Source organism: Gordonia sp. VNK1 (genome assembly GCF_040049135.1).
Taxonomy (GTDB): Bacteria; Actinomycetota; Actinomycetes; order Mycobacteriales; family Mycobacteriaceae; genus Gordonia; species Gordonia oleivorans.
The window spans coordinates 1-57,411 of the sequence record NZ_JBDZDJ010000027.1 but is presented as its reverse complement, the minus strand read 5'-3'; the positions used below and the strand labels follow the sequence as shown (position 1 = coordinate 57,411).

At 63.7% G+C, this 57,411-nt stretch carries 51 protein-coding genes and 7 pseudogenes (1 of these 58 only partly in view); 40 read left to right on the top strand and 18 right to left on the bottom strand.

Annotated elements, in window-relative coordinates:
• On the top strand, nt 1–424 hold the 3' portion of the coding sequence (locus tag ABLE94_RS23545; RefSeq protein ID WP_030175684.1) for an FAD-dependent oxidoreductase. It extends 1,262 nt beyond the left edge of the window; 424 of the gene's 1,686 nt are visible here — the last part of the coding sequence; the start codon falls outside the window, past its left edge; it ends in the stop codon at nt 422–424.
• A 280-nt stretch (nt 425–704) separates the two neighbouring features.
• The gene (locus tag ABLE94_RS23540) at nt 705–935 is read left to right on the top strand and encodes a hypothetical protein (RefSeq protein WP_008382249.1); all 231 of its coding nucleotides are present in this window, start codon (nt 705–707) and stop codon (nt 933–935) included.
• 123 nt (nt 936–1,058) lie between these two features.
• Here ABLE94_RS23540 and ABLE94_RS23535 read toward each other — a convergent pair whose 3' ends face one another.
• Nucleotides 1,059–1,328: a DoxX-related protein gene (locus ABLE94_RS23535; RefSeq protein ID WP_009678390.1), complete on the bottom strand. Its 270-nt coding sequence runs from the start codon at nt 1,326–1,328 to the stop codon at nt 1,059–1,061.
• A gap of 466 nt (nt 1,329–1,794) precedes the next feature.
• On the opposite strand from ABLE94_RS23535, the gene ABLE94_RS23530 reads away from it, so the two are divergent.
• The 14 genes from ABLE94_RS23530 to ABLE94_RS23465 all read left to right on the top strand — a co-directional run bounded on the left by ABLE94_RS23530 (nt 1,795) and on the right by ABLE94_RS23465 (nt 14,143).
• The gene (locus ABLE94_RS23530; protein WP_009678389.1) at nt 1,795–2,718 is read left to right on the top strand and encodes a metal-dependent hydrolase; all 924 of its coding nucleotides are present in this window, start codon (nt 1,795–1,797) and stop codon (nt 2,716–2,718) included.
• Between the two features lie 476 nt (nt 2,719–3,194).
• A complete protein-coding gene (locus tag ABLE94_RS23525) occupies nt 3,195–3,932 on the top strand; it encodes an MlaE family ABC transporter permease (RefSeq protein WP_075051892.1) in 738 nt (245 codons plus the stop codon).
• Between the two features lie 10 nt (nt 3,933–3,942).
• The gene (locus ABLE94_RS23520; protein ID WP_075052003.1) at nt 3,943–4,806 is read left to right on the top strand and encodes an ABC transporter permease; all 864 of its coding nucleotides are present in this window, start codon (nt 3,943–3,945) and stop codon (nt 4,804–4,806) included.
• Between the two features lie 8 nt (nt 4,807–4,814).
• The gene (locus ABLE94_RS23515) at nt 4,815–5,849 is read left to right on the top strand and encodes an MlaD family protein (RefSeq protein ID WP_348810062.1); all 1,035 of its coding nucleotides are present in this window, start codon (nt 4,815–4,817) and stop codon (nt 5,847–5,849) included.
• Nucleotides 5,850–6,854: an MlaD family protein gene (locus ABLE94_RS23510; protein ID WP_348810061.1), complete on the top strand. Its 1,005-nt coding sequence runs from the start codon at nt 5,850–5,852 to the stop codon at nt 6,852–6,854. It begins immediately after the preceding gene.
• On the top strand, nt 6,851–7,846 hold the full coding sequence (locus tag ABLE94_RS23505) for an MlaD family protein (protein ID WP_040520950.1): 996 nt from the start codon (nt 6,851–6,853) through the stop codon (nt 7,844–7,846). The genes ABLE94_RS23510 and ABLE94_RS23505 overlap by 4 nt, the downstream gene beginning before the upstream one ends.
• Nucleotides 7,840–8,889, top strand: coding sequence for an MlaD family protein (locus tag ABLE94_RS23500; RefSeq protein ID WP_348810060.1), 1,050 nt, complete (start codon nt 7,840–7,842; stop codon nt 8,887–8,889). Before ABLE94_RS23505 ends, ABLE94_RS23500 begins: the two co-directional genes overlap by 7 nt.
• The gene (locus tag ABLE94_RS23495) at nt 8,889–9,926 is read left to right on the top strand and encodes an MlaD family protein (protein ID WP_348810059.1); all 1,038 of its coding nucleotides are present in this window, start codon (nt 8,889–8,891) and stop codon (nt 9,924–9,926) included. Before ABLE94_RS23500 ends, ABLE94_RS23495 begins: the two co-directional genes overlap by 1 nt.
• A gap of 26 nt (nt 9,927–9,952) precedes the next feature.
• A complete protein-coding gene (locus ABLE94_RS23490) occupies nt 9,953–10,885 on the top strand; it encodes an MlaD family protein (RefSeq protein ID WP_348810058.1) in 933 nt (310 codons plus the stop codon).
• A 49-nt stretch (nt 10,886–10,934) separates the two neighbouring features.
• Nucleotides 10,935–11,621: a hypothetical protein gene (locus ABLE94_RS23485; RefSeq protein ID WP_231381059.1), complete on the top strand. Its 687-nt coding sequence runs from the start codon at nt 10,935–10,937 to the stop codon at nt 11,619–11,621.
• A gap of 453 nt (nt 11,622–12,074) precedes the next feature.
• The gene (locus ABLE94_RS23480) at nt 12,075–12,356 is read left to right on the top strand and encodes a transposase (protein ID WP_004023647.1); all 282 of its coding nucleotides are present in this window, start codon (nt 12,075–12,077) and stop codon (nt 12,354–12,356) included.
• A 113-nt stretch (nt 12,357–12,469) separates the two neighbouring features.
• Nucleotides 12,470–12,640: an IS3 family transposase gene (locus tag ABLE94_RS23475; protein WP_155225535.1), complete on the top strand. Its 171-nt coding sequence runs from the start codon at nt 12,470–12,472 to the stop codon at nt 12,638–12,640.
• Nucleotides 12,641–12,685: 45 nt separating this feature from the next.
• Nucleotides 12,686–13,987: an IS21 family transposase gene (gene istA / locus ABLE94_RS23470; RefSeq protein ID WP_168699673.1), complete on the top strand. Its 1,302-nt coding sequence runs from the start codon at nt 12,686–12,688 to the stop codon at nt 13,985–13,987.
• A gap of 6 nt (nt 13,988–13,993) precedes the next feature.
• The gene (locus ABLE94_RS23465; protein ID WP_230461843.1) at nt 13,994–14,143 is read left to right on the top strand and encodes a hypothetical protein; all 150 of its coding nucleotides are present in this window, start codon (nt 13,994–13,996) and stop codon (nt 14,141–14,143) included.
• A 9-nt stretch (nt 14,144–14,152) separates the two neighbouring features.
• On the opposite strand, the gene ABLE94_RS23460 is transcribed toward ABLE94_RS23465, so the two are convergent.
• Nucleotides 14,153–15,318 (bottom strand): IS3 family transposase gene (locus tag ABLE94_RS23460; protein WP_085948641.1). Its coding sequence is split into 2 segments (ribosomal slippage): nt 14,153–15,031 and nt 15,034–15,318, totalling 1,164 coding nucleotides; the frame shifts between segments, so codons are not numbered across the junction.
• 197 nt (nt 15,319–15,515) lie between these two features.
• Between ABLE94_RS23460 and ABLE94_RS23455 the strand changes: the two genes are divergently transcribed.
• Complete coding sequence (locus tag ABLE94_RS23455; protein ID WP_196222016.1) at nt 15,516–16,040, top strand: integrase core domain-containing protein; 525 nt, start codon at nt 15,516–15,518, stop codon at nt 16,038–16,040.
• 267 nt (nt 16,041–16,307) lie between these two features.
• Here ABLE94_RS23455 and ABLE94_RS23450 read toward each other — a convergent pair whose 3' ends face one another.
• Together ABLE94_RS23450 and ABLE94_RS23445 are read right to left on the bottom strand one after the other, a co-directional pair.
• Complete coding sequence (locus tag ABLE94_RS23450; protein ID WP_240199397.1) at nt 16,308–19,412, bottom strand: MMPL/RND family transporter; 3,105 nt, start codon at nt 19,410–19,412, stop codon at nt 16,308–16,310.
• 42 nt (nt 19,413–19,454) lie between these two features.
• Nucleotides 19,455–19,796 carry a DUF4873 domain-containing protein gene (locus ABLE94_RS23445; protein WP_006361213.1) on the bottom strand — a complete coding sequence of 114 codons (342 nt, stop codon included), beginning with the start codon at nt 19,794–19,796 and terminating at the stop codon, nt 19,455–19,457.
• Nucleotides 19,797–19,929: 133 nt separating this feature from the next.
• Here ABLE94_RS23445 and ABLE94_RS23440 point away from each other — a divergent pair, with 133 nt between their 5' ends.
• The 6 genes from ABLE94_RS23440 to ABLE94_RS23415 all read left to right on the top strand — a co-directional run bounded on the left by ABLE94_RS23440 (nt 19,930) and on the right by ABLE94_RS23415 (nt 26,300).
• Nucleotides 19,930–20,898 (top strand): AurF N-oxygenase family protein, encoded by a 969-nt coding sequence (locus ABLE94_RS23440; RefSeq protein WP_348810057.1) that lies wholly within the window; start codon nt 19,930–19,932, stop codon nt 20,896–20,898.
• A 155-nt stretch (nt 20,899–21,053) separates the two neighbouring features.
• Nucleotides 21,054–22,577: a flavin-containing monooxygenase gene (locus ABLE94_RS23435; protein ID WP_030175647.1), complete on the top strand. Its 1,524-nt coding sequence runs from the start codon at nt 21,054–21,056 to the stop codon at nt 22,575–22,577.
• A gap of 40 nt (nt 22,578–22,617) precedes the next feature.
• The gene (locus ABLE94_RS23430; protein WP_030175643.1) at nt 22,618–23,487 is read left to right on the top strand and encodes an SDR family NAD(P)-dependent oxidoreductase; all 870 of its coding nucleotides are present in this window, start codon (nt 22,618–22,620) and stop codon (nt 23,485–23,487) included.
• Nucleotides 23,484–24,554 (top strand): ferredoxin--NADP reductase, encoded by a 1,071-nt coding sequence (locus ABLE94_RS23425; protein WP_030175641.1) that lies wholly within the window; start codon nt 23,484–23,486, stop codon nt 24,552–24,554. The genes ABLE94_RS23430 and ABLE94_RS23425 overlap by 4 nt, the downstream gene beginning before the upstream one ends.
• Nucleotides 24,544–25,461 carry an alpha/beta fold hydrolase gene (locus ABLE94_RS23420; protein ID WP_030175638.1) on the top strand — a complete coding sequence of 306 codons (918 nt, stop codon included), beginning with the start codon at nt 24,544–24,546 and terminating at the stop codon, nt 25,459–25,461. The genes ABLE94_RS23425 and ABLE94_RS23420 overlap by 11 nt, the downstream gene beginning before the upstream one ends.
• Nucleotides 25,462–25,715: 254 nt before the next feature.
• A complete protein-coding gene (locus ABLE94_RS23415) occupies nt 25,716–26,300 on the top strand; it encodes a TetR/AcrR family transcriptional regulator (RefSeq protein ID WP_009678371.1) in 585 nt (194 codons plus the stop codon).
• Nucleotides 26,301–26,411: 111 nt separating this feature from the next.
• Here ABLE94_RS23415 and ABLE94_RS26500 read toward each other — a convergent pair.
• Nucleotides 26,412–26,628 (bottom strand): annotated as a pseudogene (locus ABLE94_RS26500) (TetR family transcriptional regulator); the annotation flags it as partial.
• 61 nt (nt 26,629–26,689) lie between these two features.
• Between ABLE94_RS26500 and ABLE94_RS23405 the strand changes: the two are divergent.
• Nucleotides 26,690–26,855: pseudogene (locus ABLE94_RS23405) on the top strand (PaaI family thioesterase); the annotation flags it as partial.
• Nucleotides 26,856–27,283: 428 nt separating this feature from the next.
• Here the strand turns inward: ABLE94_RS23405 and ABLE94_RS23400 are convergent.
• Entirely contained in the window at nt 27,284–28,348 is a 1,065-nt protein-coding gene (locus ABLE94_RS23400) for a BtrH N-terminal domain-containing protein (RefSeq protein WP_009678370.1), read from the bottom strand.
• Nucleotides 28,349–28,599: 251 nt separating this feature from the next.
• Nucleotides 28,600–29,133 (bottom strand): annotated as a pseudogene (locus tag ABLE94_RS23395) (oxidoreductase C-terminal domain-containing protein); the annotation flags it as partial.
• A gap of 705 nt (nt 29,134–29,838) precedes the next feature.
• Between ABLE94_RS23395 and ABLE94_RS23390 the strand changes: the two are divergent.
• Genes ABLE94_RS23390 through ABLE94_RS23380 form a run of 3 tightly spaced genes read left to right on the top strand, consistent with a single transcriptional unit; the run spans nt 29,839 to nt 32,829 of the window.
• A complete protein-coding gene (locus ABLE94_RS23390) occupies nt 29,839–30,990 on the top strand; it encodes a tyrosine-type recombinase/integrase (protein WP_006368699.1) in 1,152 nt (383 codons plus the stop codon).
• Nucleotides 30,987–31,352: a helix-turn-helix domain-containing protein gene (locus ABLE94_RS23385; RefSeq protein WP_006368700.1), complete on the top strand. Its 366-nt coding sequence runs from the start codon at nt 30,987–30,989 to the stop codon at nt 31,350–31,352. Before ABLE94_RS23390 ends, ABLE94_RS23385 begins: the two co-directional genes overlap by 4 nt.
• A 16-nt stretch (nt 31,353–31,368) precedes the next feature.
• Nucleotides 31,369–32,829, top strand: coding sequence for a hypothetical protein (locus ABLE94_RS23380; protein WP_006368701.1), 1,461 nt, complete (start codon nt 31,369–31,371; stop codon nt 32,827–32,829).
• 154 nt (nt 32,830–32,983) lie between these two features.
• Here the strand turns inward: ABLE94_RS23380 and ABLE94_RS23375 are convergent.
• From ABLE94_RS23375 to ABLE94_RS23360, 4 genes and pseudogenes are all read right to left on the bottom strand, one after another.
• Nucleotides 32,984–33,652: pseudogene (locus tag ABLE94_RS23375) on the bottom strand (IS3 family transposase); the annotation flags it as partial.
• Between the two features lie 24 nt (nt 33,653–33,676).
• Nucleotides 33,677–34,000 (bottom strand): annotated as a pseudogene (locus ABLE94_RS23370) (integrase core domain-containing protein); the annotation flags it as partial.
• Between the two features lie 28 nt (nt 34,001–34,028).
• Nucleotides 34,029–35,354, bottom strand: a complete 1,326-nt coding sequence (locus ABLE94_RS23365; RefSeq protein WP_425476265.1) for an IS30 family transposase — start codon at nt 35,352–35,354, stop codon at nt 34,029–34,031.
• A gap of 83 nt (nt 35,355–35,437) precedes the next feature.
• Nucleotides 35,438–36,438 (bottom strand): annotated as a pseudogene (locus tag ABLE94_RS23360) (IS3 family transposase); the annotation flags it as partial.
• Between the two features lie 624 nt (nt 36,439–37,062).
• Between ABLE94_RS23360 and ABLE94_RS23355 the strand changes: the two are divergent.
• From ABLE94_RS23355 to ABLE94_RS23345, 3 genes are read left to right on the top strand one after another with little or no spacing between them, the layout of a single operon-like run.
• Nucleotides 37,063–37,575 carry a Chromate resistance protein ChrB gene (locus tag ABLE94_RS23355; RefSeq protein ID WP_006372941.1) on the top strand — a complete coding sequence of 171 codons (513 nt, stop codon included), beginning with the start codon at nt 37,063–37,065 and terminating at the stop codon, nt 37,573–37,575.
• Between the two features lie 30 nt (nt 37,576–37,605).
• The gene (locus ABLE94_RS23350; RefSeq protein WP_006372942.1) at nt 37,606–38,217 is read left to right on the top strand and encodes a phosphatase PAP2 family protein; all 612 of its coding nucleotides are present in this window, start codon (nt 37,606–37,608) and stop codon (nt 38,215–38,217) included.
• Nucleotides 38,217–39,425, top strand: a complete 1,209-nt coding sequence (locus ABLE94_RS23345) for an MFS transporter (RefSeq protein WP_006372943.1) — start codon at nt 38,217–38,219, stop codon at nt 39,423–39,425. Before ABLE94_RS23350 ends, ABLE94_RS23345 begins: the two co-directional genes overlap by 1 nt.
• Before the next feature lie 305 nt (nt 39,426–39,730).
• On the opposite strand, the gene ABLE94_RS23340 is transcribed toward ABLE94_RS23345, so the two are convergent.
• Both ABLE94_RS23340 and ABLE94_RS23335 read right to left on the bottom strand, forming a co-directional pair.
• On the bottom strand, nt 39,731–40,891 hold the full coding sequence (locus ABLE94_RS23340; RefSeq protein WP_006372944.1) for a sensor histidine kinase: 1,161 nt from the start codon (nt 40,889–40,891) through the stop codon (nt 39,731–39,733).
• A complete protein-coding gene (locus ABLE94_RS23335) occupies nt 40,888–41,577 on the bottom strand; it encodes a response regulator (protein WP_006372945.1) in 690 nt (229 codons plus the stop codon). The genes ABLE94_RS23340 and ABLE94_RS23335 overlap by 4 nt, the downstream gene beginning before the upstream one ends.
• A 202-nt stretch (nt 41,578–41,779) precedes the next feature.
• On the opposite strand from ABLE94_RS23335, the gene ABLE94_RS23330 reads away from it, so the two are divergent.
• From ABLE94_RS23330 to ABLE94_RS23320, 3 genes are all read left to right on the top strand, one after another.
• Complete coding sequence (locus ABLE94_RS23330; RefSeq protein WP_006372946.1) at nt 41,780–42,022, top strand: SHOCT domain-containing protein; 243 nt, start codon at nt 41,780–41,782, stop codon at nt 42,020–42,022.
• 52 nt (nt 42,023–42,074) lie between these two features.
• Entirely contained in the window at nt 42,075–44,492 is a 2,418-nt protein-coding gene (locus ABLE94_RS23325) for a heavy metal translocating P-type ATPase (protein ID WP_006372947.1), read from the top strand.
• A 340-nt stretch (nt 44,493–44,832) separates the two neighbouring features.
• On the top strand, nt 44,833–46,281 hold the full coding sequence (locus ABLE94_RS23320; protein ID WP_247609003.1) for a multicopper oxidase family protein: 1,449 nt from the start codon (nt 44,833–44,835) through the stop codon (nt 46,279–46,281).
• Between the two features lie 37 nt (nt 46,282–46,318).
• Here ABLE94_RS23320 and ABLE94_RS23315 read toward each other — a convergent pair whose 3' ends face one another.
• Both ABLE94_RS23315 and ABLE94_RS23310 read right to left on the bottom strand, forming a co-directional pair.
• Nucleotides 46,319–47,044, bottom strand: coding sequence for a sulfocyanin-like copper-binding protein (locus ABLE94_RS23315; RefSeq protein ID WP_006372949.1), 726 nt, complete (start codon nt 47,042–47,044; stop codon nt 46,319–46,321).
• Between the two features lie 5 nt (nt 47,045–47,049).
• The gene (locus ABLE94_RS23310) at nt 47,050–47,334 is read right to left on the bottom strand and encodes an SHOCT domain-containing protein (RefSeq protein ID WP_006372950.1); all 285 of its coding nucleotides are present in this window, start codon (nt 47,332–47,334) and stop codon (nt 47,050–47,052) included.
• A 1,132-nt stretch (nt 47,335–48,466) separates the two neighbouring features.
• On the opposite strand from ABLE94_RS23310, the gene ABLE94_RS23305 reads away from it, so the two are divergent.
• Together ABLE94_RS23305 and ABLE94_RS23300 are read left to right on the top strand one after the other, a co-directional pair.
• Nucleotides 48,467–48,910 (top strand): hypothetical protein, encoded by a 444-nt coding sequence (locus ABLE94_RS23305; protein ID WP_311278338.1) that lies wholly within the window; start codon nt 48,467–48,469, stop codon nt 48,908–48,910.
• Nucleotides 48,911–48,937: 27 nt separating this feature from the next.
• The gene (locus ABLE94_RS23300) at nt 48,938–49,267 is read left to right on the top strand and encodes a hypothetical protein (protein WP_006438351.1); all 330 of its coding nucleotides are present in this window, start codon (nt 48,938–48,940) and stop codon (nt 49,265–49,267) included.
• A gap of 38 nt (nt 49,268–49,305) precedes the next feature.
• Here ABLE94_RS23300 and ABLE94_RS23295 read toward each other — a convergent pair whose 3' ends face one another.
• From ABLE94_RS23295 to ABLE94_RS23285, 3 genes and pseudogenes are all read right to left on the bottom strand, one after another.
• Nucleotides 49,306–49,686, bottom strand: a complete 381-nt coding sequence (locus tag ABLE94_RS23295; protein WP_006438350.1) for a BlaI/MecI/CopY family transcriptional regulator — start codon at nt 49,684–49,686, stop codon at nt 49,306–49,308.
• Nucleotides 49,687–49,733: 47 nt separating this feature from the next.
• A complete protein-coding gene (locus ABLE94_RS23290) occupies nt 49,734–50,966 on the bottom strand; it encodes a sensor histidine kinase (protein WP_006438349.1) in 1,233 nt (410 codons plus the stop codon).
• Nucleotides 50,956–51,657: pseudogene (locus tag ABLE94_RS23285) on the bottom strand (response regulator transcription factor). Before ABLE94_RS23285 ends, ABLE94_RS23290 begins: the two are co-directional and overlap by 11 nt.
• Before the next feature lie 282 nt (nt 51,658–51,939).
• Between ABLE94_RS23285 and ABLE94_RS23280 the strand changes: the two are divergent.
• The 5 genes from ABLE94_RS23280 to ABLE94_RS23260 all read left to right on the top strand — a co-directional run.
• On the top strand, nt 51,940–53,073 hold the full coding sequence (locus ABLE94_RS23280) for a PLP-dependent cysteine synthase family protein (RefSeq protein WP_035718250.1): 1,134 nt from the start codon (nt 51,940–51,942) through the stop codon (nt 53,071–53,073).
• A 3-nt stretch (nt 53,074–53,076) separates the two neighbouring features.
• On the top strand, nt 53,077–54,345 hold the full coding sequence (locus tag ABLE94_RS23275; RefSeq protein ID WP_006357626.1) for an MFS transporter: 1,269 nt from the start codon (nt 53,077–53,079) through the stop codon (nt 54,343–54,345).
• Nucleotides 54,346–54,448: 103 nt separating this feature from the next.
• Entirely contained in the window at nt 54,449–54,655 is a 207-nt protein-coding gene (locus ABLE94_RS23270) for a heavy-metal-associated domain-containing protein (protein ID WP_006438347.1), read from the top strand.
• 92 nt (nt 54,656–54,747) lie between these two features.
• Nucleotides 54,748–55,698 (top strand): DUF8832 domain-containing protein, encoded by a 951-nt coding sequence (locus ABLE94_RS23265; protein ID WP_348810056.1) that lies wholly within the window; start codon nt 54,748–54,750, stop codon nt 55,696–55,698.
• A 77-nt stretch (nt 55,699–55,775) separates the two neighbouring features.
• Nucleotides 55,776–57,411: heavy metal translocating P-type ATPase (locus ABLE94_RS23260; RefSeq protein WP_348805776.1), on the top strand; the 1,636-nt coding region annotated here is incomplete at its 3' end.

Below are 57,411 nucleotides of genomic sequence, written 5' to 3'. Positions count from 1 at the left end.
ACCGTTCGATGACGTCGCCGCCGTGATACCCAACGACGGGGGCCGGGTCATCGATCCGCAAACGGCACAGCCGGTGCCAGGCAGCTACGTGGCGGGCTGGATCAAGCGCGGCCCCAACGGTTTCATCGGCACCAACAAGTCGTGCGCGGCGGAGACGGTACAAAGCGTCGTCGATGATTACAACGCCGGTCTGTTGACCGCGCCGCGCACAAGGCCCCACGCGTTGGCGAAACTGGTGCGCAGCCGCAGACCAGATGTGGTGAACGCGGCCGGATGGAGGGCCATCGACGAAGCCGAAATCAAGCGTGGCGGAGGGCGCCGCCCGCGCGACAAGTTCACCTCGGTCGCCGACATGTTGGCAGTTGCGGCCGCCGCACCTACTCCGCCGTTCACGCAGCGGATGCTGGCCGGTTTCTGTCACTGACGACGAGCCCGCTGTCATGCTGAGACACGAGGTGGCGGATGGTTACCCGGCTACCCGGATGGGGGCCGATGTTGCTTACCGTCGTGCTGGTCTCGTCTTCGTCGGCGGATCGATCTTCACGAGGGGTGCACCTTCACGATCCCTACACGCTTCGCTCCCACGGCGAATCCACCACCGCATTGCAAGGGCGATGACTCCATCGCCCGCGAAGCGACGCTCCTGCTGCAGACGGGCCTGGGACAAGTGGTGATGCTCTCACCCGGAGGACCGCGGCGAACTGATGGTGAAGGTGTCCGGGGTCAAGGCGTTGGCGACCACTGCCGCGCTCAACCTCAACAGCGGGATCTTCGAGGTGATCGGTACGGCGCGGGATCAATCCCAAGTACGGCTTCGACCGTTTCTGCGCAACGTGCGTACCCACACCCGGCACGCCCCAGAGGCATACAAGATCGCCGACGTAGGCCAGCACAGCCTCAACGGGCAGTACCCGATCCCCGGCTTCACCTCGTAGGTGGTGGGTCGGGGACGTACAGATCCAATCGTGATCTCCCACCGCCCCGCCGGGCATCGACCCGGCGGCGGTGGCCCGTCAGAACTCCCGGTGGACCGAAATCAGTCCAGCACCGGGTGAGTGTCACCGTCTCGCGAGAACTATCCGCGAACCGAGGAACGCAACGTAGGCGCCCAGTGCGACCAGCCCCGCCTTCCGCGTCGCCGGAATCGCGATCGCGGTGCCCACGACGGCCTCGGTGACCCCGTTCCGCTTGGTCCACGTGGTGGTGTCCTTCGGGAACGCCGACGCGGTGATGGCATGAAACGCCTGCGGCACCACCAAGTGTGCTAAGCCGGTCGCGGCCAAGACGGCTCCGGCAGCGGCGGGAACGGACGTGGTCTGGTTGGGCATTGGGTGTCCTTCTGTGAGGTGGATTCGATAGCTCATCAGAGCCAAGCGCACCGGCGGTCGTGAGACAAGACCACATGCCGGAGGTGGGGCGGGCGAAATGATCGCGGTTCACGGGTTAGTTCTCTCAAGTACCCTGAAGCACCCAGGTCCAGTTCCCGATCCCGGACAAACTGCTTGCTGGCCAGGCGCACCAGCTGCGCGCGGCCGCAGCTGGTCGGCCGAGCGTTGTACGTAGCGCAAGTTGGCGATGTCAGCCTATGCCGGCTGGGGTCCTTCGGCGCGGCCCCACAGGGCGTCTACTTCGGCCTGGGCAGGTGCCATCAAGTGTGCGTTCGCCGACCGCGGCACCCCCATCGGGGCCTTATCGACCATTGACAACACTGTCTCTGCGGACTGATAGTTGGGAATCGAGCTGTGGCTGCTGACACACATATTCTGGTGTGGCGGAACGGGACCGGAGGACAGCATGGACGCGGAGCAACCCGCCATCAGCTCTACCGACGACGCCGGTGTGGTCGACTTCAAGGCAGCGCCCATCCGTGCAAGGCGGATCAAGTTCTCCTATCCGCAGGGCTCCATGAACCGACACTATGTCTCCGACGACCTGATCATGAGTCACGTCGTGTCCATGCTGTCATCGGTCTTCCCGGAGGGCGAGGACTTCTTCATCCGGTCGGTGAAGTACTACAAGGATGAGATCGCCCACGCGACATTGAGGGCGCAGGTCGACGGGTTCATCGGCCAAGAGGCTACACACGGACGCGAGCACCGCGAGATCAACGAGCATCTCCAGGAAATGGGTTACCCCACTCGGATCAATGACCGCCTCACCAAGCGAGCGCTGGCGATGATCTACCGTCACGCGCCGCACAAATTCTCCTTGGCCATGACCGCCGGCCTCGAGCACTACACGGCGACCCTGGCCTCTCTGCTCCTCACGAATACCGAGGCACGCGCGCTACTCACCTCCGACGAGGTGCGGGGACTCCTGCTGTGGCACGCCTACGAGGAGGTCGAACACAAAGCGGTGGCGTTCGACGTCTACCGGACCATCGGTGGCAGCGAAGCTCTGCGTATCGGCACGATGCGCGGGATCCACATCACGTTTCTGGGACTTGTCACCGTGTCCACGCTGGCGTCAATGCTCACCGATCGCGCCACGTACAACCCGGTTCGTCTTCTGCGAAGCGTGGCGGCTATGCGCACCAACCCGTGGATCAACCGAGATGTATTGCGCGAGTTAGGAACCTACACGCGTCGCGGGTTCCATCCCAGCGACAACCCCACAGACTATCTGCTCAAGACCTGGCGCTCGGAGTTGTTCGGCGACCAAGGTATTTTGACGGACAACCTCGTGGGTGGACGTCAGCGCCGCTCGGACCGCTGCTGAACGAGGGCCGCGTCGGTGGGTACCTGTGACCCCCGTCGTCGCACCACGATGGTCCTCGATGTCATCGAGATGGCGCGGTGGGCACTCACCCTGATCATTCCTATAACGAGCAGCACGCGGCGCCGACCACCTCTACACCCTCAACTGCGAAGAGCCAAAAACGTTCGGTTCCATCCGCTGCTGGTATTGGACCGCCCCGAGATCCGGCGGGGAAGCCCTGGCCGGGCTGCTCGATGTCTCCGAGAGCTTCGGTAAATGCGGCGACGGACGACTTCACCGATTCGCTGTCCGACGTTGACCCGGCCAGTGCGCTAACTCCGGCAGGAATCTCCGAATCATGTATTGAAGTACTCGAAGTACCTGATACTGTGATGCACACCATTGAAGGGCTGTGCAGCCATATGAAGGAGAGCAGTATCGCTACGGGAGTCACTGGTCGTGCGACGGATAGTCTTGCGACCTTCGGGAACACGACCATGCTCGCCGGCCAGGCACTGCGGTGGACCGTGTATGACATTGTCACCGGACGATTTCCGTTTCGGGAGGTCGTTGTACAGACCTGGTTCGTCATCACCGTCACGACGTTGCCGGCGATCCTGGTGGCGATTCCGTTCGGCGTTATCGTCTCGGTGCAGGTCGGAAGTCTGACCCAGCAGGTCGGGGCCACGTCCATCGCCGGCGCCGCTGGTGGACTCGGGATCATTCAGCAGGGGGCACCGATCGTCACAGCCCTTCTGCTCGGTGGTGCGGCAGGGTCAGCCATCGCCTCTGACCTCGGCGCACGCACCGTCCGTGAAGAAATCGATGCCATGGAAACTCTTGGACTCAATCCGACCCGTCGAGTCGTCGCACCGCGGTTCGTTGCGGTTCTCATCGTCGCTCCAATGTTGTGCATGCTGATCGTGTTTACCGGTCTCGTGGCCGGCTACATCCTGAGCGTCAACGTCCAGGGCATCACGCCCGGAAGTTACGTCGCCTCGTTCGCCTCGTTCGCCTCGTCGGCGGACATCCTGGTGGCACTGATCAAGTCATTGGTGTTCGGTCTCGTGGTCGTGGCGATCGCATGTCACCGGGGTCTGTCCACGAAAGGCGGCCCGAAGGGTGTGGCCCAATCTGTCAACGCCACCGTGGTCCTGGGGGTGGTGGCGTGCTTCGTCATCAACGTGGTCATCACCCAGCTGACAATCATGTTCGTCCCGCAGACCATCGGATGACGGAGAACACGTGACCGCAGTACCATCCACCCGTTTCACTTCGATCACTCGTCCGATCGTGCGTTCTGTGACGCCCCTCGCCGAAGTCCCCGCACAACTCGGGCACATCACCACATTCATCATCGACACCGTCGCAGGAATTCGTCACGTCGCGACCACCTATCGACGACAGACGCTCTTGTACATACAGGAGTTTGCCTGGGGACGAGGCGCTGTTCTGGTCGGCGGGGGTACCGCAGTCGTGCTGGTCATTCTCGGAATGGCTGTCGGGGCATCTATCGGCATCCAGGGTTACGCCTCGCTGGACCTGGTGGGGATGGGGTCTCTTACCGGGTTCATCTCGTCATACGCCAACACTCGGGAGTTGGCACCGATTATCGCTGCGATCGGCTTTGCAGCCCAGGCCGGCTGTCGCCTCACTGCGGAGATCGGTTCGATGCGCATCGCCGAAGAGATCGACGCACTCGAATCGATGGCGGTGCGGCCGATTCCATACGTCGTCAGCACACGCGTGGTCGCAGCGATCACCACCATCATTCCCCTCTACATCGTGACGCTGATACTCAGTTTCGCCGCGGCCAAACTGGTCGTCATCCTGCTACACGGCCAGTCAGGTGGCACCTACGACTTCTATTTCAATGCGTTCCTCAAACCGCAGGATCTGGCGTTCTCAGTCATCAAGGTCCTGATTTTCGTGGTATCGGTCGTCATCATCCACAGCTACCAGGGTTTCTACGCCACCGGTGGAGCAGAAGGCGTCGGCCGCGCGTCTGGTCGAGCGATCCGCAGCAGTCTCATCGTCATTGTTGTGGAGGACATGATCTTGACCCTGCTGATGTGGGGCTTCGATTCGGGCGTCAGGATTTCGGGCTAGGGGTTGAAGTGGCTGTTTATAAAGATCCGTCAGGGCGCGCGCCCTCAATAACAAATTTGACACTGCGTGGGATTGGGGTCCTCGTCGTAGTGGTGGTTGCGGCCTATTTTCTGGTGTCAAACGCAACCGGAAAATTTGAAGATAACAAGACAGTGACGATCACCACCGACGCGATTGGTGACGGGTTGAAGGGCGGATCGGAGGTGAAGTATCGGGGCCTCACGGTGGGCAAGGTGTCCTCGGTGTCGGTGCGCGACCAAAGCACGTCTGTGAAAATTGAGCTCACCGGAGTGAACGACGACATCCGGTTGCGTCAGGGCTTGGCGGTGAATTACACGTCCGCCAACGCGCTGGGGCCGACGGCACTGGATATTGTCGACCCCGGGCAGGGAGCGCTCATCCGTGATGGCGGCAGTGTCTATGTGAGCAAGCAGCAGTCCGAACAAACGTCGGTCTCGACCCTGATTCGAAAACTTTCCAAGCTGGTCAATGCTCTCGATCAGCCGGCGTTCAATTCGGTGGTGAAGTTTGTCGTCGACGATTCCCAAACGTTTGCCGACGCCGGAAAACTCATGTTCCAGATCGCACAGCTCACTCGGGACGTTCAACAGCGGCCAGTGGGCCAGGATTTGGCGATCGCGGCAGACGTGTCCGAGGGTGTTGCCGACTTCATGAAGCCGTTCATTCCGGGCATCCTCATAAACGTCGACATCGCTGACTTCTTCGCCACCGACGAGGCCATCAAACAGACCAAGGGCAACCTCAACGACACCGGCGAGGTCCTGTTCGGCGCACTCGGAGGACTGTTGAACAAAAACTACCCGGCGTTGAGTTCACTACTGGACGTCGGCCTCGATCTGGCGAGGCCAGTCGCCAGATCGGCCTCGGGGCTCGCGCGGACCGTTTACACCATCCCGCAGATCCTGGACAGCATCGACAAGGCCACGCCGCAGGTCGGCGAGCGAGTACAACTTCAGGTCGCCCTGGTAGTGCAGACGTCACCTGCGCTGCAGAGCGCGCTTGCAGTAGGAGGACCGAGGTAGATGAAGCTCAAGTCGTTAACTCCCACCATCATCAAGATCGTCGCGTTCGCCGCAGTCATCGGCGTTCTCACCTACGTGATCATCGCCATCCTCCAACCCAGCTCGGATGGACCGAGTTCTGAACGATCAGCGGTCTTCTCCGATGCCTCCGGGCTCAAACCTCGCGACGGTGTGCGGCTGGCTGGAGTCAAGGTCGGTTATGTGACGGCGATCGACCTGAACGGGCCCACGGCGGTCGTTCATTTCCAACTGAACGACGACGTCACGATCACATCGAAAACCACCGCCGCCGTGCGTTATCAGAATCTTCTCGGACAGCGATATGTCGAATTGATCGGTGCGGCACAGGGGAAGACACAGGGGGAACTCACACAGGTGGCGCTCGACAAGACCATTCCCTCATTTGATGTGTCCACCTTGTTCAACGGATTCAAGCCGGTGTTCGACACGCTTAATGCCGACGAGATCAATGAACTGCAGTCCAATTTATTGCGCGTTGCTCAAGGTGATGGAAGGGGCATATCGCCTGTTCTGAAGCAGATCGCCAACATCACCGCCTACGGGAACCAGCGGTCTGAGATCATCACGAATATTGTGACGAGTCTCGGCCAGGTCTCCGACCAGCTCGAAGGCCGCTCGGCGGAGATGGTCGAACTCGTCGACAAGCTGGGATCGATCGTCGACGCCTTCAGCCGCGTGAGTGACCGGCTGCGAGAGTCGCTACGCGAGGTCAACCGGTCCATGTCGAAGACGGTCCTCACCGGCGAGCAAATCGAGTCAACGTACGACCAGAGTTTCGCGGCGATCTATCAGCGTCTGGCGCGAGAACCCGGGGAATTAGAGGGTCTACTCAACGGCGCGGTACTGCTCAAGCCCCTTATGGACTCGCTCACCGCTGCGACGAACTCCACGCCGAGCGAGGCGCAATGTTCGAAAGGTCTCCTGCCCCTGCCGGATACAGCGCAGATTGCGCTTATGGGGCAACGATTGGTGGTGTGTCAGTGAGGTTGTTCAATCGAAATCGATCGCATCACCAGCCCGAACGCAGACGCGACCTCATCGTCGCCGGTGTGGTGGTGGTGACCGTGGTGGTCGGTCTGGTCATCGCCGGGGCCGTGTATATCGCACCGCCCGGTCAAAAGGTGTACTCGGCCCATCTGGTCAACACCGGCGGGCTGGAGTCGGGTGATCAGGTGCGTATAGCGGGGATAAGACAAGGGAAGGTGTCGTCGGTGGACCTCACGGGAACGGTTATCACAGTCAAATTTCGACTCGACGACTCGGTGTCAGTCCGTTCGGATGCTACCGCAGCGGTTCGCCTGATCACGCCGATCGGCGGGCGAGTTCTCGATCTGGACCCAGGGTCAGGACCGACCGCGCTGTCGGGGGCCATCCCCCTTGTTCAGACATCGAGTACCTACGACATCTCCAACACGCTCGAGACGACGACGCCGGTGTTCCGTGATGTGAACGGCGTCGATCTCCGTCAAACTGCGGCGCTGCTGCAGAATGCGTTCTCCGACGGCAACACAAACATTCCCGACGCACTGAGGAACACCAGCAGTCTGATGGACCTCCTAGAGCGACAGTACGGTCAGCTCGACAAAACGGTCGCTCTATCGGATGAATACGTCAAAGCTTTCGCCGACCAAAAACAGGTGCTAGTCGACTTTCTCCGTCAACTCAGCTTCCTGGCCAGGACGCTGGGACCTGATATCCAGAACGTCCGCGGCGGGTTCGACTATCTCAGGCGTCTGTTCAAACTTCTGACGAGGCCGCTCGTGGCGTACCGCGATGGCATCGAACCGTCCGTGCAACAGTTCAAGACGCTCCTGGACAAGGTGTCGACAGAGATGCCGGGCTACTCCAATGCCCTGACACAGATCGATCAGATCACTCAGCGCCTCGGCGTCCTCCTCCAGGCGCCGGTCGGTGCGCCGGCCACCACAGAACCAGAGGTTCGTGTGTGCATTCCGAGTGGTGACGACAAATGCTGACCACCTGGGTCCGAAGACTGCTGCTCCTGATCGCCGTGGTGGTGGTGGTCATCGCTGGTATCGGGATAGGCCGGACAGCGTCCGACGACACGCGCGCCCTATGCGCAGAGTTCACCGATGCATCGGGCCTCTTCGAAGGCAACGCAGTCGCCATGCTCGGCAAGAAGGTGGGCAGCGTCGTCGGGGTGCACCAGAATAAAGGTCAGTCCGGTGTGAGGATCGACATGCGGGTCGACAAGAGCGTGCCGCTGCCCGCCGACGTCGGCGCGACTCTGGTGTCGACATCCATCGTGACCGAACGTCATATCGAGTTCACCAAGCCGTACTCCGGTGGAGCCCGATACGAGACGAATCAGTGCATTCCGTTGAGTAAGACCAGAACCCCGCTGGGAATCAGTCAGACGCTCGACTCGATCAGCGACTTGTCCGAGGACCTGGTCAAGGACAACGGCAGAAACACCGACGCCATCCTGCAGTCCCTCAAGCTCGTCGCCCGCAATCTGGAAGGGACCCAGGGTGACGTGGCCGGGATCATCAAGGACTCTGCCACGCTCATCAACGACCCGGCCAAGCGGGATGGACAGATTCGCAGGATCGTCGGGAACCTCGCAACACTGACGGGGGTGGCAACCGAGAACGACAAAGAGGTGACCGCCCTCTTCGACAACTTCGTGGGCGCCATCAATGTCATCATCGCGTTCGGCCAGACGTTCGGCGCGGCAGTCGAGTACGCGGGGACGTTCGTACCGATCCTCTCGCGGCTCGCAACGGATTTCGGGCCCCCAATATTCGCGATCGGTGATGCTGCCGTTCCGCTCATCGCCGGCATGGGAGAGCAGCCGGACATGGTGGCAGCGGTCGCAGCCCGCACGGCAGACCTCATCATGAAACACCCCGATGCCAAGTCGATCGTGCAGGCGTTCGCAGTGTCGCTGCCTTTGCGAAGCCTCGTCAGTGGCTGCGCCGCGCCGGTGGCAAACGGCGTCTGCGGGCCCGGCGATGCATCAAGGACGATCGCCGGGATGATGGGGGGAGGGGCCTGATGATCTCAGTCAACCGGGCACGCCTCGGACCCCTGGTGATCGCACTGATGGCAGCGATGGTGTTCGTGACATCGTGTGGGATCAACGCCGACAATCCGCCGACCATAGGGACCTCCGACGGCAACGGCTACGACATCCAGATGGAGTTCACCAGCGCACTCAACCTGCCGGCCCTCGCAAAAGTCCTCTCAGAGGGGCTCAGCGTCGGAACCGTCGAGAATGTCACGTACGAGAACGGGCATGCGGTCGTCAAAGCTCGCATCAAGAACAACACTCAGCTGCCGGCCGAATCGCGAGCCGAGCTGCGTCAAGACACTCTCCTTGGTGAAATCTACGTTTCCATCCTTCCCCCAGCCGAGCCGTCGACGGGTGCCTTGCTGCGGTCGGGTTCGGTGATCCCGCTGGCACGGACCGAGCCGGCAGCAAATGTCGAGGACGTCATGCGCGGGATGGCGAATGTCCTCGGCGGCGGTGAACTCGACAAGATCCACACCGCAATCTCGACATTGAACACCACGTTCCCCAAGGATCCGCAGGAATTCGACGCCCTGTATCGGACAACGCTGGAGACCGTTTCGGAGGTCTCCTCGAACACCGACCAGCTCGACGTAGTGTTGAGGTCGGCTGATCGGACTCTGAAAGTGATTTTGGCTGATCCGTCGGGAATCGACCGGATGCTGACCAAGGGCGGAACCAACTTCTATGGCCTCGGCTACTCCCTGATCGACGTCGCGTTACTCATCGCCAACTTGCGTACATTTGCTACGGCCGCGGGCAGGATCGTGGATCCGGAGTACTCACGCATCAAGGAGTCGGTGGCCGCGATCGCCCCGGTGATCGCGTCGATCGCCAACTCCGACATTTACTCGAAGTCCGTCACGGAGCAGGCAACGCGCGTCATCCGCGACAAACTCATTCCATTCGTGGGGTCGCCTGACATCAACCTCTCGGACATCTCCATCGATGGTCGGGACCTGGCGCGGCGTGACGCCGAATCGTTCATTACCGTGTTGAAATCGATCGGAATGATGCCGTGAAGCGCAGCAGCAGCACGCTCATATCGATGGTGGCTTTGGCCGTCGTGTTCGTCGTAGGGCTCGGCTACCTCGTCGTCGGCGTGGCACGCGTCAACCCCACCCGCTCCGAGTACTCGTTAACCGCCTTCATCGACAGCTCAGGCGGTCTACTGGACACGTCGCCGGTGATGGTGCGGGGGATACCCGTCGGAAAGGTGGCCTCCATCAACGTCGTGGATTCGGCACTTAAGGTCGAGATGGCGATCGATTCCGATCACAAGATCCCCCAGGACAGCGTGATGTCGATCCAGAATCTGTCGATCGCGGGGGAACAGTACATCAACTTCGTGCCCGGGGGCACGGCCACCGGCGGGTACTTCGACAACGGAGATGTGGTGCCCGCGGAGGCGGTGCATGTGTCGCAATCGGTGCCCCAGGTGTTGCCGAAGATGGCTGCGGTGGCAGATGGGCTCGACCCGGCTTCGATCGAGTCCATCAACAAGACCGTCGCCGAGGCCGTCGCAGGACGGCAGGGAGACCTTGACATGATCGGCGACATGATGCACCGTCTAGTCGATTTCGTCGGCAAAGATGGGTCCGTCCGGGTGACCGCGGACAACGCCGAGTTCCTGCTCGGCCTCATGTCCAATGTCGGGGACGTCCTCAGTACGGCAGCTGTGCGTACCCCTGACGCCGTGAACGGATTGGCGCGAATTCAGCGGGCGTTCATCGAGTTCACAACCACCTCGTACGACAAGTGGCCTCCCGTGTTGAAGCTTGTGGACAAGCTCAGTGGCTATATCCAGATCCTGCAGCCTGATCTGGTGACGATCACCCGGGCGGTGAAACCGGCGACAGAGAAGGTCGCGGACACATACGTCGACTTCGGATCGATCGGCGACCTCCTCGCCCGAACCTTCCCGACGTCGCGACCAGGTCGCGCCGAGGTCCCCATCACCGTGTCGCAATCACCAAGATGACGGCTTGTCCGCAAGCGACTGTCACCAGCAAGTACACAGAAGGCCCCAGATGACAAATGACGAGCAGACCAGACCGCCTACTGAGGCCACTGAGGTCGAGGGCGGCGCGGCAGCAGCGACGACGGATGGCGATCTGCTGGTGGACGAGAACGCCAAAACCGCTTCCGTAGCCGCGACGGGGGTTGACGACAGCGACGTCGACCCCCCCTCGCCGAGTGGGCGTCGCTGGTCAGTATGGCCGCGATCACGTGCTGCCGTGGTCGTTTCGGCCGTGATCGTGGTGCTCGCTGTGCTGGTCGGCGTGTTCGCCTACCTCTACCTCGAGGCCGACGACGCGAAGTCGGTATTGGAAAACGACGCCGCGCAACGGGCTGCGGCGGCGGAGGCCGCCTCGGATTACACGACCAAGTCCCTGACCTACAGCTATCAGAACACCGACGCCTTTTTTGCGGCGGTCAAGGAGAACGCAGGTGAGGCGCTCGTCAAGCGTTACGACGAGGTTCGACCGACGCTGACGCAGATCATGCAGCAGGCCCAGGTGCAGGCGTCGGGACGCGTGCTGGCCACCAGCGTCACTGGTGAAACCGACGGCGAGTACACGGTGATGGTCTTCGCGAGCCAGAAGACGCAGAACGTGCAGAACCCGCAACCGAGTGAACTGCCGACGTTGTTGAAGGTGGTCGTGTCGAAAACGGCTGGGGGCTGGCAGATCCAGGACTATGGCCCAGCAGAATAAGGCGGCTGTGCCGCAGAAGGAGTATTCATGAAGAGCACGATGCAGGACGGTCACCTTTGACGGTGACGTCGATTCTCCGCCACGTCGCGACCGAATGACGCCGTAAGACAAGGTGATCACCTACGGGCGGAAACGAACCGGCTCGAGCCGTACTGGTCCCTTGAGGGACGATGCGGGTCAACTGACCAATGCTCTTGGGTAGCACCGGTGTTGGCGACGATGACCGTGTCGCCACTTTGCTGTGGAACCTCTTGGAGGCGCGTACGCTGCAGTTCCGTTCAAGGTGCCGTCCTGCGCACCCTGAACGTTGCGGTTGTCTCAGCGTCCGACTTGAGCTCATCGGCGAACCACGCTGAGGACCGGCGGGCCATTGGCGTGTCCCCCGTGAACCGGTCCGGGTGGTTCTAGAGTCCTGATTGCCCCGTTGAGGGCGGAGAAGGGACGATGAGGATCATGGCGGGACGGAAGCGTCACTCGGCCGAGGACATCGTGCGCAAGTTGCGCCGAGCCGATGAACTGGCGGCGGAGGGCAAGAACGGCGAGGAGATCGCCGCCGACCTCGAGGTATCGGCGGCCACCTTGTACAACTGGCGCCGCCAGTACGGCGGCATGGACGCTGATGCTGCCAAAGAGCTCAAGGAGCTGCGCGAGCAGAACGGCCGGCTCAAGCGGCTGCTCGCCGACGCCGAGTTGGAGAAAGACGCGCTGCGGGAGATCGCCAAGGGAAAATTCTGAGCCCAACCGCCAAACGCGCCGCGATCGACATGCTCAAAGACGTGAAGAGCGTGTCAGAACGTATGGCGTGCAGGGTTGTTGGGCTCTCTCGGTCTGCCTACCGCCGTGTGCCGTTGGCGCAAACTCCGGCCGACCCGGACGCTGGCCTGCGTGCACAGCTACGCACCTACGCCCGCAAGCACCCTAGGCACGGGTTCCGGCGGGCGTGGGCACACCTGCGGTTCGACGACGGCATCGAGGTGAACAAGAAGAAGGTGCACCTGTTGACGACGCCTGAAAACTGACCCCCTGACGACGGGTGAATTTTGACCCCCCGTCTTGTTAGGAGGGTGATTTCAGTGGAGCAGTGGGCGGAGATCCGCCGTTTGCATCGCAGCGAGGGTGTGCCGATCAAGGAGATCGCGCGTCGGTTGGGGGTGGCGCGAAATACGGTCCGGGCGGCGTTGGCCTCAGATACGGCCCCGAGCTACTCGCGGCCGTCGAAGGGGTCGGCGGTGGATGCGTTCGAACCGCAGATCCGGGCGTTGTTGCGGGAGTATCCGACGATGCCGGCGACGGTGATCGCGCAGCGGATTGGGTGGTCGAGGTCGTTGACGGTCCTCAAGGATCGGGTGCGGGTGATTCGCCCGGAGTTCCGCGGGGTGGATCCCGCTGATCGGGTGATCTATCAACCCGGCGGGTGCTCGCAATGGGATCTGTGGTTCCCCGACTACCGAATCCCGGTGGGCCACAACCAGTTGTCGATGTTGCCGGTGTTGGTGATGACGTTGGCGTTCTCCCGGTACCGCTCGGCGGTGATGATCCCCTCGCGCCAGGGCGGAGACATCCTCGCCGGGATGTGGTTGCTGCTGTCGCAGCTGGGTGCGGTGACCCGCAAGCTGGTGTGGGACCGCGAATCCGCGATCGGCGGCAAGGGCAAGCCCACGGCGCTGGCGGCAGGATTCGTGGGCAGTCTGGGCACTCGACTCGAGCTGGCACCACCGTGCGATCCCGAATACAAGGGCATGGTCGAACGCAACAACCGGTTCTTCGAGACCTCATTTCTGCCGGGCCGCCATTTCGCCTCGCCAGCCGACTTCACCGCCCAGTTCGATCGTTGGCTGGCCGATTACGCCAACACCCGGGTGGTGCGCTCGATTGGTGATCGACGCCCCTGTGACGTGCTCACCGAGGACCTGGCGCAGATGGCGACGCTGCCGCCGAGTGCACCACAAGTCGGGTTGAGCACTCGGGTGCGGCTGGGCCGCGACTACTACGTGCGCGTGGCCGGCAACGACTACTCGGTGCACCCCTCAGTGATCGGCCGGTTTGTCGACATCACCGCCGATCTACACCGGGTGCGGATCGCGTGCGGCGAGGTCACCGTCGCCGACCATGACCGCAGCTGGGCCAACCACGTCACCATCGCCGACGCACAGCACGTGCGGGCGGCTAAAGAATTGCGCCGCGACTACCGCAACCAACAGCTGCAGAACCGGGCCCGCAATGCCGCGCGCGTACGCACCCACCCCGACGGCCACGAGGTGCCCATCAGAGCGCTACCCGACTACGACGACCTGTTCGGGGTGCACTTCGCCACCCCGCCACCAGGCGGACTCACACCCACCGCATCCACTATCACTGAAGGATGAAACACCATGTCTGACAATTCGATCGGCAAACATATCGAGTTCGCCGCACGGGCGTTGAAGATGCCCACCATCCGCCGCTGCTGGGCCGAGCTGGCTGAGCGGGCACGCGCCGAGAACTGGACCCACGAGCAATGGGCCTGGTGCACGGATAGGTGACAGGGTTAGTCACGCGGCCTGAGGGGCCTCGTGGTTGATGATGGTCTCGAATTCAATGGGGGTCAATCTGCCGAGGCGGTCCTGTCGTCTGCGGCGGTGGTAGGTCCGTTCGATCCAGTGCACGATGGCGGCCCGGAGCTCGTCTCTGGTGGCCCAGGATCGACGGTCGAGGACGTTGTTCTGTAGCAGCGAGAAGAAGCTCTCCATCGCCGCGTTGTCACCACACGCACCGACCCTGCCCATCGACCCGAGCATGCCGTGCCGGGTGATGGCCTTCTGCATCTTCTTCGAACGAAATTGAGACCCTCTATCGCTGTGCAGAACGCAGCCGGCCACGTCCCCTCGCCTGGCGACAGCGCTGTTCAGGGCGGCCACGGCCAGGCGGGACTTCATTCTCGAGTCGATCGAGTACCCGACGATCCGGCCCGAGTAGACGTCCTTGATCGCGCACAGGTACAGCTTGCCCTCGGCCGTCCAGTGCTCGGTGATGTCGGTCAGCCACAGCTCGTTGGGGCCGGGCGCGGTGAAGTCTCTCTTGACGAGATCGTCGTGTACAGGCGGGCCGGCCTTGCGGTGCTTGCCGCGGCCTCTCTTGCTGATGGTGCTGGTCCAGCCGCCGGCGGAGCAGATCCGCCACGCCGTCCGCCGGCACATCTTCTCGCCTGCGGCTTCGGCCTCGTCGGCGAGGTAGCGGTAGCCGAACTCCGGGTCTTCGCGGTGGGCGTCGAACAGGGCGTTGGCCCGGTACGCCTCGGCGAGCTCGGCGTCGGTGATCGGGTTCTTGCGCCACCGGTAGTAGGGCTGGCGAGCGATCTTGAGTACCCGACACGCCACCGTGACGGGGATGCCGTCAGCGGCCAGCTCACTCACGAGCGGGTACCACCTTTTCCCGGCAGATTCGCTTGGGACAGGTACGCCGCCGCCCGGCGTAAGACCTCGTTCTCCTGTTCAAGCAGGCGCACACGCCGCTTGGCCTCGCGCAGCTCACGCGATTCGGCCGACGTGGTGCCGGGCTTGATCCCGGCCTCCACGTCGGCCTTGCGGATCCACTTGTTCAGGGTCATCGGGTGGATACCGAAGTCGGCAGCGATCTGTTCGAGAGTCACACCGTCTTCACGGTTCTGGGCGACGCGGACAACGTCGTCGCGGAACTCCTGGGGATAGGGCTTGGGCACAGCTGGCATCCTTCCAGGCCGCCCGGCAGGGCAAGCCAGATCAGATGTCACCTACTCGTGCACCAGCCCCAAATTCAACCGTCGATAAAGGGTCAGTTTTCAGCCGCCGTTGACAGCACCGGCTGTGGAAGGAGGAGGGCCTGCAAGTCCGGCGGGCGCCGCGGCGTAAACGGGCCGGGCAATCCTCGGTGCCGATCGTGGCAGCGGATGCACCGAAAGTGGTGTGGGCATTGGACTTTCAATTCGACTCGACCGTGGATGGCAAGAAGGTCAAGATCGCATCAATGGTCGATGAACACACCCGGATGTCGTTGCTCAACATCGTGGATCGCTCGATCACCGCCGACCGGTTGATCGAGGAACTGGAGAAGACATTCGCGATCTGGGGTGGCCCACCCATGGTGCTACGCATGGACAATGGCCCTGAGTTCATCTCAGAAGCCCTCCAGACGTTCTGTGCAGGGTCGGTAGGCATCTCCTACATTCCGCCCGGCACGCCGTGGAACAACGGGTTCATCGAGTCGTTCAACAACCGGTTGCGCGACGAGTGCCTGAACCGCAACTGCTGGCCCACCCTGCTCGAAGCCCGGGTGGTGATCGGCGACTTCAAAGACGACCACAACCACCGGCACCGCCATTCGGCGCTGGGCTACCAGACCCCGGCCGAGTACGCTGCCCGATGCACCCACCAGCACCACCCCGTGGGCTGCGAGATCGACTGACCGACAGCTAGAAGAAACCTGGCTCTAGAACTGCCTGGACCGGTTATCGGGGACCTGCCACCATCATCACTGATAGTTTCCTGGTGCCGTTGGTGGCAACCGGTCCCGCCGAGCATCGCACCCTGGATGTGGATCTTTCGTCGATTAGTCTGGTCGCCTGCGGTGGTGCGCCGGTGCGGCAAGTCGTTAATCGAGGGATTCGCCGACAGGTTCGTGCATGCAAATCCAAGCGTGGGGGATGACGGAAACCTCGCCGCTCGCCGCCGGTCAGTCGACCGTCACCCGGTGTCGCACCCGAAGCCCGCCCTCGGTGGAATCCGGCTCACCGGCCGGGCGGTGCACCCTCCCTGGCCACCAGCTCACCTCGCCGAACAATGCTGCCAGCGCAGGGACGACAATCGTGCGGACGAGAAAGGTGTCCAGGAGTAACCCGATACCGATGATGAAGCCGATCTGCACCATCACGTCGATCGATCCCAGCATGAGTCCGAACATGCTCGCCGCGAAGATCAAACCGGCCGAGGTGATGACCGAGCCGGTGTATGCGACGGTGCGTAGAACTCCGAGCCGGATATTGGCCACCGATTCCTCTCTGAGCCGGGAAACCAACAGCATGTTGTAGTCGGCCCCCACTGCCACTAGAACGATGAAAGACACCAGCGGGACCGGCCAGGCAATTTCATTGCCGAAAATGTGTTGCAGAACTAGGACACCGATGCCCAGAGCGGCTGCGTAGTTGAGAACGACAGTGGCCAGTAGATAGATCGGTGCGACGATCGCCCTGAGTAAGAGCATTAGGATCAGGCCGACTATCAGGATCGTTCCGAATCCGAGTAACTTGAAATCGTACGCCAGAAGTCGTTGGATGTCGGCGTTGATCGCCGGGAACCCGGCGACAGATGCGCGCGCACCCTGCAGCGTGGTGTTCGGCATGGCGTCCTCGGCCACCTTCGACAGACTGTTCGCCAACGTCATGGCATCCGCGGTATACGGATCGTAGGCGGTCTGCACTACAAAGCGAGCAGTCTTGCCATCCGGCGAGATGAACTGGCGCGCCACTTGGCTGAACTGTTGATCCTTGAACGCGTCGGCGGGTAGGTAGAACCCCGTTGCCGAGTCAGTGTTGCCGATGTCCCGGGCGGGCGCGCGTAGCTGGGCGGCCACTTGAGACAGGCCCGCCAGCAGCTGTACGTTGCTGTCCACCAATGCGCTCACACCGCCGGACAGCTGTCGGGCCCCGTCGGCGAGCGCTCGGACGCCCGTCTGGAGCTGTGACAACCGACTGCCGAGGTCCTGGCCGTTGATCGTCTGCAGAGCGGAGTCGAGGACGTTCAATGAGCTCTGCAACTGCGCGAGGTCCGCCGTTCCCGGGCCCTCGACTCCACCGAGCTGGGTAGCGAAGTCCGCGATACGACCGAGGGACTGGTTGTCGGCCAATGCGCGGATGTCCGAGGTCTGTGTCTGCAAGGCCGAACACTGCGGGATCTGGACGCACCAGGGAGCATCGAGTGCACTCAACGCCGGTGCGACGGCGTCGGCAGCCGACTGTGCTTGTCGTGCCACTCGAGACAGCTCGGGAGCTTGTTGGGAGAATTCATCAAGTGCGGGCGCCGCAGCAGCCAGCTGATCGACGAGCGGACGATACTGGCTGAGCTGCTCGCCGGCCGACGAGGCCTGCTCGAGCAACCCCGACAGCGGCGCGAGGTTGGTGGTGACCTGCTCGTTCAGCAGAGCAAGACCGTCGGCGAGTTGTGATGACCCGGTCTTTAGTAGGTCCAGGTCGCCCTTCCGTGACTGTGCGTCATCGGTCTGTTCGGTGATACCACTACCGATCTGGTCGTTCTGCCATGACAACTCAGCCTGCTCGAGCTTCTCGCCCGTCGGGCGGGTCACCCCGATGACGCGGGTGACGCCGGGCGTCTGCGCGACGCGCGACGCCATCTGTTCAAGATCGGCCAGTCCCTGGCCGGTGCGCATGTCTTCGTTCGACTCCACCAGAAGGAATTCGGAGATGATGGTGTCTTTGGGAAAGTGCCGGTTCAGCAGCGCGTATCCCTCGTTGCTTCCGGTGTCCGGCGGCTGACCTTCCCGATCGTCATAGGTGATTGTCATGGTGGTCGCGATGAGGCCGAGAGCGATCAGTGCCACCAGGCTCACCGCGAGCAGCGGGACCGGCCGCCGGATCACCCCCGTTCCCACCCGATGCCAGTACCGTCTGGTGAGGTCACGACGAGGTAGACCCGCGCCACGCTTTGCCGCGAACGACAGCACGGGGGGCAGCAAAGTGACGGTTGCCAGGAAGCCGAAGGCGATAGAGATCGCGCACGCCGGGCCGAGCGTGTTGAACACGCTGAGTTTGGCGAACGCCATCGCTAAGAAAGCAAAGGCAACTGTCGCTGCGGACGCGAGCACCACGCGACCGATCGTTGCGGTGGCGTTCGCAATGGCCACGTCAGGGGTATCGCCCGCCCGGATGCCCTCGTGATACCGGCTTATGAGGAATACGGAGTAGTCGACTCCGGCGCCGAAGATGATTACCGTCATGAACATCGAGGTGAATTGAGACACGGGCATGCCCAATTCGCCCAGACCCGAGAGCACCCCGCGGCCCACTGCCAGGCTCATGCCGACCACCAGCAGCGGCATGAGAGCGGTGAAGATCGATCGGTAGACGATCAGCAGGATCCCGGCGATCAACAGCACCGTGGCGAGCGTGATCACGACCAGATCGGTCTCACCCACCGCGAGCTGGTCGGTGAACGTGGCAGGTGGACCGGTCACCCGAACAATTGTGTCGGTACCACTGAAGATTTCGTTCGCGGTGTCACGGACCGCTTCCACGGCGTTGGCAGCGTCCGGTCCGCCCAACGTCCCGGTGACACCGATAGGCAGATACCACGCCTTCTTGTCTTTGCTCAGCGCCTGACTCTCCGTGAGCGGGTCGCCGAGCAGGTCGCGGACTGCGATGACGTGTTCCGTGTCCGCACGCAGTGCGGTCACCAATTCGTCATACCTGGCGCGGGTGGTGTCCGAGAAACCCCTGTCGTTCTCCATGGCGACGAAGACGGTGGTCTTGGCCCCCTTCTCATTGAACGCCTCACCCATCCGGTCGAGCGTCTGAAATGACGGTACGCCCGCGGGTATCGGGTCCACCGACTGCTGTCGGATCACGGACTCCAGCTGCGGGAATAGCACCGCTAAGCCGACCGCAACCACGACCCAGACCGACGCCACGAATCCCTTGCGCCGCAGCGTGAACCAGGCGACCTTTTCCAGTTGAGCGCTGTATTCACCGGTGCCGGCAGAACGCCTTGATGGACGGTTGTGAACGATCGACGACCTGGCCACGTACGAATTTCCTCTCGGACTCATTGGATTGGGGGAACGCCCCACAGGCGGCTCCGTGCGGGTCGGTCAGCTGTGATGTTCACTCTCTGCTATCGACTCCACGTCTTCGAGCGTGGTGGGGATGTGGTACGGCGGCCTGCTCGTGCCCGTAATGCGATAGCGGTCCCAGAAATCAGGATCGCCCACGACGCACTCGGCGCGGCCCTCTGGTGTCACGAAGACAGCAACCGTGCGCCTGCCCGCGAGGAGGGCGTCGAGCGCATCATTTTTGTCGATCCTGCCGTACCAGGTGTACAAGCCGTTGAGGGGCTGGAAATAGCCTTTGATTTTCACCCGGACAGCAATCTCCTTGCCGCGGCACACCAAGGTGCCCTCGCCGGAGTAGTCGAGATCGTGGTCGTCAGACACGTAAAGCTCACTTTCTTCACATCAAGCGTTGACAAAAGAACACACTGGCAGTGACACTAGCAGTATCGGGTACCCAGAGTATCGGGTATAGAGACGAGACTCAGCTCGGCCCGGAACACAACGGAGGTGTCACATGACCGTTCAGAATGTTGAGATCAAGCCCGACGTTTCGACGGAAGGGGTGTCGCGCGTCAGTGCCCGCAAGCCCGTCGACATGCAAAGGTCTGCCGGCCGACTCCTGCGGGCGGCGGCCGAAAAGTTCTACGACGCGGAGATCGACATCGATTGGGACTCGCCCTGGGAGGAGGGAAAGTACTTCCTGCCCGAGCATCGTGTCTCGCTCTACGGCACCAAGCTGTGGGAGAAAATGAGCGATGAGCAGAAGGTGGAACTCGGGCGCCATGAAATTGTCAGCATTCTCAGCTTCGGTATCTACGCAGAGAATCTGCTCAGCTCAGCGCTGCTCCGAATGTCTGCCAAAGGTGCCCTGACAGATCAAAGGGCCCTCTACGCCCTTAACGAGATCGGCGACGAGGCACGTCACTCGACGATGTTTGCCCGGTTGATCAACAAGACGGGGGTGGCACCGTACAAGTTACCGAAGGGGTTCTTGAGCTTCGCGAAGATCTTGCACTTCGTGCCTCTCGGCCCGTCCGTGTCCGGTGCGACACTGCTCATCGAGGAGATCCTCGACCGCGCTCAGCGTGAGGCGATGAATGACCCGAAGATGCAGCCGCACCTGCGCCAGCTCATGAAGATCCACGTTCTCGAAGAGGCCCGCCACATTACGTTCGCGCGGCTGGAAATGGTGGAGGGCATGCAACGCCGCGGGCGAATCTCCCGCGCTTGGCATCGAGGCACGTTGGCGGCCATTGCGAACTTTGCGTACCCGTTGCTCATCAATCCGAAGGTATACCCGGCTAACGGAATCAACCGGCTGCGTGGCCTGTGGGCGCAGCAGACGAGCCCCAACTATCGCGTCAACTTGCAGTTCATGTCCGAGCCGATGATCCGGTTCTTCCACGAGGCCGGGATGATGGAGGGGAAGTTCACAATGGCGATGTGGCGCGCAACGCGCAGCCTCCCCGACGACCTGCGCTGACCCGTCCCGGCCGGGTCCACGCGGCCGCTAATCCGTCTCTCGACCCTACGCCCGGATCTCTCTGGGCTCAGACGAATGCCTCACATCTGCCTGCCACGCGTCCCGCGCCGAGCAGGTCCGTTCGCTCTACTCTTTGATCAGGAGACCTTCACTCAATGCCGTCTTCCAACACCAAGCGCGCGCCGCGCGCCGCCACGGCGACAGACTCGGGAACGACCGAACCCATCACTACCAAGGTGCTCATCATCGGTAGCGGCTTCTCCGGCCTCGGTATGGCCGTGCAGCTCCGCCGACGCGGGTATAACGATTTCATTGTGCTGGAAAAGGCCGACTCCGTCGGTGGGACGTGGCGCGACAACACCTATCCGGGATGTGCGTGCGACGTACCGTCCCTGATGTACTCCTACTCGTTCGAGAGCCGCGGTAGCTGGTCGAAGGTGTGGTCCTCACAGCCTGAGATCGAGCAGTACTTGAAGGAGATCTCCAACAAGCGTGGGATCACCCAGAAGATCCACTTCGGACAGAAACTGGTCTCCGGATACTGGAGCGAGTCCGAATCCCGGTGGCACCTGCGTACCGAGTCGGGCCGGGAGTACGTCACGCAGTACGTCGTGTCCGGTGTCGGCGCTCTGCACATCCCGAACTTCCCGAACATCCCCGGAATCGACGAATTCGCCGGCCAGGCGTTCCATTCGGCAAAGTGGGACCACACGGTGGATCTGCAGGGCAAGCGGGTGGCCGTCATTGGCACCGGTGCCAGCGCGATTCAGTTCGTGCCGTTCGTGCAGAAGGAGGCCGGCACACTCACGGTGTTCCAGCGCACCCCGGCTTGGGTACTTCCGCGCAAGAACTTCGCGGTGCCGGGACCACTTCGTACCCTGCTCAGCAAGATCTCGATTACTCGCCGCCTCGCTCGGTGGTCGGTCTACTGGGGCGCAGAGAGCCTGGCCTTCGGGCTCAACGGCCACTCCAACCTTATGCGGCCAATCGAAAAGGTGGCCAAGTGGAACATCGAACGTTCCATCACCGACCCCGAGCTACGCCGGAAGCTGATGCCGTCGTACCGCATCGGATGTAAGCGCATCCTGGGATCGAACGACTATTACCCTGCGCTCGCCGCGCCCAACACGACAGTGATCAGCGATCGGATCGAGAAGGTTACCGCGGATTCGATCGTCACCGCTGACGGCGTGTCGCATCCGGTAGATGTGATCATCTACGCCACAGGGTTCCATGTCACGGACGGGTTCGATCAACTCGCCCTCAAAGGCGCGCGGGGCGAGGACCTGCCGTCGCACTGGCACCAGACGGGTATCAACACCCACCTCGGCATCACCACCGAGGGCTTCCCGAACCTGTTCTTCCTGCTCGGACCCAACACAGGTCTTGGGCACAACTCTGTCGTGTTCATGATCGAGCAGCAGATCAAGTACATCTTGAAGGCCATCGACGCCGTCGACAGTCGAGGTGCGCAGCGCGTTGATGTACGGCCCGAGGTTCAAGAACACTTCAACAAGGACATCCAGCGCAAGCTCGCCAAGGGCGTGTGGACCAACGGCGGATGTACGAGCTGGTATCTGGACTCGCAGGGTGTCAACCGTACGGTGTGGCCGGGGTTCACCTGGCAGTACTGGCGAGCGACGAAAGACTTCGAGCCCGCCGAGTACGAGATCGCCTGACAGTCCAGCCGTAGGTCATCGGAGAAGTGAGTACACAACAGTGAGTAGTTCGACAGCAGGCCATAACGCGACCCCGGTCGCGGTCGTCACGGGAGCCGCCTCGGGGATCGGCCGGTCCCTTGCCCTCCAATTGGCCGGACGCGGGGCCAGCCTTGCCTTGTCCGACGTCGACGAGATGCATCTCAAAGAGACGGCGGACATGTGCCGTACCGCGCATCGGGCGACGGTCGAGACCGCCGTGTTGGACGTGGCAGATCGGGCTGCCTTCCAGGATTACGCAGATAGCGTCCAGTCGACATTCGGGCGCGTCAATATGGTGTTCAACAATGCCGGCGTCGCCCTCGGCGTCGACGTCGTCGACATGTCCTGGGAGGACTTCGATTGGCTGATGGGTATCAACTTCGGTGGTGTTGTCAACGGGACGAAGGCGTTCCTGCCTTATCTGATCGCCTCGGGTGATGGTCATCTGGTGAACACCTCCAGTGTCTTCGGTCTGGTCGGAATCCCCAGTCAGAGTGCCTACAACGCCGCGAAGTTCGGTGTGCGTGGCTTCACCGAAGCACTTCGCCAAGAGATGAAAATCAGCCGGTATCCGGTCACGGTGACATGCGTTCACCCCGGTGGCGTCAAGACCAATATCGTCAACAACGCTCGCGGTGTATCCGAAATGGGGGCAGATACCGCCACCATTGCCTCGATGTTCAACAACATCGCCAGGACCACCCCGGAAAAAGCGGCGGCCACCATCCTCAAAGGAATGGACAAGAAGAAGCCCCGCGTGTTGATCGGCGCAGACGCACGGGGCTTCGACTTTGTCGCACGCGTGGTGGGTCCGCGCTACCAGGACATGGCTGCGCCCATCACACGCGCGGGCTACGCCTTGGCTCGCAAGCGGGGGATCATCAAATGACCGTCGAGCAGGAGACTCGGCCGGGCACCACCGCCCGCTCACGGACGCTGACCGTGTCGGAGGTCGTGCAAGAGACCAAGGACTCTGTGAGCATCGCCTTCGAGGTGCCTGACGAGATCGTCGACGATTTCAAACACCTTCCCGGGCAGTTCATCACGCTGAAGATCCCGTCTGACCAGACGGGCCACGTCGCACGATGTTATTCGCTGAGCAGTTCGCCTCATGTCGATGACTTCCGCCTCGAGATCGGGGTCAAGCGCACCGATGGGGGATATGCGTCGAACTGGTTGTGCGACAACGTCTTCGCCGGCATGGAGCTGACCGTCCTCACGCCGTCAGGGAAGTTTACCGCGAAGAGCCTCGACGTCGACATGCTTTTCTTCGCTGGCGGAAGCGGCATCACGCCGGTCCTGTCGCTGGTGAAGTCGGCACTGGTGTCGGGCGGTGGGGACGTCGTCCTGTTCTACGCGAACCGTGACGCCGACTCGATCATGTACGAGCGCCAGCTTCAGCAAATCAGCTCTGAGTTCGCCGAGCGGTTCACTTTGGTCGGCTGGCTTGAGTCCGAGAACGGGATCCCCACATCCGAGGCTGTCGAGAAAATTATCCGTGACCACAAAGGGGCGGAGATTTTCACCTGCGGCCCTGCCCCCTTCATGGACCTGGTGGAAAGGTCCGCCGCCGCGTGTGGAGTGGACCATTCGGGTGTGCATCGCGAGGTGTTCCAGTCCCTGGCGGGTGACCCGTTCGACACCGCCACACTGCGTCGACTCAGTGACGACGAGGGTGTGGCGACGGCCACGGTTTATCTCAACGGAGAGTGCATCACCACGGCATGGCCACGTAACACGCCGCTGCTCGACGTGCTTCTCTCGCAAGGACACAACGCCCCATACTCGTGTCGAGAGGGCGCATGCAGCGCGTGTGTCTGCAAACTCATCGAAGGCGATGTCGACATGGTGCAAAACAACATCCTCGTCGATGACGACATCGAGGACGGTGAGCGACTCGCGTGCCAGGCACTTCCGCTCACCGACGCTGTGACGGTGAGTTTCGATGACCTCTGACTCTTCGGGAGCCGGCCTACTGTCGCGGCGGTCGCGCGAGGTTCTCTCCACTGACGGCACGAGGCTGTTCGTCGAGGAGTACGGGCTGGGTGATGATGCGCCGCTGGTGGTGTTCAGTCACGGGTGGGCGTGCCAGGGCCGATTCTGGAGACCTCAGATCGAACACTTCGCCAGCACACACCGTGTGGTGGTGTATGACCAACGAGGGCACGGCTGGAGTGACCGGGGTCATACCCCTTTCTCTGCGTCGGTCCTCGGCGACGACCTCGAGGCTGTCCTGCGGGCTGTCGTCACGTCGAGTCGTAAGGCATTGGTGACCGGTCACAGTATGGGCGGGATGTCGGTCATGGGTTGGGCTGCCGAGCACCCGGAGTCGGTGCCCCTCCTGTCCCGCGGTGCCGTCTTGGCGAGCACTGGCCCCTCCCAGTTGGTAAGTAGATCGACGCTGATTAGGTCGCCGCGCCGATTCCGCGCCTCATTGGAGCGGGCCTTCGCAGCCGGGCTCGCCATGGCGGGGCCGGAGATGCTCGACACGCGCTTCAACCAGCGGTTGGTGAAGTACGGGACGATGGGTCCACACGCGTCGGCCGACGTTGTGGCTGAGTGTTCTGAGATAGTACTGCGTTGCCCCCCTGCGGTTCGGGGAATGTGGGGCAGGGTCCTGGCCACTATCGATGTCAGCAAAGGAGTCGACTCACTTGCGGTTCCGACGACAGTGATCGTGGGCTCTGCCGACAGGTTGACACCCGAGGTTCATTCCACCGATCTCGCCGAACGGCTGCAGCAGCGCGGCCAGCTGCACGATTTCGTGGTGTTGCCGCAGATCGGTCACATGATCAACATGGAGGCACCGAACGATTTCAACGAAGCGGTGGCGCGATTGGACGCAGCCACGGAGAAAGGCTAACTCTTGATGCCTATGACCGGACGCACATAGCTGATGATCGCGGGGGGAGGGCCCTTCCGGTATCGTTGCTTCCACAATGTCAGTCGTCCGTCGCGTTTCCTCCGCACCATCTCAGGTACAGCGTCGGGTGCGTGATGCCCGTAGCACGCGGTGGGATGAACATCGGGTCGCGGTACGCGCACAGCTGGTCGAGGCGGCCATACGGGCCATCGAACGCCATACGGGCCATCGAACGCTGTGGCGTAGGCGTCAGCATGGACGACATCGCTGCGGAGGCCGAGGTATCTAAACCGAAGCTGTACCGCTATTTCGGCGACAAAGCGGGCTTGAACGGGGCGGTGGCGGCGAAGCTCGGGGCGTTGATGTGGGAGTCGGCGCAAGTCACAATTTTTGCCGAGCAAGAACATGCTTCGGTCGACGACATGGTTCGCTCGTCTATCCAGTCGTACGTCGCGCTCGTCGGGCAACATCCCGTGGTCGTCAGATTTCTCATGGCGAATCATTTGTTTGAGTACTCCGGATCGGGAAGCGGCGGAGTTGCGGAGCAATTGAGGTCGGTGATGGAGGTCATCGCCGGTCGGTTTACTGAATCTCTGCAGCGTATTCATGCAGATACCTCGATTATTCCCATGGCCGTGGCGTCCATTCTGGGTTCTGGTCTATCTGCGACGCAGTGGTGGACCGACGGCGGTCGTGAGCAAGGGGTGGACGACAAGTTCTTCGCCGCACACCTGTTGGAAACGACGTGGGGAATCATCGATGGCGCGGGCGCGACCATAGGCGTCGCCTTCTCACGTGGTCTGCCATTCAGTCATCCCGGGTTCGCGTCCCGCCGCTAAGTGGACTGACCATGTTTGGCAGCGAGCCATTCGCCGAACTTGTTTTGCCAGTGGCGGCGCGATTCGACCGATTCTTTGCGTTGCGGTCGGGTTGATCGTGCGTTCCGGTTGAGGGGTGTGTGTGCGTTGGTGGGCGGCGAGGAAGTCGTCAACGATGTGCGCGCAGTCGTGCCGGTCGATGTTTCGTAGCCCGGTTCTTCGTGCGAAATACCAGCGGTCCGAGAAGTTGGCACATTGCGAGTTCGATGTCGAAGTCGTCTAGTTCCTCGCGGGCATGAGAGCTTTGCAGAATGGCTTCAAATGGTTGGCGGTACTGGTCGATTACCCGCTGCTCAGCCGACAAGCTTCCCTCTTTGCCGCAGCGCCCCTGCATGTCACGACTCTCGGCGATGGCGCACGGCGGCGCGATCGCCGCGGCGTGGGACGACCTGCCGGGCTCACCTTGTGGTTGCTGCAACCCCGGCTGTCACCCGCCGCCTCACAGTCGAGTACCTGTTGCCGGTCCCGCTGCGCCGCCCGCACCGCATCAGCGGCCCGCCGCGCGGGAGACCTGGCGCACTCGGGCGGTCTCGGTGGAGGGACATCGACAACCGATTCCCCTGCTCGAGCAGCCACAGCGACAGGATGGCCGAGGCCTTTGCTGTTCTCCACCGCCCATATGTTCAGGCAGCCTGCCGGCCCACTCGAGTTCACTGATCGAAGCGAACCTGGTGATGGTCCTGATCATGGCGTCGGTGTCGGTTCGTTGCTCGGCGTCGTTGTCCTGGTCGAACTACTCACATCAGTTCGATGAGCTGGTCGCGCAGCGACCCCGTCGAGTGTGCCGGCGGGATGCGTCCATGGTGTATTTGTCACTAGCGTTCTCTTTTGAGAGATATATCAAAGTTCCACCGCAACAAAACGTGTTCCCCGTGTAACGCCGTTCTCTACAACAACTTCGTCTTACATAATGGGCTCCTGATCTTATTTCCACGAGACGACGGTTAGTGGTCTGCAGTCGCCAACGAGCTGGACGCAAGTTCCAAAGCCTCGACAAGATCAGTCTCCTCCTTTGGCAGTCGACCGGCGGCCTCGGCCACCGCATCTAGGCGAGCTCGCACATCAGCACCGCGCTGGATCCCGGCGCGCGCGGTCTCGGTCCAGGCCCGCGCACAGCAGTCGGCGGCTTGCGCCAGGTCTGCTGTGGCGAGGTCGCCAGTCAGTCTTGCGACCTCAGCGCACCCCTCGGCGAGTAAGCGTCGGAACAACCCGCCGCCGGTGCCTGCCTTCTCGATGAACGCGCCGAGGCCGAACAGTAAGATTTCAAGTTCGTCATCTGGAAGGTCGGCCCAGGCGTGGACGTCGGCGGCCAGCGCTGCCGCAGCGGCCAAGCCCTCGGCACCGCTGGCTGCGGTGAGATCGGCGATGCTTGCCCCCGATGCCTGACGCAAGTTGTCAGCAGACTGCCGAAACGCTGCCGCTGCAGTGTCGCCGATAGTGGGGAGCTCGCTCGGCCAGGTAATGCGATACGTGCAGTGGCGCGTCGGCTGTGGGAACGACGTCGAAGACCTGGCCCGAGCCAGCGAGTGGAAGGGGACCGCCTGCACCTCGGCCCGGTCGTTGTCTACGACGAACGCTACGCCCGCGTCCTCGTCGTAGCCGATTACGACGATGTCGTGGCGGCTCATCTGCATCTGGACCCTCAGATACGGTAGCTCGGCGATGTCGCCCCACACCAGGCTTGGTCGACCGGAGTCGATTTCGTCGCGTACCCACGACCATCCCTCCTCTGGATCATCGGTGGTGAGGACCTGGACCTGCCCGCCGAGCCGGCGGGGTAGGTCGACTTCGAAGTCGGCACCTCGTCCCACCAGATACAGCGGTGGAACGAGGGCATTCGATCGAAGATAGGACAACCCCAAGGCGCCCCCGAGGGTAAATACGAGCCCTTCGCTGGGCGGTCCGTCCCACCCGAGATCGTGCCAGTGCAGCAGATCTCGCATCGCGCCTGAACCACAGTGGCCCCCGATCTGATGGGGGTAACCCTGGATGTAGGTCTTGCGGAGCATATGCCGTCCTTTCCGAGTCGCGGGGCGTTGGTGTCGAAGACCAGTCAATTGCCAGGATGCGTTCCAGGTTGGGGCATGCATAGCCCATGGGTCGATGTCGAGCTCGGCGGGAAAGGCCGATTCGCGAGCCAGGCTATCGAAGCCGCGACTTTTCGTCAGTGGACGCGCCGAATGAGGTTTGGACCTGTTCGTCCTTTCGAATTGCGTATCGCTCGCCGACTCACATCGATCGCCCTCAAGGCAGAGTCGCCTCACACTGCACCGGCGGGTGACAGTTCGGCGCGGCCGATGGGGAGCTGCTGGGTGATGACCCGCTTACTGAACATGAAATCGCGGGGACGATTGATGCAGTCCGCCGCAATCAGCTCCGCACTGCGTAGGTAGTAGCAGGTGAAGTCGCAGTCACGGGTCGGGTTTCCACTGAGGACGACTTCGTCGTATCCAGTGTTGAGCCCGGCGATCTGGAGCTTGAGATCGTATTGATCCGACCAGAACCAGGGGAGCGCCTTTATCTCCTTAGGCTTTCCGCAGATGGTCGCGGCAGCGACCTTGGCCCACTCGGCGGCGCTCGGCACGGACTCCAGGCGAATGCGACGTCCGTAGCGGGCCATGTCGTGGCTGGCGCAATCCCCGGCGGCCACGACGTCGGGATCACTGGTCCAAGCGTGGCCGTCGATGACGACGCCATGTCAACGGCAAGGTCTGCGGCGGCGAGGTCGAAGGTCTGCGGCGGCGGCGAGGTCGACGTTGGGCTCCACGCCGATTCCGATAATGAGGAGGAACGCATTCGAGATGCACGCCGCCTGAGAATGCAGCCACGTCGAACGATGGCTGTAGACAACGCCAGGGTCGTGACACTCGAGCACCAGCTCGCTAATCCGACAGGCCATCAGGCGCTTCCTACCCTTCTACTGGAACTCAACCGACCAGCCTCAGGAGCAGACTCCCAGCAAGTGAATCGGTCGGAATCGTATCGAGCGAGACTGCGCGGTAGCGAGCGCTTTTCGCTATACCAGCGGGTTGTCAAGCTACCACTTGACATAAGATATCTTATCGGCGTTATTACCTATCGAGTTCGAAAACAGATGAATACTCGAGACGAGTGCTAAAACCCGCTGACCAGCAATCATTGTCCTCGCCGAACTGGCCGGAGGCGCCTTATGGCCGGGCTGCCGTAACGATGACGTGCAGACATGTTGAGATCATTCATCTAATGAATGGGATCTACGCGCCGATGCACCCGTACGCGGCGATTGGGTGTCCGTCCGGTTCCCGCACTTCAGCGCGTCTACTAGGTTCGATATTCGTCACAGTGACGTTTCTCACTGCGGTGTATTTACCTGTTGAACAGGTCATCTGGCGGTTCCTGCCGTTGGATCCGAGTGTGGTCGTCCGCCGGGACCGAGACGTGCCTTGGAAATGCCGTGGCCCGACGGGGGTATCCGCGCACGTCTATTCATTAGATGAATGCAAGCGTAGGATACGCGGTTATGAGCGGTGAGCATCCACTGCCAGGCAGTGCTCCGTTGCGTCTGATCTCGTCCGGCGCGGAGTTGCTCCGCCCTGACGAGCAAGTGTGGACGGAGATGCTCGAGGGGTGGAAATCCGCGTTGATGGCCCGAACGTTGAATGCCTCTACGATCCATGGGTACCTACGTGTGCTGAGCGATTTTCAGGATGTCGCCGGCGATTACCCCTGGCGGTGGATGCCGCAGGACGTCGACGACTACGTCACCACCCTGCACGCACGCAACGGCGGAACGGCCGCCAAGTCGACAGTCCGCGCCTACCTGATGGTGATCCGAGGATTCTGCAGCTTCCTCTGCGAGCCGGCGTATCGGTGGCCCGATCTGTGCGCGGAGGTCTTTGGCGAGTACCCGTCGCAGATCTGCTTTGCCTACAACTTGCCGGTTCATGTCTCTGACAACGAGGCAGAACCGCAGCGAAGAGCGTTCTCCCGCAGTGAAGTCCAGACTCTGTTCGATTTCTTCGACGACGAGGTCGAACGACTGTACGCGCAGAACAGCAAGGCATGGCTGACCACTCTGCGGGATTCCTGTATCGCCAAGGTCGCCTACGCCTACGGCCTGCGCCGTCAGGAGGTCTTGCGTCTACAGATCCACGACTTTGGCCCGAATCCACATGTGCCACAATATAAAGCGTATGGCGCCGTCTATGTTCGGTTTGGCAAAGGGTCACGAGGATCGGCACACAAGCGTCGCACCGTGTTGACGGTACCGCTGATGGACTGGGCCTCCGACGTCCTCGAGGCCTGGGCAGGTCCCCAGGGCTGTCGGCAACTGATGCGCCAGGCGGACGACTCGCCCTGGTTGTGGCCGTCAGAACGCGGTCAGCAACTGACCCTGAACTCTTACGCCACACGGTTCACCAACTATCGCCGACGTGCCGGACTATCAGATGGATTGTCGCTGCACGGATTTCGCCGCTCCTACGTCACTCACCTGATCGAAGATGGCTACGACCCGTTGTTCGTGCAACAGCAAGTGGGCCACGAGCATTCATCGACCACTGCGCTCTACACCCAAGTCAGTTCGGACTACCGGCAGAAAACCCTGCAGCGCATGATCCGGGAGCGCCTGGCTTCCGCAGACATCCCCTACGGCGAAAGCAGCCACGCATGAACGTTCAGAAGCGCGTCGATTTCCATTGGAACCTCCGAAAACTCATGGCCGAGCGTAACCTCTGGAAGTCAACAGAATTGGTCACCCTGCTGCGCAGCCGCGGGGTCACGTTGTCCCAACCCCAGGCCTACCGGTTGATGACGGGCAAACCGGAACGCATCAACAGCCGGGTGCTCGCCGCGCTCTGCGACATCCTCGACTGCTCCCCCGCCGAGTTGTTCGAGCCCGTGGTCGTCATGCAGGGACGAGCCACCGCATCGGCCCCCGACATCGTGCCCGCTGGGGACGCCAGGCCGAAGCGGGCTCCCGGGGTTCGTCGGGTCCGTGTGGTGGAGTCCGACGAGGGTCCAGACCATGCGTAGCGCACGGTGATGGTCGATGGCACGACCCAAGCCCGCACCTGAACCTGATCGCTACGAACCGTGCGAACGGTGCGGACAGGCCTACCTGACCGCGGCGTGGTGGCAAGACACCCCGATCTGCTGCTACTGCTACAACCAAGCCAAACGTGTTGTCGGACAATGTGTTGAGTGCGGTCATGTGGGTATCGTTCCGGGCCGTACACCGACCGGCCGATATCTGTGCCGTGGCTGTAGCGGGATCCGACTCAACGTCGACTGTGCCGAATGCGGTGCCGAGGCCGAACTCTACCGGCGCGGGCACTGCTGGCGATGCGAACTGGCCCACCAGGTAGACGAGCTGCTCACCCATCCGCAGACAGGCACCATCAACCCACACCTGATCGGCCTGGCCCAGGCGATCAAGCAGATGCCACGCCCGAACAGCGGTGTCACCTGGCTGCGCAGCCCAACAGTGCGCACCGTGCTCCGCCAGATAGCCGCCGCCGACGCTATCGATCAGCACCTGCTGGCCTCGCTGCCGGTAAACCGATCAGCCACACATATCCGCGCGCTGCTCGATGAGCACGGAATCGCCGGCGCCCGCCTCGACTACCGAACCCGATTCAGCGTCTGGGCCGACGACAAGCTCGCAACACTGACCAGTCCCGACAATCAGCTCGTGATGCGCAGCTACATACGGTGGCACCTGTCGCGGCGATTCGACGACACCTGCACCAACGGAACATTTCTCGCGGCCAAGCAAGGCGTCACCGTGGCAATCGATTTCCTCAACTTCCTCGATATTCTCGAGATCCCCATCGGCGACGTCGACCAATCCCAGGTCGACACATTCATCGCATCCGGTACCGAAACCAACCGACTCCTCACTCGATTTCTCCCCTGGGCAATCGCCACATACCAGTTGCCGCCGTTGAGGATAACGCCGCATCAGCGTGGTACCGCCCCGGCCAAGACCAACGCCGAGCAAGTCGAACAACTCACTCGCCTATTCTCCAACGAGGAGCTCACTCCGCGGGATCGACTTGCCGCTGCACTGGTCGTCGTGTTCGGGCAACCCACCCACAAAGTAGCGTCACTGCGATGGGATCAGATTTGGCGTGAGGAGCCGTGCACCATCACCCTCGGAACGCACCCGATCACCTTGGAGTCACCGCTCGAGCAGCTCGTCGCCGAAGTCGCCGCAGCAACCACCAACAGGCAAACCGCAGCACACACCGAATCGCCCTGGGTGTTCCCCGGCTATCAGCCCGGCAATCATCTCAACGAGAGCCACCTGCGACTGCGGCTCAAGGCTCTCGGATTTCCCTCCCTTGAAACGCGTTTGGGAACATGGCAGACCATCACACAGACATCGCCACCGCCCATACTCGCCGACGCGCTCGGCATACATCCGAATACCGCTCTCCAGCACGCACTCCGCGGCTCAAGTGAATTCGGCGCCTACGTTGCCGAGCGGGCACCAGAAGCGAACTCCTGATCGACAACCGTATTGACGGCCAAGTCCGCCGGAAATCGGGGGTCGTGATTGCGTTCCCTCCGACCGCAGTCGGAGGATACAAGGTGAATCGCCCCGGGTTTGGTGCACACCTGGTTACTGGTGTGCCTCCACGACTGTGGCGGCACGTTGAGTGTTAGTAGTTCTGCTCGGCCTCGATCGGTGGGATGCGCCCGAGTCGGTGCATGAGCCGGCTGGTGTTGTACCAGCCGACCCACACCGCGGTCAGGTGCTCGACGTCCCCAACCCCGGACAGTGGACCAGTGCGAAACGGCGAATCATCGCGTACCGCTTCGGTTTTGAACAATCCAATCGTCGTCTCGGCGAGCGCATTGTCGTAGGCGTCACCAACCGTACCGATCGATGGGATCAGCCCCGAAAGCTCCAGCGTCTCTCCGCACCGCACCGACGTGTACTGTGAGCCGGCGTCGGAATGATGAATTGTGTTGCCCGACATGGCATTACCTTCACGCTCGCGGAGCTGGGCGGCATGGCGGATCGCGGTCCGAACGAACCGGTCGGTCTTGGTCGCAGCGCATTCCCAGCCGACGATCCGCCCGGCGAACGCGTCGATCACGAACGCCACGTACACGAACACCCCGCTGGCCAGTGCCACGTAGGTGAAATCGGCGACGACCAGTACGTTCGGTGCTGCCACCCGGAACTGGCGTTTGACCAGGTCCACTGCCCGCGGAGCCGACGGATCCGCGATGGTGGTGCGCACCTTCTTGCGGCGGGTGACCCCATGCCAGCCGTTGGCGCGCATCAAGCGTTCCACCGTGCACCGAGCCACCGGGATTGAATCGCCCCGGGTTTGGTGCACACCTGGTTACTGGTGTGCCTCCACGACTGTGGCGGCACGTTGAGTGTAGTAGTTCTGCTCGGCCTCGATCGGTGGGATGCGCCCGAGTCGGTGCATGAGCCGGCTGGTGTTGTACCAGCCGACCCACACCGCGGTCAGGTGCTCGACGTCCCCAACCCCGGACAGTGGACCAGTGCGAAACGGCGAATCATCGCGTACCGCTTCGGTTTTGAACAATCCAATCGTCGTCTCGGCGAGCGCATTGTCGTAGGCGTCACCAACCGTACCGATCGATGGGATCAGCCCCGAAAGCTCCAGCGTCTCTCCGCACCGCACCGACGTGTACTGGGCGAGTTCAACCGGTCGATGCAACACCGGGCTACTGCAGGGAGCGTAGCTGCTCGGCGAAGACCTCGGCCGGGGTTCGCCAGCCGAGGACCTTGCGTGGCCTGTTGTTGATCGCCAGAGCGACGGCCTCGAGGTCCTCGGCGGACCACCGGGACAGATCGGTTCCCTTCGGGAAATACTGGCGCAGCAGGCCGTTCGTGTTCTCGTTCGTCGGTCGTTGCCAGGGCGAGTGCGGGTCGGCGAAGAACACTCTCGTGCCGGTCTCGAGAGCGAACCGGGCATGACCGGACAGCTCCTTTCCGCGGTCCCAGGTCAAGGTCTTGCGGAGCTGCTCGGGAAGCGTGGTCATCGATGTCGTCAGCGCGGCGTTCATCGCGACGGCGCCGTAGCCACCGAGGGACGGACCGTTCTTCACAGGCGGCCTCTCGCCCCACCCCTCCAATCGAGGCAGGTGCACCAGGATCGTGGAGCGGCTGCTGCGCTCGACGAGCGTGCCGATCGCGGACCGGCCGGTCCCGATGATCAAGTCGCCTTCCCAATGCCCTGGGACAGCACGGTCTTCGGCTTCGGCGGGGCGTTCGCTGATCACCACGTCCGCGGTGACATGTCCCTGCGGCTTGTTCTGCGATCGGCTACGGGGCACCCGCAGTGCCCGGCCGGTGCGCAGGCATGTGACCAACTCCCGTTTCAGGGCGCCTCGACCTTCGATGTACAACGATTGGTAGATCGCCTCGTGACTGATGCGCATGGACTCATCCTCCGGGAAATCAACTTTCAGCCGGTGCGAGATCTGCTGCGGGCTCCATGCCGTCGCCCACCGTCGGTCCTGCCGATGCGGCTTGTTCAGTCCTTTCCACGCGGGCGTGTCGGGGCCTGCGACGGCGGTGCCGTCGGGCCGGCGGACGGCCCCGGAGAGCCGCTCCTGCACATACTCACGCAACCTGTCGTTGTCTACCAGCTTTGCCGTTTTCGGGCGTTTCGCGGCTTGCTGCGCTTTCCACTGCGCCACTCCGGCTCGGTAGACCTGCGTGCCGCTGCGGGTCGCCGCGTTGCGGCGCAGCTCGCGTGAGATCGTCCCCGGGTCGCGTCCGATCCGACGGGCGATCTCCCGCACGCCGACATCCTGGGCGCGCAACAGTGCGATCTCCTCACGCTCGGTGAACGACAGGTAGCGGCCCGTGGGCTCGTCCAGGCTGATCGGCGGCATGCCGCCAGCGTGACGGAACCACCGGGACCCGACCGGCCACGACACGCCGACGGCCTCCGCGGCGTCGGCAGTCGTCGCTCCTGAGGCGATCCGCCGCCAGAAATCGCGCTGCACCGCACGCGAGGGTTCCGGTCTCCCCGGTGACCGCATCGACGGGCGCAACGCCCGATCCGCCGCCCACTGCCGGCGGGCACCCACCGGCGCCTGGCGTGTCTGCTTGTTGCTGCGTCCCATCGCACACCTCCGTCATCGAGGTGTTGCGACGACCGATTGAATCCACCCTGTGAGCCGGCGTCGGAATGATGAATTGTGTTGCCCGACATGGCATTACCTTCACGCTCGCGGAGCTGGGCGGCATGGCGGATCGCGGTCCGAACGAACCGGTCGGTCTTGGTCGCAGCGCATTCCCAGCCGACGATCCGCCCGGCGAACGCGTCGATCACGAACGCCACGTACACGAACACCCCGCTGGCCAGTGCCACGTAGGTGAAATCGGCGACGACCAGTACGTTCGGTGCTGCCACCCGGAACTGGCGTTTGACCAGGTCCACTGCCCGCGGAGCCGACGGATCCGCGATGGTGGTGCGCACCTTCTTGCGGCGGGTGACCCCATGCCAGCCGTTGGCGCGCATCAAGCGTTCCACCGTGCACCGAGCCACCGGGATGCCGTCGCGCTGCAGGTGAGCCCACATCTTCACCGCCCCGTAGAGCGATTCTGGCCGACGTTTTCCGTCCTTGTCGGGTTCGTAGTAGCCAGCCAGCACTTCGGTGATCGTGGTGTCCCACAGCGCCCGTTTCGACACTGGACGTGCCTGCCATGCGTAGAAGGTTCTCGGGGAGATCGGCGCGCCGTGCTCGGTGAGCACGCGACAGATCTGAGCGACCCCGAACCGAGCCCGATGCTCGGTGATGAACGCACACACTACCGATGTCGCGGGTCGCTCTCCCGCGCGAAGAAAGTCGTTGCCGCCTTGAGGATTTCGACGGTTTCCTCCAGCTCGGCTACTTTGCGTTTCAGCGCGCGCATCTCAGCGGTCTCCTCGCGTGTCACACCCGGCTTCTTGCCTTCATCAACCTCGTGCTGGCGCACCCACTTGCGCAGAGTCTCGGTGTTGAGCTTGAGCCGCTGTGCCGTGGCCGTAATCGCCGCGTACTCGCTCGGATACTCCTCACGATGCTCGGTGACCAACCGCACAGCCTTGGCCCGGGTCGCCTCGTCGTACTTCTTCGGCATGATGCCAACTTTCCCTCACATAGAGGTGTGCACCAAACCCGGGGACGTTCAGCCTCAATGTCTGTTCGGTTGTGCACCCCAGCGCTCTGTCCCCCGTGGGTTCGATATTCGTCACTGTGACGTTTCGTGTTGTTGCACGTTGCTTGCTGGACAGGTCATTTGGCGTTTCCTGTCCGTGGCCCCAGGTGTGGTCGTCCGCTGGGATCGATGCGCGCCTCCCTCCGATCACAGCGAGAGACGCTCGGATACTCGACAAAATCAAAAGTAAAAAGAAATTCAACCCCGGACCACTAGGTACGTTCCGCGGACTTGGTATGTACCTGATGTACCCGAACTGAGGCATAGCCTTTTCAGTGAACGCGGTCCCGTTTGGCACGTTGAACTACCTAGCGCGAACCGGCGGAGTCGACATGCGCAATCAGTCTGGTTGGGAACCCCATCGTTTCGATCTCGCGCAGGTTCGCGCGTTCGGCCCCTCAAGAATTTCCTGTTCTGTTCAGTCCGCTGGCGACAGGGTCCACGATTTGCCGAGCCTGCCTGGCACTTGCTACAGGTACAGAAGTAACGTCTGTTACATTCACAGTCGTGACAGAAGTTCAGACGTCGGCTCGATGGCTGGTGCTGATGGTTCGGGTGCCGACCGAGCCGTCGCGGCATCGGGTGGCGGTGTGGCGTGAACTGCGTCGTGTGGGCGCGTTGCAGGTCGGCCAGGGCGTGTGGGTGGTGCCTGATGTTCCGGTGTTCGCCGACGGCGTCGCGCGGGTGATCGAGCTGGCGCGGCGAGGCGAGGGTGAGGTGCTGGTGCTCGATGCCACGGGCCATGCCGACACCGACACCGCACGGTTGCAGGCGCTGTTCACCGCCGAGCGTGATGAGGAGTGGGCGGAGTTCCTGGCCGATTGTGCCGGGTTCGATGCCGAGATCGACAAGGAGATCGCCAAAGCCAAGTTCACGATGGCCGAACTCGAGGAAGAGGAGCAGAGCCTGGAACGGCTGCGGCGCTGGCATCGCGACATCACGGCCCGCGACGTGTTTGGTGCACCCGTGGCCGCCGAGGCCGAGCAGCAGCTCAAACACTGCGCTGACCGGCTGGCCGACTACACCGAGCGGGTCTTTCAGGCCCTGCACCAGATGTAACCGACTGCCAACGAACCCGAGGGAGCCTCCATGAACTTGGATACACGAGTTTTCGACGACATCAACGACTTTGCCCGCGCTACCCCGTGGCTGCATCCGATCGTGTCCGGCTACGCCACATACGGTCTAGTGCTGTTCGCAATACTACTGCTGGCAGGATGGTGGACCGCGCGGCGCGACGGCGATCGTGTGCGGATGGTGGCGGCGGTGTGGGCGCCGCTGGGCGTGTTGATCGCGGTGGCGATCAACCAGCCGATCGCCGCCGCGGTCGACGAGACCCGTCCCTGTAACGCGTTGCACGACATCGTGGTTCTGCATTGCAATACCGATGCCGGGTTCCCCAGCGACCACGCGGTCATGGCCGGCGCGGTGACGGCGGGGCTGTGGCTGGTGCACCGGCGACTCGCGGTGATCGCCGCCGTGGCTGCGGTCGTGATGGCGTTCGCGCGGGTGTACATCGGCGCGCACTACCCCCAAGACGTGTTGGCGGGTCTCGTGCTCGGGGCCGCGGTCAGTCTGCTCGGGTTCTACCTCGCCCGGCCGCTTCTTTCGCGGCTGCTGGCCCTGCTCTGCGGTACTCCATTGAGCATTCTGTTCACCAGCACCGCCGCTGAGCCTGGCACCGCACGGCGAGAGTCGTGATGAGCGCTGTCCCCGATGCCCGCACCGGTGGCGGTCGGGCGCGGCTACTACCGCTGTATGCGGCGGGGTTCGTGACCGCGTTCGGCGCCCACAGCATCGCGGCCAGCCTCGCCGGATACACCGGGGAACAGCACGCGAGCCTGCTCACCCTGGGTGTGCTGTTGGCCGTTTACGACGGGGCGGAGGTGCTACTCAAACCCGTCTTCGGGACGCTGTCCGACCGCGTCGGCGCACGGCCGGTGCTGCTGGGCGGACTGGTGGCGTTCACGCTCGCGTCCACGGCATTCGTGGTGGTCGGCAATCCGGGCCTGGTCGGTGTCGCGCGGTTCGGCCAAGGTGCCGCCGCTGCCGCGTTCTCCCCGGCCGCCGGGGCGATGCTCGCCCGGCTGACCCCGGCGGGCGGACACGGGCGCGTGTTCGGCAGCTATGGCGCGTGGAAAGGGTTGGGATACACCCTCGGCCCGCTGCTGGGCGGTGTCCTCGTCGCCCTCGGCGGCTACCGACTGCTGTTCACCGCGCTCGCCGTGCTCGCCGCCTCGGTCGCACTGTGGGCGGCGTTGGTCGTGCCTGCTGTCGAGGTGCTGCCGAAGACCCGTCAGACCGTGGTGGATCTGGCACGCCGCCTGACCAGTGGTTGGTTCCTTCGCCCGACTGCGGCGTTGGCCGGAGCCACTGCCGCGCTCGCGGTTGGAGTCGGGTTCCTGCCTGCGATCGGTTCCCGCCACGGCCTGGGCCCGCTGGCCACTGGAGCTGTCGTGTCGCTGCTCGCCGCCACCGCAGCGGTCGTTCAACCACGCGTTGGCCGCGCCCGCGACGCCGGACGGCTGAAGGATCGATCCGGGATGGCAGCCGGGCTGCTGCTGGCCGCGATCGGGATCGAGGTCGCAGCAGCCGTGCCGGCAACAGTCGGCACGGTGTGCGCGGCCGTCATGATGGGGGCCGGTACGGGACTCATCACCCCCCTCGGATTCGCCCACTTGGCCGCGACGAGCCCACCCGAACGGCTCGGGCAGACCATGGGAGCCGCCGAACTCGGCCGCGAACTCGGCGACGCGGGCGGCCCGCTTCTCGTCGGCATCACCGCCACCGCCGCCACGCTCAACACCGGGCTGCTCACCCTCGGCGCGGTGCTCGCCGGCCTCGCGGCCGCGATAGCCCTGACCGCGCAGACAACCACCGTCGCGAACCCCGGCACCGGCGCTGCCTGACACCGCGAAAACCGCACCATCTGCCGCTGTGGGCTGCGGAGGCCTGCGCCACCACATCAGCATCGATGCAACGCCGACAGTTCATCTGGTCAACAGCGAGGCAAAATACATTGCGGTTCAAGCGATTACCGCGCGGTGTGCAGGGTCGAACACCGTGCTTGGTCGGTTTGAGCTTCCAGGTGCGCTACCTGATCGACGGTCCCTTCCCCACTGGCGTCGTTCTCGTCGACACCGGGTCACCCTCTACGGATTCGGCTGAGCAAAGCCGTTGTGTGGAAAGAGTTCCCGGTGCGTCTGCATGACCGTCACTCGGGTCGATCGCTGGCATCGTGTGTGGTGGTGGGCAGCTTCATGGTAAACCGCGCGCCTGTGCCGGGACCGTCGCTGTGTGCGGTGAGGGTGCCGCCGTGGGCTTCGACGAGGGTGCGGGCGATGGTCAGTCCGATTCCGCTGCCGCCTTCCTGACGGCCGCGGGCGGTGTCTGCGCGGTAGAAGCGGTCGAACAGGTGCGCGAGATGCTCTGGGGGAACGCCTTCGCCGGTATCGGTGACGGTGATCGCGGTCCATCCATCTGGAGTATTGGTGGAGGCGACGGTGACGGTGCCCCCGGCGGGAGTGTGGCGCAGAGCGTTGTCGAGCAGGTTTCCGAGGACCTGTCCGATCCGGTCCGGGTCGACGGTGACGGGGGCTGTATCGGCGTCGTCACAGATCAGTGCGACGTGCGCGGCAGCGTAGCGATCGGAGTGGCTGCGGACTGCGGCGTCGACGAGGGCGCGGGTGTCGGTGTGCACGGGGTTGTTTGCAAGTCTGCCTTCTTGTGCTCGTGAGACGGCGGTGATGTCCTCGGCGAGCCGAGCGAGTCGGGCCGTGCTCGACCGCAGGATTGCGAAGGTCTGAGTGTCGGGCAGGCGCAGACCGTCCTCGAGGGCTTCGAGGTGGGCATCGAGAGTTGCCAGGGGTGTTCGCATCTCGTGGGCCAGGTCGGAGAGCATACGTCGGCGGGTGGTCTCCACCGAGTCCAGTCGGTCAGCGAGTTGGTTGAACGTTTCGGCGAGCTGGTCGAACTCTCGGCCGAGGCCGACACCGGTCAGTCTCGCCGTGTATTGGCCGCTGGCGATCTCGGACGCCGACGCGGCGACCTCGGTGATCGACCGTTGGACACGGCGCGTGAAGTACCAGCTCACCGCCAGTGCGATCAACACCGAAACCATCAGCGCGATGGCCAGAGAGAGGATCATCGCTGAGGTGAACGCCCGCTCGACGTGGGCTGTCTCGGTCTGGGCGTGCGCGATGCCGGCCTGCTGCAGGTGCTTGTGGAACAATCTCGGTGCCACCGCGGCCGCGACCAGCCAGGCGCTCACCGCACCCCCCACGACAACGATTGCCTGCGACACCAGCAGGCGGGTACCGAACCCGGACCCACGGCGCACGCGTGTGGGTGCGGGTGCGGGAGGCGTCGTGGTCACTGCCCCGTCCCCATCCGATATCCGACACCGCGCACGGTGCGCACGAAGATTCCGCGAGTGGCGTCGTCGCCGAGTTTGCGCCGCAAATGCCCGATGTGCACGTCGACCAGGTGTTCGTCGCCGATCCAGCTCGGCCCCCACACCGCGGCTATCAACTGGGCCCTGCTGAACACCACATTCGGATGCTCGGACAACGTGGCAAGGACGTCGAATTCGGTGCGGGTCAACGCAATCAAGGTTTCGTCGATCCGCACCTCGCGGCCCGCCGGGTCGATCGTCAGGGGCCCGAACACGCGGCGCTTCGGCGCTACGGCCGACGCAGCGAGGTCACTCGAGGTTCGAGGCCGACGCAGCATGGCCTGGATGCGGGCGACGAGTTCTCGCGGACTGAACGGTTTGGTCATGTAATCGTCGGCGCCGACCGACAACCCGACCAGGGTGTCGACCTCCTCGGCGCGGGCGGTGAGCATGATGACATAGGCATCGGAGAAGGTGCGTAGCCGTCGACACACCTCGATCCCATCCAGCCGAGGCAGACCCAGATCCAGCACGACCACGTCGGGATCGACCTGCCGTGCGCGCTCGACGGCGTCGAGGCCGTCGTGCACGATCGTGACGTCGAACCCGCTGCGCTCGAGATAACTGCCCATCAACGCCGCGAGAGGCACCTCGTCTTCGACCACCATCGCCCGCAACCCCGTTGGCGCGGTCGCCGCGATGGGGGGCGGGGCTGGACGAGGCTGATCGGAGTCGGACGCCATGTCCCCATCGTGGCGAGAGTCGCGGCTGACGGCATGTTCTTCAGCGAACCTTCATCAAAACCCTGTCCTCGGCGTCGGGTCCGGCGACCAGACTCGGACACGATCGTCGAGGAGAGGAGCCGGCGCGATGGTGGGATCGGGCTTGATGGCGGGGGGTGGCTGGCTGGTGATGGTACTGGCCGTCGCCGCTTTCTGGGTGCTGGTGGTGGTCGGAATCAGGGCGTTGTTTCGACCGGGGCGCCGCCGCGACGATGTTCCCGCGGACAGCGCCGATGACCCGCTGTGGATTCTCGACGACCGCTTCGCCCGGGGAGAGATCGACGCCGACGAGTACTGGGCACGCTATCGGGTTCTTCGCCCGCCGCATTGACCGCGATCCCGAAGGCAGCGCCATTCGGCGCCGAGGAAGAAGGGAAACGGAGATGGCCAACACCACCGTGGTCGAGGTCGGTGGACTGCACTGGGCGACATCGACGGCCACCATCGAATCGGTGCTGGGCCGCCGTCCGGGGGTGGTCTCGGTGACGGCGAACGCGATGAATCAGACCGCCACGGTGACCTACGACCCCGACCGCACCTCGGTATCACAACTGTCGGAGTGGGTGCGTGAGTGCGGCTACCATTGCGCCGGCCGCTCGGTTCCTGAGCATGTGTGCGACCCGATGGGCGAACCGAGTCCGGGCACTGCTCTGTCGACGGCACACGGCGAAGGCCAGCGGACCGGACACCCCGAGCACTCCCTCGACGCCGGACCCGAGGTGCACGGCGAGCGCGCCCCGCAGGAGATGATGGGCCACGGTGGGCATGCCGGCATGTCGATGGATGCGATGGTCCGTGACATGCGCAACCGTTTCCTGGTCGCGCTGGTGCTGTCGATCCCGATCATGCTGTGGTCGCCGATGGGGCGGGACATGCTGGGGTTCACGGTGTCCGCACCGTTCGGGCTCCGTGATGACGTGTTCACCCTGGTGCTCAGTCTTCCAGTGATCTTCTACTCGTCGTGGATCTTTTTCGACGGCGCCTATCGGGCGCTGAAGGCCCGAACCCTGGACATGATGGTGCTCGTGGCCGTGGCGATCGGCACCGGTTGGCTCTACAGCGTCGGGGTGACCCTGACCGGCGGTGGCGACGTGTTCTACGAAGCCGCGTCGATGCTGGCGACGTTCGTGCTTCTCGGACACTGGTTCGAGATGCGTGCCCGCGGTGGGGCCAACGACGCCATCCGCACACTGCTCGAGCTCGCACCGCCCAAGGCGGTGGTGCTGCGCGACGGCGAACTCGTGGAGGTACCCACCGCCGAGGTCGTGGTCGGGGATCTGCTGATGATCCGGCCGGGCGCCAAGGTTCCGGTTGACGGGATCGTCGAGGACGGCAACTCCGAGGTCGACGAATCGATGGTCACCGGGGAGAGCCTGCCGGTGGCCAAGGCCGAGGGGTCGGAGGTGATCGGAGCATCGATCAACACCACCGGCACGCTGCGGGTGCGCGCAACCCGGGTGGGTTCCGACACCGCGTTGGCCCAGATCGTCGCGCTCGTACAGGAAGCCCAGAACTCCAAGGCTCCCGGCCAGCGTCTTGCCGACAGGGCGGCGTTCTGGCTGGTGCTCGTCGCGCTGATCGGCGGATTGGGCACCTTCGTCGTGTGGTGGGCGGTCGACGGCGACGTTCAGGTGGCGCTGCTGTTCGCGATCACCGTCGTCGTCATCACCTGCCCGGACGCGCTCGGCCTGGCCACCCCGACCGCGATCATGGTCGGCACCGGGTTGGGCGCGAAACGGGGGGTTCTGTTCAAGAACGCCGGCGCACTCGAGACCTCCGCCCACGTCGACACGGTGGTGATGGACAAGACCGGCACCCTGACCAAGGGTGAACCGGAAGTGACCGACGTGGTTGTCGACGGGATCGGAGAGGACGAGTTGCTGACCCTCGTAGCGGCGGTCGAACGTGAATCCGAACATCCCCTCGCCGCCGCGATCGTTCGCTACGCGGCCCTCCGCGACGTTGCCACGGTTCGGCTGGAGCACTTCCGCACCATCCCGGGGCAGGGTGCGATCGCGGAGGTAAGCGGGCGCCACATCGCCGTCGGCAATCGGACGCTGATGACCACCGAGGGAGTCGATGTCGGCGCGTTGATGACTCGGCGCGCCGAGTTGGCCTCGAGTGGGCGCACCGCGGTCCTGGTCGCCGTCGACGGCCGCGGCGTCGGGGTCATCGCCCTCGCCGACGCGGCGCGCGAGACCTCCGCCGAGGCGGTGCGCACGCTCCACGAACTCGGTGTGGAGGTGGTCATGCTCTCCGGAGACAACGAGGCGACCGCCCGACGTATCGCCGGGCAGTTGGGCATCGACACGGTCATCGCCGAGGTGCTGCCCGGTGACAAGGCGGACAAGATCGCCGGTCTGCAGCGTCTCGGGAAGAAGGTCGCGATGGTCGGTGACGGCGTCAACGACGCCCCGGCGCTCGCGCAAGCGGATCTGGGCATCGCCATCGGCGCCGGCACCGACGTCGCGATCGAAACCGCCGACCTGGTGCTGATGCGTTCGGATCCTCTCGACGTCCCGCTCGCGTTGCGCATCGGCCGGGGCACACTGCGCAAGATGCGGCAGAATCTCGGGTGGGCCGTCGGCTACAACACCATCGCGTTGCCGATCGCCGCCGGCGTGTTCGAACCTGTCGTCGGGCTGGTGCTGCGCCCCGAAATCGCCGCGTTGTCGATGTCCGGATCGAGTCTGATCGTCGCGGTGAACGCCCTGATGCTCAAGCGACTGCATCTGCCGTCCCCGCCTGAAGCGCAACCGGTGACTCGTCGGGCCCCGGAGCCGATTCCCACCCGATCCTGAGATCGTGCGCTCCCCCACCTGGCTCTCCCGACGAGATTCCGTCTTCTCGCCGCCGGACGACTTCTTCATCGGATCTTCATGGGACAACCCGGTCAACGCATATGAGCGCTGAGCACCATGTGGAGTGAACAGACGTGGCGCAGCGGAGGGTCGCCGCCGCAGTGGTGGTGAGCGACGGGAAATGTCGGTGACGTCATCGTCGCTGCCACTGAGAGTTTCACTCAGATCTGATATGTACCCTAGGGGGGTACCGTATCTACATGCCGATAGTCTCGGCGGAAAGGACGTGAAGGTGAACAAGACTTCCCGCAGGGATGTTCTGGTGGGTGGGCTCGGACTGATGGGGGCGGGAGTTCTCGCGTCGTGTGGCATCAGGTCGGGGGGCTCCGCGACGTCATCGGCCGTATCCGGGTCGTTTGGGGCGCCGCGCCCGATGAACGCGGCAGCCGGGCAGCGGGTGGTCGACGCGTCCTTGACCGCGACCGAGACGACCGTTGATCTCGGCTCGGGGGTGACCGCGCGGACCTGGGCCTACGGCGGTGTCGTGCCGGGTAAGGTCGTTCGCGCGAATGCGGGTGACTTCATCCGCGCGAAGGTGACCAACCGGTTGCCGGCCGACACCACGATCCATTGGCATGGGGTGCAGTTGCGCAATCCTGCCGACGGGGTTCCGGGTGTTACCCAGGACCCGATCGCCTCCGGTGACACGTTCGTCTATGAGTTCACCGCGCCCAATGCCGGCACCCATTTCTTCCACCCGCACGTCGGCGTGCAGATCGACCGAGGCCTGTATGCGCCTCTGATCATCGACGACCCGGGCGAACGCGGCGACTACGACGACGAGTGGATCGTCGTGCTCGATGACTGGACCGACGGCGTCGGGCAAAACCCCGACGACATCCTCGCCGGCTACCAAGCGCAGAACGGAACGCTCTCCGGCATGGGCGGGATGGGTGGTGGCTCCATGCCCGGGATGGGTGGTTCGTCGAGTTCGCCGCTTGGCGACGCGGGCGACGTCGACTACCCGTACTACCTGATCAACGGTCGCGTCCCCACCGCACCGACGTCGTTCTCGTCGAAACCGGGTCGCCGCATCCGGATTCGGTTGATCAACGCCGGCGCGGACACGATCTTCAAGGTCGCCTTGGGCGGTCATCAGATGACGGTGACCCACTCCGACGGCTACCCCGTGGTGCCGCGCACGACCCGCTCGCTCTACATCGCGATGGGCGAACGGTACGACGTCATCGTCACCGCCGGCGACGGCGTGTTCCCGCTCGTCGCCGACGCCGAGGGAAAAAGCGGCCAGGCCCTCGCTCTGCTACGCACCGCCGCCGGCACAGCGCCATCGGCCATGGTGCACCCCACCGAACTCGACTCGGCGGCACTGCTGGGGGCGAGTGATCTCACCGCGGCCGACTCGGCCCAGCTGCCCGCAAAGAATCCCGACGGCACACTCATCGTTCAGCTGGACGGACAGATGACGCCGTATGCCTGGGGTATCAACGGTAAGAAGTATGGCGCGGACACCCCGATGACCGTTCACGCCGACCAGCGGGTGCGGATGCGCATGACCAACATGACAGCGATGGTGCATCCGATGCACATCCACGGGCACAGCTGGGCGCTGCCGGCCAGTGGCGGGCTACGTAAGGACACCGTGCTGATCCGGCCGATGGAGACGATCGTGGCCGACTTCCAGGCCGACAACCCCGGCGACTGGGCCTTCCACTGCCACAACATCTATCACGCCGAGGTGGGGATGATGACCACCGTCAGATACACGTGAGCACCGACACGGTCATCACCCGCCGAGCGGACGCGGGTCACCCAGCAGGAGGAGTCGTCGACGGTGACGCGTTGGTGACGTCGAGTTCGGCGTACATTCCCGCGCCGTAGTGGCCGGCGATGTTGCAGACCAACTCATAACGTCCGGCGGGCAGGTTGATCGTGGTCCAGCCGGTCTCGCCGGCTGTGATGCCGTCCCCTTGCCCAGCGCCACACGACCGGGAGGCCTCCCCCAGACTGCCGGCCTCATCGACCTTGCCGTCCGACCCGATGGTGCGCTGACCGGGCTGCTGCCCGTCGGCGAGCGGGAGCACCACCAGCTCGTGGGTCAGCCAGCCGGAGTTGAGCACTCGGAACAACACCTCACCCGCAGGAACGGAAGTCGGATTGACCGCGACATGCATCATCCCCGGACGGCCCATGATGCCCATGTTCGGCCACTGGAACTGACCCTGCACCGGCCCGTACCCGCCGTTCCCGCCCCGGCCCATCATGCCGCCCATGTCGGCGAGGGTGACGTCGACCACAGTGCCGGGCAAGCCCGGCACGCTACACGACGACGATGACGTGCCCGGGTACCCGCCCATCATGCCCTGGCCCAAGCCGGCGCCATACGCTCCGCTCGGATATGGACCGGTGAAGGCCGGCGACGTGGTGGTGTTGTCCGGTCGGACAGCGTAGATGACTGCCGTGGTTCCGATTCCGAGCACCAGCGATGCGATCACGATGCCGAAGATGGTCCACAGCCGACGACGTGAGCCCATCGCGGTCAGCGGTGTTCTCGCAGCGCTGTCATGCGCTTGCGGTATTCGTCTTCATCGATCTCGCCGCGCGCGAACCGTTCGCCGAGCACGTCTTCGGCCCTCGACGGTCCAGGGCCGGGCTGGCCGGGTCCGGGCACTCCGCCGGAGTGGTGGCGCGGCCCCGAGAAATAGCGGATCGCCAGCACGACGGCCGTGATCACGGCCGCCCAGAAGAGCACCATCATGCTCGCCATCAGGATCCAGCCGCCCCAGCCCCAGCTATTGCCCCACATGTAGCCGTTGTCGTACATCGTCACCGCAACCCTTCTCGCGCTTGCCTGCACAACCTGATGCTCATGATTCCAGCTTGCTCTCGGCGGGGCAGCACTGTCGAGGGACGTTGGTCCGCACGTCACACCCAGAGTGACCGATACGCAACGCCTGTCCGATCTGCCAAGGGGGCTCTCACTCGCATGCCGCGACTTTGGTGGGTGCCACTTCCGTAAGATCTACCACATGCTGCTCGTGGGAACTCGAGACAAAGTGATACGAGTGCTTACCAGTCGTAAATCACTGGGGGAGAGTATCTTTCAAGCGCTCCTTACATAACATCGAGAGATCGCGGGGACCTGAAGTGTTGCTCGTGGCGGTGCTCGCGCATCGATGTCAAACCATCTGGGCCGGCGTCACCCTCGCTGGTCCAAAAGGTGGTGGAGAACGCCCCGGCCGGCGGCGACGGCGGAGTAGCGGCCACGCCGATCGGCCACGCCTGCTGTACTTCGTAGCGCAAACCTTCGAGCGGGTCATCCGCAGCATCTGACCAAACGAACTCGACTTCCGTCCCCGGACGCAAACCCATCGAAGCGAGTGGATCGTTCAGATCGGCTACCGCTAGGAGTCTGAGCGATTGAGCGTCGGCGTACACCCCGCCGGGAGTGTCCGGTGAGTCGAACACACCCCACCCTTTACTGAAATGCCATACCCGCACAACGCCCGTCGACGACATTGCTTAACCGTAGCCGTCACAGCTCCGCGGGGAGACGTCGCAAAAACGTTGATCGTGAGGTAGGACGGGCTAGGAACGAAGTCAGCGCGTAGCGGGTGGCAGCGGGTTGAACGCGTCGTGAGCCATGATTCGTGGTCGAGTTCGATGTCCCAGGCTTCCAAATCGGGGGCGAGGACCAACTCATCGATGCAGGCGGCGGTCCCACCGACGAAGAAGATAGAGCTACTCCCCCTCCGTCAGCGCCCTCCAGCCCACCTAAACTACTATCTAGCATAGTTTCAAGGTTGGCTGTTGGAGGCGTGGTGATCGCAAACATTGTGGCCCAAGGGACACTCCTGGGACTGTTCGGTGCGGTCGTAGCGTGTGGTGTCGCCGCTGCCCGCCAGCCGGATCGAGGTGGGGAGGCGTGGCGGGCGCTTGTTTCGTGTGCGGTGGCCGTGAGTGCGGCCGTCGGCGTGATGGTGGTTGCTCCCCAGGGCGATTTCTCGTCGGCGATCGTGTTGGTGATGCTCTGTGTTGGGGCGCTCATGCTGTTTTCTGTTCATCTGCACGGTACGTCGTTGGCTGTAATGGTTGACCCGCTCGTGTGGATGGCCTCGGCGATGTGGGTGTTCATCGTGTTCGCCGCCACGGGCGCGCCGATCGAGATTGGCGCGGTGCCTGCTGATCCGATCGCCGAGCTGGCGTTGAGGGCGGAGCTCAATCGAACCCCGAGGTGGTCCCGCACAGGCAGTGTGATCGCGATCTTCGGTCTGGTGGCCGCGATAGTCTTCCGCCTGGCCCGGCCGGCCTCCCGCGGTGATGGCTTCGACGCCCTCGTTCCCGGCGCCCACGCCCGATTCCCACAAAATACGAAGGTGGTTAGTAGAAGTGGGGCGTGATGCGAGTGTGCGGAGGAGGTGGTGGGCATGACTGACGGTGTCGAGGTGCCGCGTACGGATCGGTTCGGCCCGCGCGGTCCTGCCCGTACGATCTCTCGTGCGGTGGGCCTTGCCGTGGTGATGTTTGAGGCGGTTGCCGCGTTCTGGCTGGTGATGCTGCTCCGAACGTCGGATCTCGTGCCATCCGACCCGTCAGGAGTCGGGCGCGGTGATCAGGTCGAGCTGCGGATGCTGACCGCGGTGGATGTGCACGACTGGGTGTCGGCGCTGAGTGCTGCGGCCTTCGCTGCGGGTGTGGCCGGTGCGCTGGCGGCGCATCTACTTCCCGCAGTCAAGGGGCGCGCGCCGGTTGAGTAGTCGGGCCGGGATTTCGACTCTTGGAACGTTTCTGTGGCTTAGGCTTTGGTGCCGCCGCCGCGGGTGTGGCGAGGTTTGCGGCTGAGGTATTCGCTGAGCACTTCCCGCTCGGCGGGTGTCACGGTCTGGGCGAAGTGCATCAGTACTGCCGCGGAGTCTCCGCTGGCGTCGAGGACCTGACGCAAGGTGCGTGAGGTGGCCTCCTCGCGGGTCTGCATGGGGAAGTACCGGTAGGCGCGGCTGACTTTTTCTCGACCGACGAACCCTTTTTTGTGCAGGTTGGTGACGACGGTGAGCACTGTGGTGTAGGCCGGTTCGCGGTCGTGGAGTTCCTCGACTAGGTCGTGCACCGACATCGCCGCACCGGCCGACCACAGCACGTCCATCACTGCGCGTTCCAGCGAACCCAGCCCAGTCATTTTCACCCACCATCTCTAGATGCGGGTCAATCTTACGACGGACTACCTCAGTTAGTAGCTCGGTCCCGTTGGAGCGCATCGGCAGCGCCGCGAGGCGGGCGGTGTTCGATGGCTGCGGAGAATTCGGTTCCAGGGGTGCTGCGGTGGATGTGACGTCGTGTTGTGGTCGGCAACGTGATGGTGAAGGTGGCTCCGTGCCCGGTTCCCAGGCTTTCGGCGAGCAAGGTGCCCCCATGGTCTTCGACGATGGAGCGGGCGATGGTGAGTCCGATACCGCTGCCGCCGGCGTCTCGGGTCCGTGAGGAGTCGGTGCGGTAGAAGCGGTCAAAGATGTGTGGAAGGTGTTGAGCGGGAATCCCGTCCCCGCAGTCGACGACGCTGATGCGCACCGCGTGTGCCGGGGCGGTGTCGGCTTTCACTACGACCCGCTGGCCCGGGGAGCTGTGTCGCAGCGCGTTAGTGAGCAGATTGAGCAGTACTTGGCTCATTCGTTCGGCATCGACATCGATGTGTACGCGCGCGGCGGTGGTGACGATGCCCAGCGTGACGCCGGCGTCGGTGAACAGCTCGGCGGCTTCTTCGTAGGTCGCGATGAGCAGTTCGTTGACAGTGATCGTCGAGGGTTGCAATGGCATCTGGTGCTCGTCGGCGCTGGATACGGTCGCGATGTCCTCGGCGAGGCGCTGCAACCGGGTGGTGGCGGTGCGCACGACGTCGAAGGTGTGGGAGTCGGGCGCGCGGACACCGTCCTCGAGGGCGTCGGTGATCGCGCCGATGGTGGTCAACGGGGTGCGCAGTTCGTGGGCGAGGTCTGACAGCATCCGCTTGCGGATGTCTTCCTGGGAGTTCAAACGTTGTGCCAGCTGGTTGATGGCTCGGCTGAGCTGGGTGAACTCAGTGCCGAGCTGGCGATCGGGAACACGGGTGCGGTAGTTGCCTGCGCCGATCGCCACAGCCGAGCGCGCGACGCTGGCGACTGACTGTTGTACGCGGCGAGCCAGGAACCAGCTGACGGCCGTGGCCAGGATCGTCGAGGTGACCAGGGCTGCGGTCATCGAGACGACGATGGAGAAGGTGAATGCGGCCTCGACGTGTTCGGCCTGTGCTGATCCCGGTTCGAGGCTGGACTGGCCGAGGTGATCGTGGAAGGTGTGCGGCGCGACGAACAGTGCCACGATCGCGACGCTGATGCCGCCGCCGCCGATCACGATGGCCTGGGCCAGCATCAACCGGGAGCCGAAGCTGCCCGGGATACGTGCCCGTCGTCGATCACCGTTCATGGCTGTCTCCTCGAGGTTGGCCGTCACCCATCCGGTAGCCCACGCCGCGCACGGTACGGATGAATCGACCGGCCGCGGCGCTGTCGCCGAGTTTGCGGCGCAGGCTGGCGATATGAACTTCGACAACGTGGGCATCGCCGACCCAGTTGGGTCCCCAGATTTCGGTGAGCAGTTGTTCTCGACTGAACACCACACCGGGCCGTCGGCTCAGGGCTTCCAGAACGTCGAATTCGGTGCGGGTCAGTTCCACGAGTGTGTCTTCTACCCGCACTTCACGGCCTTGTGGGTCCAGGGTCAGCTCCCCCAGTGTCCGCGGGTGTGCTGTGTCTACCGCCGAGGTCGGGCGCGGACGGCGCAGCATGGCGTCGATGCGCGCCATCAGCTCACGAGGACGAAACGGTTTGGTGAGGTAGTCGTCGGCTCCAACCGCGAGACCGATGATGGTGTCGACCTCGTCGGCGCGGGCGGTGACCATCACGATTTAGGCGTCGGTGAAGGTGCGTAACTGCCGACACACCTCGACGCCGTCGATCGAGGGCAAACCCAGATCGAGGATGACTACCGCAGGACTCACCGTGCGTGCGGCGGCGATCCCCTCTTGGCCGTCGTGGGCGATGGTGACCACAAATCCGCTGCGCTGCAGGTAGTCGGCGACAACCTCGGCGATGTCAGGCTCATCTTCGATGACCAGCGCGTGTAGCCCGTGCGGTGGTCGGGCCGCCGGCCCACGAAGGTCGTCGTCGACGATGACGCGGTCATGAGGCACGTCCCTATGGTGGCGGTGGTTTACACGACCATCCAACCCCGCGGGCATTCTTGAGCAGATCTTGATCCCGACCGCCGATCAGCCTTGAGGTTGAGTGGGCAAGGTGGCGGTGTCGCCGCGCCGAACGATATGTCCCAGTTCCCTCTCACACTGTTGATCTGCTTTCGGCCCGGCGACATCCTGTCCATCGATGCAGAGGATGCCCGTGTGACTGTCTCCTACAGCCTCACCACCAGTGATCCATTCGCCACCACCTTCCCTGCCGAGGCCACATCGCGCCGTGCTGGGCTGAGTCGTCAGCTGGTCGGCGGCACCCCGGTACTGCGGATCGAAGAACCCTTTGCCGAGCACGGGCACGGTTTCTGGGCCAAGCTGGAGGGCTTCAACCCCGGTGGCATGAAAGACCGGCCGGCGCTGCACATGGTCGAACGCGCCCGCGCCCGCGGCGAGCTGGCCCCGGGGGCGCAGATCATCGAATCAACGAGCGGCACACTGGGATTGGGGTTAGCGCTAGCGGGCATTGTGTTCGGTCATCCGGTGACCTTGGTGACCGACCCCGGACTGGAACCGATCCTGCGGCAAATGCTCGCCGCCTACGGCGCCCGGGTCGATGTCGTCAGCGAGCCCCACCCGGTCGGGGGTTGGCAACAAGCCCGCCGCGACCGTGTGCGCGCCCTGCTCGCACTCGACGAGGCTGCGTGGTGTCCCGACCAGTATTCCAACCCCGACAACGTGACCGGTTACAGCTCACTGGGTGTGGAGCTGATCGCGCAGCTGCGCCATATCGATGTCCTGGTGTGTTCGGTGGGCACCGGTGGGCACTCAGCCGGTGTGGCTCATACTCTGCGGCAGTTCAACCCTGAGCTGGAAGTCGTGGGCGTAGACACCATCGGCTCGACGATCTTCGGCCAGCCCGCACAGTCACGGATCATGCGGGGACTCGGCTCGAGCATCTACCCCCGCAACGTCGCCTACGACCAGTTCAGTGAGGTGCACTGGGTGGCGCCGGCCGAAGCAGTCTGGGCATGCCGCACCCTGGCCGCCACGCAGTACGCCACCGGCGGCTGGAGCGTGGGCGCGGTGGCCCTGGTCTCGGGCTGGCTGGCTCGCACTCGTTCGGCCGATACGCGCATCGCGGCGGTCTTCCCCGATGGCCCCGCCCGCTACTACGGAACCATCTACAACGACGAGTACTGCCAAGCTCACGACCTGATGGACGCGCCAGCGCCCACTGCCCCCCACACCATCAACGATCCGCTGACCCAGGTCGCGAGTAGCTGGACCCGGTGCCCCACCATCATCGACCCCACTCACATGCCGCACACCGAGCCCACGAGCTGACCTATGCGACGCCTCTACCGCAGTTTCCGCAGCTTCGATCGCCCCAGCCAAGTGCTGATGGTCAACCAGTTCACCATCAACCTCGGCTTCTACATGCTCATGCCCTATCTCGCCGCCTATCTCGCCGGCCCGCTGGCCCTGGCGGCATGGGCAGTGGGCCTGGTCCTGGGGATACGCAACTTCTCCCAGCAGGGCATGTTCCTGATCGGGGGAACACTCGCTGACCGCTGGGGGTACAAACCGCTCATCATCGCCGGATGCCTGATGCGGGTCATCGGATTCATCCTACTGGCCCTGGCCAGTTCGCTGCCCGCGATCCTGATCGCCTCGGCGGCAACGGGATTCGCCGGGGCGCTGTTCAACCCCGCCGTCCGCGCCTACCTGGCCGCCGACGCCGGTGAACGTCGCATCGAAGCATTCGCCGTGTTCAACGTCTTCTACCAGGCCGGCATCCTGCTCGGGCCGCTGGTCGGACTGGCGTTGACCGCTTTGGATTTTCGGCTCACCTCCCTGTGTGCGGCAGCAGTTTTCGCGGTCCTGACCCTCGTGCAGATCAAAGCGCTACCCGCAACAACACCAGCCCCAAGCAACACCTCGATCATTCAGGACTGGCGCAGCGTCGTACGTAACCGGCGATTCCTGCTCTTCGCTGTGGCGATGGCCAGCTCGTATGTGCTGTCCTTTCAGGTCTACCTCGCGCTGCCCCTGCACGCCGACCGCATAGCGGACAACCCCACCCTCGCCACCAGCATTGTCACCGCAATGTTTGTGGTGACCGGTCTGGTGGCCATCGCCGGACAGCTACGCATCACCGCATGGTTCGGCAACCGCTGGGGCAGTACCGGCAGCCTGAGCGTGGGAATGACACTGATGGCTGCAGCTTTCCTGCCCCTAGTCGCCAGCGCCGCAACGCATCAGCGCAACATCGCCCTCAACATCGCCGCACTGCTACTCACCGCAGCCCTGCTCGCCGCCGCCACCGCAGCAGTGTTCCCATTCGAAATGGACACTGTGGTGGGACTGGCCCGCGGCACGCTTGTCGCCACCCACTACGGGCTCTACAACACCATCGTCGGGATCGGGATTCTGCTCGGCAATGCCGCGACCGGGTGGCTGTTCAGCGCGGCCACCACCCGCGACATGCCCGAACTGGTGTGGATCGCTTTGGTCCTCACCGGCATAGCGGCGGCGTCCGCCCTGTTGATGTTGCACCGCCGCGGATGGCTCAGCGTCTCCGCCCCCACCGAAGCTCAACCCACCTCCACCCATTGATTACCCTAGGGGGGTAGGGTATAAAGGTGGTGTGGCGAGACGCCACAGCGACAGGCCTCCTGAGGGTCGTCGGCACCACTGCTGTACCGAAAGGGCACATCTCATGAGCACATCGACAGTGATCGTCTCCGGAATGACGTGTGGGCACTGCGCGTCGTCGGTGCGTGAAGAAGTCGGAGCACTGGCCGGCGTGACCGACGTCGAGGTCGACGTGGCCAGCGGGCAAGTCACCATCTCCAGCTCGGCCCCGATCGAGCCCGACGCGATCCGCGTCGCGGTCGAAGAGGCCGGCTACCACCTGGCGCAGTAGCCGATGAGGGGCTGAAGTGTCTGCCCACTGGCGACTTCAGCCCTTCTCCGGGCGGCGTGTGTGTCGCCACCACCGATGACAGGAATCCAGCGATGAATGTTCCAACCAAGCTCGGCGTCTTCGCTGCGGCTCTGCTGATAGTTTTCGCCGCGGCCTATGCCATCGCCGCGGGTGTCGCACCCGATCGGCCACGACCGTCGTCGGCCGAGTCCACCCATGTCGGCCACACTGCCCAACCGTCATCATCTGCGTCCCCCGGTGCCGATCAGGTTCGCGGGGTTTCGCTGGCAGCAGGCGGCTTCATCCTGGGAAATGTGGTGGCACCCCATGCGCCCGGGATGCAAGCACCGCTGAGCTTTGAGATCCTCGACGCCGCCGGGGCCGCGGTCACCGACTTCGCCACCGAGCACGACAAGCAGCTGCACCTGATCGTCGTCCGCGCGGATGGCGCCTACTTTCGACACGTGCACCCCACTCTCTCGCCCGAAGGGCGCTGGTCGCTGCCCTGGCAGTGGGCGACGGGAGGCAGCTACCGGATCTATGCCGACTTCGTGCCCGCCGCCACCGGTCAACCCCTCACCCTGACCAGCACCGTCGAAGTCAGCGGTGACTACCAGCCGGCCCCAGCCGCCGCCGAATCACGACAGTCATCCGTCGACGGGTTCGACATCGAGCTGGCCGGGCACCTGCGCGCGGGAGTCGAGTCCGAATTGACCGTCACCGTGCGGCGAGCAGGACAACCGGTCACTACCTTGCAGCCGTATCTGGGCGCTTTCGGTCACTTGGTGGCTCTGCGTCAGGGCGACCTGGCCTACCTGCATGTTCACCCTGAGGGCGCGGCACCGACCGCCGGTCAACTCGCGGGACCACAGGTCCGCTTCGCCACCACCGCCCCCACCCCGGGCCGCTATCTGCTCTACCTCGACTTCCAGGTCGACGGCGCTGTGCACACCGCCACCTTCGTTCTCGACGCCCCCACCGGCGCCCCGGCCCCGACAACCAACTCCACGGCCCCCTCGGCCGATCCGCACGCCGGACACTAACTCGCTAACCAGCGCCACCCCGGGGCCACTGCACCGAGGCACTGCACCGAGGCGCTCACCCTTCGAGGAACTTCCCCATGACCACCTCAGCTCCGATCCACCCACCTGCGGCCACCGCCGAGCAGACAGGCACCGTCGATGTCGAACTCGCCGTGTCGGGCATGACGTGTGCCTCGTGCGCGGCACGCATCGAACGCACACTGAACAAACTCGACGGAGTGAGCGCCTCGGTGAACTACGCCACCGAAAAAGCTCACGTCAGCGCACGCGCCGGTGTCGACCCCCACCTGCTGATCGAGACCATCGAACAGGCCGGGTACCGCGCTGCGCTGCCCGCCATTCCCACAGGCGCCGACCCCGACGACGACCCTTCGGACGACGACGGGGAGCTCGTGGCCTTGCGTCACCGACTGATCGGTGCGGTGGTTCTCTCGGTACCGGTGATCGCGCTGGCAATGGTCCCGACGTTGCAGTTCACCTACTGGCAGTGGGCGTCGTTGACGTTGGCCGCGCCGGTGATCGTGTGGGCGGCCTGGCCGTTTCATCGCGCCGCGTTGCTCAACCTGCGCCACGGCGCGGCCACGATGGACACCCTGATCTCGGTCGGCACCACCGCGGCGCTGTTGTGGTCGTTGTATGCGTTGTTCTTCGGCACCGCCGGACAACCAGGCATGACCCACGGATTCACCTTGACGGTCGGCGCCTCTGACGGTGCAGGCAACATCTACCTCGAGGTCGCCGCGGGGGTCACGATGTTCGTCCTGGCCGGCCGATACTTCGAGAAGCGGTCCAAACGGCAAGCCGGTGCGGCGTTGCGGGCCTTGTTGGAGCTGGGCGCCAAAGACGTCACGGTGGTCAGGGACGGCCACCAGCATCGGATACCGATCGGCGAGCTCGCCGTCGACGACGAGTTCATTGTGCGGCCCGGCGAGAAGATCGCCAGCGACGGTGTGGTGGTGTCTGGCACCTCGGCAGTTGACGCCAGCATGGTCACCGGCGAGTCGATGCCAGTCCAGGTTGCCCCCGCCGACACCGTGACCGGCGGAACGGTCAACGCCGGCGGGCACCTGCGGGTGCGGGCGACCCGCGTGGGAGCGGACACCCAACTCGCGCAAATGGCCGCGATGGTCGAACGCGCCCAGACCGGCAAAGCCCACGCCCAGCGACTGGCCGACCGGATCTCAAGTGTCTTCGTGCCGGTGGTCATCGCCGTCGCCATCGCTGTCCTCGGCGCGTGGATCGGCGCCGGCTATCCCCTGCAAGCGGCGTTCACCGCCGCGGTCGCTGTGCTGATCATCGCCTGCCCCTGCGCTCTGGGACTGGCCACCCCGACCGCACTTCTGGTCGGTACCGGCCGCGGAGCCCAACTCGGCATCGTGATCAAAGGCCCCGAAGTCCTGGAATCCACCCGAACCGTCGACACCGTTGTCCTCGACAAAACCGGCACGGTCACCACGGGACAGATGACACTCGTCCAGGTCACCACTGCTCCCTCCACCACTCGCGAAGACGTGCTCGCCCTCGCGGGGGCGGTGGAGAATGCCTCCGAGCACCCCGTCGCGGCCGCCATCGCTGCTGGTGCAGCCGCCGAAGTCGGGCCGCTCGACGAGGTCGACGACTTCCGCAACTTCGAAGGTCGAGGCGTGCGCGGTCTGGTCCAGGGACGTGTGGTCACCGTCGGGCGTCCGACGCTGCTGGCCGAACACGGCATCG

Bases quoted from the DNA above. Each gene is read 5' to 3' on its own strand.
- ABLE94_RS23540 (WP_008382249.1), top strand. From the start codon at position 705: ATGGTGAAGGTGTCCGGGGTCAAGGCGTTGGCGACCACTGCCGCGCTC.
- ABLE94_RS23535 (WP_009678390.1), bottom strand. From the start codon at position 1,328: ATGCCCAACCAGACCACGTCCGTTCCCGCCGCTGCCGGAGCCGTCTTG.
- ABLE94_RS23530 (WP_009678389.1), top strand. From the start codon at position 1,795: ATGGACGCGGAGCAACCCGCCATCAGCTCTACCGACGACGCCGGTGTG.
- ABLE94_RS23525 (WP_075051892.1), top strand. From the start codon at position 3,195: ATGCTCGCCGGCCAGGCACTGCGGTGGACCGTGTATGACATTGTCACC.
- ABLE94_RS23510 (WP_348810061.1), top strand. From the start codon at position 5,850: ATGAAGCTCAAGTCGTTAACTCCCACCATCATCAAGATCGTCGCGTTC.
- ABLE94_RS23500 (WP_348810060.1), top strand. From the start codon at position 7,840: ATGCTGACCACCTGGGTCCGAAGACTGCTGCTCCTGATCGCCGTGGTG.
- ABLE94_RS23495 (WP_348810059.1), top strand. From the start codon at position 8,889: ATGATCTCAGTCAACCGGGCACGCCTCGGACCCCTGGTGATCGCACTG.
- ABLE94_RS23490 (WP_348810058.1), top strand. From the start codon at position 9,953: ATGGTGGCTTTGGCCGTCGTGTTCGTCGTAGGGCTCGGCTACCTCGTC.
- ABLE94_RS23485 (WP_231381059.1), top strand. From the start codon at position 10,935: ATGACAAATGACGAGCAGACCAGACCGCCTACTGAGGCCACTGAGGTC.
- ABLE94_RS23480 (WP_004023647.1), top strand. From the start codon at position 12,075: ATGGCGGGACGGAAGCGTCACTCGGCCGAGGACATCGTGCGCAAGTTG.
- ABLE94_RS23465 (WP_230461843.1), top strand. From the start codon at position 13,994: ATGTCTGACAATTCGATCGGCAAACATATCGAGTTCGCCGCACGGGCG.
- ABLE94_RS23450 (WP_240199397.1), bottom strand. From the start codon at position 19,412: ATGAGTCCGAGAGGAAATTCGTACGTGGCCAGGTCGTCGATCGTTCAC.
- ABLE94_RS23440 (WP_348810057.1), top strand. From the start codon at position 19,930: ATGACCGTTCAGAATGTTGAGATCAAGCCCGACGTTTCGACGGAAGGG.
- ABLE94_RS23435 (WP_030175647.1), top strand. From the start codon at position 21,054: ATGCCGTCTTCCAACACCAAGCGCGCGCCGCGCGCCGCCACGGCGACA.
- ABLE94_RS23425 (WP_030175641.1), top strand. From the start codon at position 23,484: ATGACCGTCGAGCAGGAGACTCGGCCGGGCACCACCGCCCGCTCACGG.
- ABLE94_RS23420 (WP_030175638.1), top strand. From the start codon at position 24,544: ATGACCTCTGACTCTTCGGGAGCCGGCCTACTGTCGCGGCGGTCGCGC.
- ABLE94_RS23415 (WP_009678371.1), top strand. From the start codon at position 25,716: ATGGACGACATCGCTGCGGAGGCCGAGGTATCTAAACCGAAGCTGTAC.
- ABLE94_RS23400 (WP_009678370.1), bottom strand. From the start codon at position 28,348: ATGCTCCGCAAGACCTACATCCAGGGTTACCCCCATCAGATCGGGGGC.
- ABLE94_RS23390 (WP_006368699.1), top strand. From the start codon at position 29,839: ATGAGCGGTGAGCATCCACTGCCAGGCAGTGCTCCGTTGCGTCTGATC.
- ABLE94_RS23385 (WP_006368700.1), top strand. From the start codon at position 30,987: ATGAACGTTCAGAAGCGCGTCGATTTCCATTGGAACCTCCGAAAACTC.
- ABLE94_RS23380 (WP_006368701.1), top strand. From the start codon at position 31,369: ATGGCACGACCCAAGCCCGCACCTGAACCTGATCGCTACGAACCGTGC.
- ABLE94_RS23365 (WP_425476265.1), bottom strand. From the start codon at position 35,354: ATGCGGTCACCGGGGAGACCGGAACCCTCGCGTGCGGTGCAGCGCGAT.
- ABLE94_RS23355 (WP_006372941.1), top strand. From the start codon at position 37,063: ATGGTTCGGGTGCCGACCGAGCCGTCGCGGCATCGGGTGGCGGTGTGG.
- ABLE94_RS23350 (WP_006372942.1), top strand. From the start codon at position 37,606: ATGAACTTGGATACACGAGTTTTCGACGACATCAACGACTTTGCCCGC.
- ABLE94_RS23345 (WP_006372943.1), top strand. From the start codon at position 38,217: ATGAGCGCTGTCCCCGATGCCCGCACCGGTGGCGGTCGGGCGCGGCTA.
- ABLE94_RS23335 (WP_006372945.1), bottom strand. From the start codon at position 41,577: ATGGTGGTCGAAGACGAGGTGCCTCTCGCGGCGTTGATGGGCAGTTAT.
- ABLE94_RS23330 (WP_006372946.1), top strand. From the start codon at position 41,780: ATGGTGGGATCGGGCTTGATGGCGGGGGGTGGCTGGCTGGTGATGGTA.
- ABLE94_RS23325 (WP_006372947.1), top strand. From the start codon at position 42,075: ATGGCCAACACCACCGTGGTCGAGGTCGGTGGACTGCACTGGGCGACA.
- ABLE94_RS23320 (WP_247609003.1), top strand. From the start codon at position 44,833: ATGGGGGCGGGAGTTCTCGCGTCGTGTGGCATCAGGTCGGGGGGCTCC.
- ABLE94_RS23315 (WP_006372949.1), bottom strand. From the start codon at position 47,044: ATGGGCTCACGTCGTCGGCTGTGGACCATCTTCGGCATCGTGATCGCA.
- ABLE94_RS23310 (WP_006372950.1), bottom strand. From the start codon at position 47,334: ATGTACGACAACGGCTACATGTGGGGCAATAGCTGGGGCTGGGGCGGC.
- ABLE94_RS23300 (WP_006438351.1), top strand. From the start codon at position 48,938: ATGACTGACGGTGTCGAGGTGCCGCGTACGGATCGGTTCGGCCCGCGC.
- ABLE94_RS23295 (WP_006438350.1), bottom strand. From the start codon at position 49,686: ATGACTGGGCTGGGTTCGCTGGAACGCGCAGTGATGGACGTGCTGTGG.
- ABLE94_RS23290 (WP_006438349.1), bottom strand. From the start codon at position 50,966: ATGAACGGTGATCGACGACGGGCACGTATCCCGGGCAGCTTCGGCTCC.
- ABLE94_RS23275 (WP_006357626.1), top strand. From the start codon at position 53,077: ATGCGACGCCTCTACCGCAGTTTCCGCAGCTTCGATCGCCCCAGCCAA.
- ABLE94_RS23270 (WP_006438347.1), top strand. From the start codon at position 54,449: ATGAGCACATCGACAGTGATCGTCTCCGGAATGACGTGTGGGCACTGC.
- ABLE94_RS23265 (WP_348810056.1), top strand. From the start codon at position 54,748: ATGAATGTTCCAACCAAGCTCGGCGTCTTCGCTGCGGCTCTGCTGATA.